Source organism: Alitiscatomonas sp., from assembly GCF_037242085.1.
GTDB classification, from domain to species: domain Bacteria; phylum Bacillota; class Clostridia; order Lachnospirales; family Lachnospiraceae; genus Alitiscatomonas; species Alitiscatomonas aceti.
Window position 1 is genome coordinate 1 of the sequence record NZ_JAXXBR010000091.1, and the last position, 49613, is coordinate 49613.

The 49613-nt window shown below is 54.9% G+C and carries 48 protein-coding genes; 34 read left to right on the forward strand and 14 right to left on the reverse strand.

From position 1 onward, the window contains the following. The first annotated feature begins 222 nt into the window (after positions 1–222). A complete protein-coding gene (locus WIH05_RS09355; protein ID WP_215653395.1) occupies positions 223–444 on the forward strand; it encodes a hypothetical protein in 222 nt (73 codons plus the stop codon). A 333-nt stretch (positions 445–777) separates the two neighbouring features. On the opposite strand, the gene WIH05_RS09360 is transcribed toward WIH05_RS09355, so the two are convergent. Together WIH05_RS09360 and ahpC are read right to left on the reverse strand one after the other, a co-directional pair. Then, positions 778–2400, reverse strand: a complete 1623-nt coding sequence (locus tag WIH05_RS09360; protein ID WP_337425295.1) for an FAD-dependent oxidoreductase — start codon at positions 2398–2400, stop codon at positions 778–780. A 3-nt stretch (positions 2401–2403) separates the two neighbouring features. Beyond that, complete coding sequence (gene ahpC, locus WIH05_RS09365; RefSeq protein ID WP_215653417.1) at positions 2404–2967, reverse strand: alkyl hydroperoxide reductase subunit C; 564 nt, start codon at positions 2965–2967, stop codon at positions 2404–2406. Between the two features lie 234 nt (positions 2968–3201). Here ahpC and WIH05_RS09370 point away from each other — a divergent pair, with 234 nt between their 5' ends. From WIH05_RS09370 to WIH05_RS09425, 12 genes are all read left to right on the forward strand, one after another. Continuing rightward, the gene (locus WIH05_RS09370; protein ID WP_215653393.1) at positions 3202–3852 is read left to right on the forward strand and encodes a class I SAM-dependent methyltransferase; all 651 of its coding nucleotides are present in this window, start codon (positions 3202–3204) and stop codon (positions 3850–3852) included. 39 nt (positions 3853–3891) lie between these two features. Beyond that, positions 3892–4404, forward strand: a complete 513-nt coding sequence (locus tag WIH05_RS09375; protein WP_215653392.1) for a hypothetical protein — start codon at positions 3892–3894, stop codon at positions 4402–4404. Between the two features lie 17 nt (positions 4405–4421). Continuing rightward, positions 4422–5060 (forward strand): methyltransferase domain-containing protein, encoded by a 639-nt coding sequence (locus WIH05_RS09380; RefSeq protein WP_337425296.1) that lies wholly within the window; start codon positions 4422–4424, stop codon positions 5058–5060. A gap of 38 nt (positions 5061–5098) precedes the next feature. After that, positions 5099–5983 carry an AraC family transcriptional regulator gene (locus WIH05_RS09385; protein ID WP_215653391.1) on the forward strand — a complete coding sequence of 295 codons (885 nt, stop codon included), beginning with the start codon at positions 5099–5101 and terminating at the stop codon, positions 5981–5983. Between the two features lie 194 nt (positions 5984–6177). Beyond that, entirely contained in the window at positions 6178–6438 is a 261-nt protein-coding gene (locus tag WIH05_RS09390; protein WP_044911082.1) for a DUF6110 family protein, read from the forward strand. A gap of 57 nt (positions 6439–6495) precedes the next feature. After that, the gene (locus WIH05_RS09395; protein WP_215653390.1) at positions 6496–8604 is read left to right on the forward strand and encodes a heavy metal translocating P-type ATPase; all 2109 of its coding nucleotides are present in this window, start codon (positions 6496–6498) and stop codon (positions 8602–8604) included. A gap of 59 nt (positions 8605–8663) precedes the next feature. Continuing rightward, positions 8664–8894 carry a hypothetical protein gene (locus WIH05_RS09400; protein WP_215653389.1) on the forward strand — a complete coding sequence of 77 codons (231 nt, stop codon included), beginning with the start codon at positions 8664–8666 and terminating at the stop codon, positions 8892–8894. Between the two features lie 156 nt (positions 8895–9050). Next, positions 9051–9668, forward strand: a complete 618-nt coding sequence (locus tag WIH05_RS09405) for a TetR/AcrR family transcriptional regulator (RefSeq protein ID WP_215653388.1) — start codon at positions 9051–9053, stop codon at positions 9666–9668. 58 nt (positions 9669–9726) lie between these two features. Beyond that, the gene (locus tag WIH05_RS09410; protein WP_215653387.1) at positions 9727–11529 is read left to right on the forward strand and encodes an ABC transporter ATP-binding protein; all 1803 of its coding nucleotides are present in this window, start codon (positions 9727–9729) and stop codon (positions 11527–11529) included. Next, positions 11530–13281 (forward strand): ABC transporter ATP-binding protein, encoded by a 1752-nt coding sequence (locus WIH05_RS09415; RefSeq protein WP_215653386.1) that lies wholly within the window; start codon positions 11530–11532, stop codon positions 13279–13281. It abuts the gene before it with no gap. 380 nt (positions 13282–13661) lie between these two features. Next, positions 13662–13973: a hypothetical protein gene (locus tag WIH05_RS09420; protein WP_337425297.1), complete on the forward strand. Its 312-nt coding sequence runs from the start codon at positions 13662–13664 to the stop codon at positions 13971–13973. Between the two features lie 5 nt (positions 13974–13978). Next, positions 13979–14407: a hypothetical protein gene (locus WIH05_RS09425; RefSeq protein WP_195614658.1), complete on the forward strand. Its 429-nt coding sequence runs from the start codon at positions 13979–13981 to the stop codon at positions 14405–14407. Positions 14408–14449: 42 nt separating this feature from the next. On the opposite strand, the gene WIH05_RS09430 is transcribed toward WIH05_RS09425, so the two are convergent. Next, entirely contained in the window at positions 14450–14776 is a 327-nt protein-coding gene (locus tag WIH05_RS09430) for a helix-turn-helix transcriptional regulator (protein WP_215653385.1), read from the reverse strand. Positions 14777–15003: 227 nt separating this feature from the next. Here WIH05_RS09430 and WIH05_RS09435 point away from each other — a divergent pair, with 227 nt between their 5' ends. The 8 genes from WIH05_RS09435 (at position 15004) to WIH05_RS09470 (ending at position 22758) form a co-directional block, all read left to right on the forward strand. Beyond that, positions 15004–15441 carry an SLOG family protein gene (locus WIH05_RS09435; RefSeq protein ID WP_252207515.1) on the forward strand — a complete coding sequence of 146 codons (438 nt, stop codon included), beginning with the start codon at positions 15004–15006 and terminating at the stop codon, positions 15439–15441. Positions 15442–15731: 290 nt separating this feature from the next. Further along, positions 15732–16655, forward strand: a complete 924-nt coding sequence (locus WIH05_RS09440) for a LysR family transcriptional regulator (protein ID WP_337425298.1) — start codon at positions 15732–15734, stop codon at positions 16653–16655. Positions 16656–16751: 96 nt separating this feature from the next. Next, a complete protein-coding gene (gene nikA / locus WIH05_RS09445; protein ID WP_252207513.1) occupies positions 16752–18365 on the forward strand; it encodes a nickel ABC transporter substrate-binding protein in 1614 nt (537 codons plus the stop codon). A 74-nt stretch (positions 18366–18439) separates the two neighbouring features. Beyond that, positions 18440–19378, forward strand: coding sequence for a nickel/cobalt ABC transporter permease (opp1B, locus tag WIH05_RS09450; RefSeq protein ID WP_215653383.1), 939 nt, complete (start codon positions 18440–18442; stop codon positions 19376–19378). Positions 19379–19381: 3 nt separating this feature from the next. Further along, a complete protein-coding gene (gene opp1C, locus WIH05_RS09455) occupies positions 19382–20206 on the forward strand; it encodes a nickel/cobalt ABC transporter permease (RefSeq protein WP_195614657.1) in 825 nt (274 codons plus the stop codon). Continuing rightward, positions 20203–21033 carry an ABC transporter ATP-binding protein gene (locus WIH05_RS09460; protein ID WP_215653382.1) on the forward strand — a complete coding sequence of 277 codons (831 nt, stop codon included), beginning with the start codon at positions 20203–20205 and terminating at the stop codon, positions 21031–21033. Before opp1C ends, WIH05_RS09460 begins: the two co-directional genes overlap by 4 nt. Next, positions 21026–21829 carry a dipeptide/oligopeptide/nickel ABC transporter ATP-binding protein gene (locus WIH05_RS09465; RefSeq protein ID WP_215653381.1) on the forward strand — a complete coding sequence of 268 codons (804 nt, stop codon included), beginning with the start codon at positions 21026–21028 and terminating at the stop codon, positions 21827–21829. The genes WIH05_RS09460 and WIH05_RS09465 overlap by 8 nt, the downstream gene beginning before the upstream one ends. Continuing rightward, positions 21826–22758 (forward strand): M14 family metallopeptidase, encoded by a 933-nt coding sequence (locus WIH05_RS09470; protein ID WP_337425299.1) that lies wholly within the window; start codon positions 21826–21828, stop codon positions 22756–22758. The genes WIH05_RS09465 and WIH05_RS09470 overlap by 4 nt, the downstream gene beginning before the upstream one ends. Before the next feature lie 126 nt (positions 22759–22884). Here WIH05_RS09470 and WIH05_RS09475 read toward each other — a convergent pair whose 3' ends face one another. Then, positions 22885–23424: a hypothetical protein gene (locus tag WIH05_RS09475; RefSeq protein ID WP_337425300.1), complete on the reverse strand. Its 540-nt coding sequence runs from the start codon at positions 23422–23424 to the stop codon at positions 22885–22887. A gap of 69 nt (positions 23425–23493) precedes the next feature. Further along, complete coding sequence (locus tag WIH05_RS09480; protein ID WP_337425301.1) at positions 23494–23955, reverse strand: hypothetical protein; 462 nt, start codon at positions 23953–23955, stop codon at positions 23494–23496. Between the two features lie 6 nt (positions 23956–23961). Between WIH05_RS09480 and WIH05_RS09485 the strand changes: the two genes are divergently transcribed. Both WIH05_RS09485 and WIH05_RS09490 read left to right on the forward strand, forming a co-directional pair. Continuing rightward, positions 23962–24498: a recombinase zinc beta ribbon domain-containing protein gene (locus tag WIH05_RS09485; RefSeq protein WP_337425302.1), complete on the forward strand. Its 537-nt coding sequence runs from the start codon at positions 23962–23964 to the stop codon at positions 24496–24498. Further along, positions 24495–24656, forward strand: a complete 162-nt coding sequence (locus WIH05_RS09490) for a hypothetical protein (RefSeq protein ID WP_252207511.1) — start codon at positions 24495–24497, stop codon at positions 24654–24656. Before WIH05_RS09485 ends, WIH05_RS09490 begins: the two co-directional genes overlap by 4 nt. 398 nt (positions 24657–25054) lie before the next feature. Here WIH05_RS09490 and WIH05_RS09495 read toward each other — a convergent pair whose 3' ends face one another. Then, the gene (locus WIH05_RS09495) at positions 25055–26386 is read right to left on the reverse strand and encodes an MATE family efflux transporter (RefSeq protein ID WP_215653379.1); all 1332 of its coding nucleotides are present in this window, start codon (positions 26384–26386) and stop codon (positions 25055–25057) included. Positions 26387–26477: 91 nt separating this feature from the next. Further along, positions 26478–27365: a cation transporter gene (locus tag WIH05_RS09500; protein WP_337425303.1), complete on the reverse strand. Its 888-nt coding sequence runs from the start codon at positions 27363–27365 to the stop codon at positions 26478–26480. Positions 27366–27604: 239 nt separating this feature from the next. On the opposite strand from WIH05_RS09500, the gene bcp reads away from it, so the two are divergent. Together bcp and WIH05_RS09510 are read left to right on the forward strand one after the other, a co-directional pair. Continuing rightward, the gene (gene bcp, locus WIH05_RS09505; RefSeq protein ID WP_158359761.1) at positions 27605–28060 is read left to right on the forward strand and encodes a thioredoxin-dependent thiol peroxidase; all 456 of its coding nucleotides are present in this window, start codon (positions 27605–27607) and stop codon (positions 28058–28060) included. A 44-nt stretch (positions 28061–28104) separates the two neighbouring features. Beyond that, positions 28105–29064: a P1 family peptidase gene (locus WIH05_RS09510; protein ID WP_337425304.1), complete on the forward strand. Its 960-nt coding sequence runs from the start codon at positions 28105–28107 to the stop codon at positions 29062–29064. Positions 29065–29134: 70 nt separating this feature from the next. On the opposite strand, the gene WIH05_RS09515 is transcribed toward WIH05_RS09510, so the two are convergent. Together WIH05_RS09515 and WIH05_RS09520 are read right to left on the reverse strand one after the other, a co-directional pair. Further along, the gene (locus WIH05_RS09515) at positions 29135–30298 is read right to left on the reverse strand and encodes an amidohydrolase (RefSeq protein ID WP_337425305.1); all 1164 of its coding nucleotides are present in this window, start codon (positions 30296–30298) and stop codon (positions 29135–29137) included. Next, a complete protein-coding gene (locus tag WIH05_RS09520; RefSeq protein ID WP_215653375.1) occupies positions 30276–31457 on the reverse strand; it encodes an amidohydrolase in 1182 nt (393 codons plus the stop codon). The genes WIH05_RS09515 and WIH05_RS09520 overlap by 23 nt, the downstream gene beginning before the upstream one ends. Before the next feature lie 198 nt (positions 31458–31655). Between WIH05_RS09520 and WIH05_RS09525 the strand changes: the two genes are divergently transcribed. Beyond that, complete coding sequence (locus WIH05_RS09525) at positions 31656–33611, forward strand: sigma 54-interacting transcriptional regulator (RefSeq protein WP_337425306.1); 1956 nt, start codon at positions 31656–31658, stop codon at positions 33609–33611. 207 nt (positions 33612–33818) lie between these two features. Here the strand turns inward: WIH05_RS09525 and WIH05_RS09530 are convergent, their stop codons facing one another. Then, positions 33819–34232: a DUF3899 domain-containing protein gene (locus tag WIH05_RS09530; protein WP_022274417.1), complete on the reverse strand. Its 414-nt coding sequence runs from the start codon at positions 34230–34232 to the stop codon at positions 33819–33821. 128 nt (positions 34233–34360) lie between these two features. Between WIH05_RS09530 and WIH05_RS09535 the strand changes: the two genes are divergently transcribed. The 5 genes from WIH05_RS09535 (at position 34361) to WIH05_RS09555 (ending at position 40389) form a co-directional block, all read left to right on the forward strand. Then, positions 34361–36178, forward strand: a complete 1818-nt coding sequence (locus WIH05_RS09535) for an ABC transporter substrate-binding protein (RefSeq protein WP_337425307.1) — start codon at positions 34361–34363, stop codon at positions 36176–36178. Between the two features lie 102 nt (positions 36179–36280). Beyond that, positions 36281–37231, forward strand: coding sequence for an ABC transporter permease (locus WIH05_RS09540; protein ID WP_022274415.1), 951 nt, complete (start codon positions 36281–36283; stop codon positions 37229–37231). Beyond that, positions 37231–38379, forward strand: coding sequence for an ABC transporter permease (locus WIH05_RS09545; RefSeq protein WP_022274414.1), 1149 nt, complete (start codon positions 37231–37233; stop codon positions 38377–38379). The genes WIH05_RS09540 and WIH05_RS09545 overlap by 1 nt, the downstream gene beginning before the upstream one ends. A gap of 17 nt (positions 38380–38396) precedes the next feature. After that, complete coding sequence (locus tag WIH05_RS09550) at positions 38397–39440, forward strand: ABC transporter ATP-binding protein (RefSeq protein WP_337425308.1); 1044 nt, start codon at positions 38397–38399, stop codon at positions 39438–39440. Continuing rightward, the gene (locus WIH05_RS09555; RefSeq protein WP_337425309.1) at positions 39427–40389 is read left to right on the forward strand and encodes an ATP-binding cassette domain-containing protein; all 963 of its coding nucleotides are present in this window, start codon (positions 39427–39429) and stop codon (positions 40387–40389) included. The genes WIH05_RS09550 and WIH05_RS09555 overlap by 14 nt, the downstream gene beginning before the upstream one ends. 327 nt (positions 40390–40716) lie before the next feature. Here the strand turns inward: WIH05_RS09555 and WIH05_RS09560 are convergent, their stop codons facing one another. Next, entirely contained in the window at positions 40717–41898 is a 1182-nt protein-coding gene (locus WIH05_RS09560; RefSeq protein WP_262427095.1) for an amidohydrolase, read from the reverse strand. A gap of 125 nt (positions 41899–42023) precedes the next feature. Here WIH05_RS09560 and WIH05_RS09565 point away from each other — a divergent pair, with 125 nt between their 5' ends. Next, the gene (locus WIH05_RS09565) at positions 42024–42326 is read left to right on the forward strand and encodes a hypothetical protein (protein WP_022274409.1); all 303 of its coding nucleotides are present in this window, start codon (positions 42024–42026) and stop codon (positions 42324–42326) included. Positions 42327–42359: 33 nt separating this feature from the next. Here WIH05_RS09565 and WIH05_RS09570 read toward each other — a convergent pair whose 3' ends face one another. Further along, positions 42360–43976 carry an HD domain-containing protein gene (locus WIH05_RS09570; protein WP_337425310.1) on the reverse strand — a complete coding sequence of 539 codons (1617 nt, stop codon included), beginning with the start codon at positions 43974–43976 and terminating at the stop codon, positions 42360–42362. A 275-nt stretch (positions 43977–44251) separates the two neighbouring features. On the opposite strand from WIH05_RS09570, the gene WIH05_RS09575 reads away from it, so the two are divergent. Together WIH05_RS09575 and WIH05_RS09580 are read left to right on the forward strand one after the other, a co-directional pair. Further along, positions 44252–45643, forward strand: a complete 1392-nt coding sequence (locus tag WIH05_RS09575) for an MATE family efflux transporter (protein ID WP_252207509.1) — start codon at positions 44252–44254, stop codon at positions 45641–45643. A 20-nt stretch (positions 45644–45663) separates the two neighbouring features. Beyond that, positions 45664–46791: a M20 family metallopeptidase gene (locus tag WIH05_RS09580; protein WP_022274406.1), complete on the forward strand. Its 1128-nt coding sequence runs from the start codon at positions 45664–45666 to the stop codon at positions 46789–46791. A gap of 91 nt (positions 46792–46882) precedes the next feature. Here the strand turns inward: WIH05_RS09580 and WIH05_RS09585 are convergent, their stop codons facing one another. After that, the gene (locus WIH05_RS09585) at positions 46883–49177 is read right to left on the reverse strand and encodes a HAMP domain-containing sensor histidine kinase (protein ID WP_022274405.1); all 2295 of its coding nucleotides are present in this window, start codon (positions 49175–49177) and stop codon (positions 46883–46885) included. Between the two features lie 11 nt (positions 49178–49188). Then, the coding region (locus WIH05_RS09590; protein ID WP_337425311.1) for a response regulator transcription factor at positions 49189–49613 on the reverse strand (425 nt) is incomplete at its 5' end.

Here is a 49613-nt window from a genome sequence, read left to right on the forward strand (position 1 = left end):
ACGGCTGGCAATAAAACCGCTGTAATGGCGTACAATCTGGTTGACTGCTTCAATAGTTCTTTCTATGTATTGTAAAAAACCACATTGAGGGTCAGACTTTTCTAGTGTAGGCGGATGGCTTTTTTTAACGGTTTACCGAATGTAGATATATGCTTCCTCCTGTAAGCCGCTGTCTGTATCAAGTAGTGAACTTTAAAAATCATCTGTATTTGAGGATTTGAAATGGGAAATGTATACTACTATTCGCTCGGCATCACAGGGGATGAGCTTTGGAGCGACCCGAACGACAGTGACCGCCTTATGGTGCTGTATGCCGGCATACAGCGGGAACAAATTGCAAAAAGCTATAAAATCCAACATACTCCAGGCGGGCGGGCTTTTGTCCGTGTGAGCAATGGGCGGCGCATCTATCTTGATGAGGCGCTCAACACCCGAATCAGGTAAGCTGCCTGCGGCTGACAAAGAGGAATGTTCGCAATCCCCACGGCTGGGAAGTGAAGTTCATAGTCATAGTGCATAGCTGTGAACGCACATCCGCAGCTGGCGGACACAGTGAATGGATTGGGGAATATTTTTGAAAAGCATAAAAGAGTGCGGAGATTGACCATATAGGTCTTTCTCCGCACCCTTTCATTTTACCCGTATTTCGCAGACTTTAATTCTAACAGGAGTCAGTTAAGAAACAAAGTAAATGATGAAATTAAAGAATATGTTTGTAAGAGTTTTGGTGTGTGGAACCACAATTGTGCAGGAAGATGTCCTGTGTAGCTCAGTGACTTAACGCTGAAATATCTCCAGCAGCTGTCTGATATTCTTCTTTCCAAACGATACCTGTTCTCCATCATTAACAATCAAGCAGGGGACACTCATGACCTGATACTTTTCCCGAAGGTCCGGGAAGTGATTCAGGTCATAGACTTGGGCGGTGATGTGCGGATTTTCTGCGGCGATCCGCTGGGCCGCCGTTACCAGCTCTGGGCACATGGTACAGGAGAGGGAGACCAGGATCTCTAATTTGATAGGTTTCTGGATTGACTGGATCGCTGCTCTTGTATCTTCGTCCAGAGCTTGCCCCGGCCCGGCGGCGTTGTAGAGGCCCAGGACGAAGGAGGTGAACTCGTGGCCGCCGGGGACTCCGTAGAAAGCGAGCCCCGTCCAGCTCCCATCTGGCCGGAAAACCCGGACGCAGGGCAGGTGTTCCATCTCTCCGACCTCTCCTGTCTCCGTTGTGAGTTTGCTGCTCTGTGCCGCCAGCTCCTCCATATACTGTTTCAGTTCGACCGAAAGAGGCGTTTCGTCCAGATACAGCCGCAGAACCAGAGGTGAGGCCATCCGGGCAAACACCGTATGGAGCTGGGCCAGCATATCCCCCGTAAAAAGCGTGCTGCTTGTTTCGGTGGAAGCCGCCGTTTCTGCTGTCCGGCTCACCGGAGCATTGGGATGGATGCCAGTCTTTTCCTGCATGGCGGCGCACAGGCGTTCCAGCTCCGTGGCGGCAAGGGCGCCGTCTCCCACGGCGGTAACGACCTGGCGCAGAGGCTTGACACATACATCGCCCGCAGCGTACAGGCCGTCCACAGTCGTCTTTTGGCTCCGGTCTGTGAGGATATAGCCCTGGTCATTCAATTCAGCCAAGCCACGCACCAGCTCTGTGGCCGGCTCATAACCGGCAAAGACGAACACGCCGAAGGTCTCTCCGTCCGCCGCGTGGTGCTTGGTCACTTGACCGGTTTGGGTATTTCGGTACCGGAGATAACGAAGCGCAGTGTCGCCGGAAACCTCCTCCACCTCTGTGTTGGTGAGGACCATGATCTTCTCGTGGTTTCTGGCTGCGTCCGCTGTTGCCTGGGCGCAGGAGAAGTCGTCTCCCCGGATGAGGATGGTCACATGGCGGGCGTACTTGGTCAGGAACACGCTCTCCTCCGCCGCAGCGAAGCCGCCGCCCACCACAAAGACATCCTTCCCGGTGAAGAACTCCCCATCGCAGGTGGCGCAGTAGGCAACACCCCGCCCCCGGAACTGCGCTTCACCCTGGAAACCCACTATACGGGGATGGGCACCGGTGGCCAGCAGGACGCCGAAGCACTTCAAATCACCCCGCCCAGTGCGCACAGTCTTTACATCACCAATCAGACCCAGCTCGGTGACCTCCGCCAGGAGGAATTCTGCTCCGAAGGACTCGGCCTGTTTCCGCATGGTTTCCGTGAGCGCGGCGCCGCTGGTTCGCTCCACCCCGGGGAAATTGACGACTTCAGCGGTAATGGTAATCTGCCCGCCGAAGTGATCCTTTTCCACGACCACGACCCGGTAGCGGGCCCGGGCCAGATAGAGGGCGGCGGTCAATCCCGCCGGCCCTCCTCCGATGACCACGACATCGTAGAAATTTTCCATCCGCTCCATGGCTTACAGCTGCCCCACTAAATCCAGGCTGGGCTTCAGGGTCTCGGCGCCGGGCTGCCACTTCGCCGGGCACACCTCGTCTCCATGCTCCGCCACAAACTGGCAGGCCTGCACCTTCCGCAGGAGTTCATCGGCGTTCCGGCCCACATTGCCGGCGTTGACCTCATAGGCCACAATTTTCCCATCTGGATTTACGATGAAGCTGCCCCGCTCGGCTACGCCGTCCGCCTCGATATAGACCTCAAAGTCTTTGGCCAGACAATGGGTGGGGTCGGCCAGCATGGGATACTGGATCTTCTGGATGCGCTCGGAGGCGTCATGCCACGCCTTATGGACGAAGTGGGTATCGCAGGAAACAGAGTAGATTTCGCAGCCGATGGCCTGGAATTTCTCATAGAGATTGGCCAGATCCTCCAATTCCGTGGGGCACACGAAGGTAAAATCGGCAGGATAGAAGAAGAACACGCTCCACTTGCCCAGCACTTCTCCCTTGGAGACGGCACGGAAAGCGTTGTTCTGGTAGCACTGTACGGTGAAATCGGCAATTTCTTTCTGAATCAGGGACATGGGTGGTTCAACCTCCATTCATATTTCTTGAGGTTAGCAATAACTAACCACAAGAAAATTATAAGGGGTTTCCGGCTCCTTGTCAAGAGGGAGTGCAGATGCCTTTGAACATATATTGCTCGACTCAATAAAAGTGCTTCTATATAAGTCGGTGGGCTTGATTTTTGCGTTAAACAGGTGTATACTGCTCGGTAGTTAGTTGCCGATAACCTATTTTAAGGGATGAGGGTGCCTATGGAACTTCTGCGATCTTTCCTTCGCAACACACGAAAACCGGAAGGTTTTCTGGGCAAGTGCATGGTAGCCAGCATGAATTATGCCCATGCCGCCCTGGCGGACTGGGGACTGGGCTATTTACCGGAAACAGGTCCCGTCAGGATTGCGGAATTGGGCTGCGGCGGCGGCCGAAACATCCGGGCCCTTCTGCGAAAATACCCTGCCGCAACTGTCACCGCCCTGGACTATTCAGAAATATCCGTGGAAAAGGCCAGAAATATCAATCAGGAAGAACTGCAGGTTGGCCGTTGCCGTGTCATACAAGGGGATGTGTCGCACCTTCCCTTTGAGGATGGGGTGTTTGATCTGGCGACTGCCTTTGAAACGGTATATTTTTGGCCCGGCCCCACGGAGAGTTTCCGGGAGGTGTACCGCACCTTGCGGCCGGGCGGCGTCTTTCTGATCGTCAATGAGGTGGACGGAGAAAATCCCCGAGACAGCAGGTGGCTTTCTGTCATTGATGGGATGAAGATATTCAACCGGAGCCAGTTTGTCACCTTTCTCACCGAGGCTGGTTTTTCTAAGGTTATCGTGAAGCGGGATGCGAAAAGGCACTGGCTCTGTGTGCTGGCGATTCGGGATGATGCGGGGTATTTAGGCAATACATAACACAGAGAGGTCCCTTATGAAAAATGCGGGAGGATTTCTATGAACTGGACGCGCAGCATCTTGGACGGGCTCGCTATGGCGGCCTATTTTAACCTGTTCGCCGCAGCGGCTGCGCTGTGTAAGCCCCGGCTGATGTTTCCCTGCTATCCGCCCGCCATCATCAAGGCGGCCAAGGAGCCGCCTACAAAGCGGGAAGCTGCCGGATATTGGCGGTGGATCATCTTTGGGGAATTGCTCCCGCTGTTGCTTTACGGCGCCCTCAGCGCAGTGGCGGGCGGGACACATGGTTTTTGGCGCCTGGCGTTAACGGGCTACATCCAGTGGATGATGGTCAACATAGGCGATCTGTTTTTTCTTGATGTGTGGCTAATCCAGAAAAAGGCGAAAAACCGTTTTGTGCTCCCCGGCACAGAGGGCCATCCCGGCTATGAGTTCAAGGCATGGATGAAGGATTATGCGCTACCGGAGCATCTGCTCCAGTGGACGCTCTTGCTGTGCCCGCTGCTGGCGGCGGCTCAGGCGGGATTGGGACTGTTATTTCAAAAATTATGATACGAGGAGACGGGCGGATGAAATATGAAAAATCCCGACAAGAGGAGATCCACCTTGGTGCTCACGGCGAGGACTATGGAAGTTGGATGTCCAACCCGGTCTTTTACATGGTGGGCGGACTGCTGGTCCTGTCAGTGGTGCTGGCGATGCTGTCCTTTGTGGTGTTCCGGCTGCCATGGCTGGGAGCGGTTTTTTCGGTGGTTGCCGCAGCATTTCTGGCCCTGCTCTGTTGGAGCGGCTGGATACGAAAACAATACGCCTTCGGCGGCGGGATGATGGAGCGGACCCACCAGTGCCTGCTTGCCCATCTGGGCTTTGACGGCAGGGGGACGCTGCTGGATGTGGGCTGCGGCTCCGGCGCCCTGTCCATCCGGGCGGCCCTCACCTGGCCGGAAGCGCAGGTCACCGGTATCGACTATTGGGGCGCGGCATACGGCTACGGCCAGGCCATGTGCGAGAGCCATGTGAACGACGCGGTAAGGAAGGCCTTTCCGGTGAAAAAGGTCACCTCGTCCCGAAGCAAGCGGGAGACCGTGGTGCTCTCGGAGACGGAGCTGGACGAGGACGCCCTGCGCGCGGCCATCTCCGCCACCGGCTATGAAGCGGGAGAAATCCGGCAGGAACCTTGGGAGAAAAAAGGGCTGTTTGGCCGATAAGTATCTGAGATACAGATCAATCGAGAGGAGGCAAGAGGATGCTGGCAGAATTTTTGTCAAAACAGGGGGAATGGACACAAGTGATGCCTGGTGCGCGAGCCTGCCTGTTCTCCCTGTGCGAGAGGTCATTCCCTCTGCCCCTCCGGTTGGAACCTCTGCACTTTGAGGTATTGTTCTGCCTGGCCGGGATGGTGACTCTGACCCGGCGGGATGGTTCGGCTCTGAGGTTAGGTACCCGGCAGGTGCTTCTCCTCACCGACATCTCTGATCTGACCGATACCAGAGTGGAGACCGGCTTAAAGGGTGTGCTGGTGGCGGTGGACGCTCGGGGTGCCCGGGCGAGTCTAAAAGCCATTTGTGACCTGCTGGGCGGTTTGACTTTGAACACGGATCAAGTACGGCGGTGGATGGTCAGCCGGGGCGGCTGCGCTGTGGAGGGGCCCTCTCGCTGGAGCCAGGCGGCCTTCGCTGACCTGGATCGTTTGCCCCAGAGCGAGCGGGCACGCTGGTGCGTGTGGAAGTCGGTGGAACTGTTGTATCTGCTCTCTGCCCAGGGGAAACCAGCGGCGGAAATGGCCCCGGTGCTGGATCAGGAGATGATCCGGACCTTGGCAGAAACCCGCCGATATATGGAGGATAATCTGGACGAACCCCTCTCCATATCAACTTTGAGCCGCCGTGCCTGCCTCTCTGCAACTACATTCAAGGAGGGGTTCCGTCGCCTGTACGGACTGCCGGTCCACACCTGGCTGCAGCAGCGGAGGATGGAGCGTGCGGCGGAGTTGCTGCGGGACTCCTCTCTTAGCGTGCTGGGGGTAGCCCAGTCAGTGGGATACAGCAGCGCCAGCCAGTTCTCCGCCGCTTTTCGGCGGCAGTATGGCATGTCTCCAACCATGTATCGAAAAATGTCTGAACCGGCATAACATCGTCTGATTCGGTGAGACACAGCATTGTTTATCCTTTATAATACTCAGATACATAAAAAGCTTGTTTCCGGACAGGAGGAGATTTCAATGAAACAACATCGCTTCTGGGCCTGGGGTGCCGTGATTTGCATGGTCATGGTGATGATTACGGGCTACAAACACAAATAAAGCAGAAAGGAAAGATTTCCATGATGAAACACTATGTCAGACTGGCCTGCTTCGTGGGCGGCACTCTGTTCGGCTCCGCCGGCGTGAAGCTGCTCACCAGCAAAGACGCCAAGAAAGCTTATACTCACATTACCGCCGCCGGCCTGCGGATGAAGGATAGCGTGATGGAAACTGTGACCTGTGTGCAGGAGAACGCCGCCGACATCCTGGCCTCTGCAAAGGACATCAACGAGACCCGAGCCGCCAAGGAAGCTGAGACCCAGGTGGAGGATCAGGAAGCCTGAGAATTGCGGAAGGGAGCCGGAAAACGGCTCCCTTTTTTCCATGAGGAGAGATTTAGTATGCAAGCAACCATCGTACATGAGAGCCGGGGGCGGATGCGTCTGCGGCTCCGCCAAAAAAATATATCCATTCGCCAGGCGGATCTGCTGGAAACCTGGCTGAAGGGACAGCCCTGGACCCGGGAGGCCGTGGTCCATGAGCGCACCTGCTGCGTCATTGTAACCTATACGGGAGACCGGGAAGCCGTCCTCTCCGCCCTCGGTGCGTTCACTTGGGCCGGGGCGGAGTCATCCGTCATCCTGCCCGGCCACAGCACCCGGACTCTGAACCGAGAGTTCCAGGAGAAACTGGTGGGCAAGGTGGCGGTGAAAGCAGCCACTACCCTGTTTTTGCCCGCCCCGCTGCGGATCGCCCGGATTGTCTGGCACATGATCCCCTTTCTGCACAGAGGTCTGCGCTGCCTGGGACATCGTCAGATCAAGGTGGAGATGCTGGATGCGTTGTCCATCGGGATCTCCGTCTGCCGCAGGGACTTCGGTACTGCCGGCACTGTCATGTTTTTGTTGGAGATCGGTGAACTGCTGGAGGATTGGACTCGGAAGAAATCCGTAGCCGACCTGGCAGAGAGCCTGTCTCTCCATGTGGATCGGGTGTGGCTGAAAACCGAGGCTGGTGAAGTGCTCACCTCCATCGGCCAGATCAGACCCGGCGACTGGGTCGTGGTTCGAGCCGGAAGCGTCATCCCCCTGGACGGCGTGGTGGAGGAGGGGGAGATCACCGTCAACCAGGCGTCCCTCACCGGCGAGTCCGTCCCCGTGGCCAAGCAGCGCGGCGGCGCGGTGTACGCCGGCACCGTAGTGGAGGAGGGAGAGTGTGTCCTGGAGGTGAAGCAGGCCACCGGCCAGAGCCGCTATGACCAGATTGTGGAGATGATCCAGCGGTCTGAGCAGATGAAGTCTGCCGCCGAAGCCAAAGCGTCCAACTTGGCGGACAAACTGGTGCCCTATACCTTTGCCGGCAGCCTGGTGAGCCTTGCCCTCACCCGGAACGTGACCCGGGCCTTGTCGGTACTTATGGTGGACTTCTCCTGCGCCCTAAAGCTGGCCATGCCCCTGGCGGTGATCTCCGCCATGCGGGAAGCGGGACGGGAGCACATCACCGTCAAGGGCGGAAAATTCCTGGAGGCGGTGGCGAAAGCGGATACCATCGTCTTTGACAAGACCGGAACCCTCACCCACGCCTGCCCCCGGGTGGCAAAGATTTTTACCTTCAACGGAAAGATAGAGAATGAAATGCTCCGTCTGGCCGCCTGTTTGGAGGAGCACTTCCCCCACTCCATGGCCAACGCCGTAGTGGAGGAGGCCAAACGCCGGGGCTTGCACCACGAGGAGCGCCACGCCAAGGTGGAGTACCTGGTGGCCCACGGCATTGCCAGTTCAGTGGATGGGGAGCAGGTGCGCATCGGCAGCGCCCACTTCATCTTCGAGGATGAGAAGTGCGTGATCCCGGAGGAGGAGCGGGCCAAGTTCGACGCGCTGCCCCCGGAGTATTCCCAGCTCTATCTTGCCATCAACGGGGTGCTCTCCGCCGTGATCTGCATCTCCGATCCTCTGCGGGAGGAGGCGCGGGAGGTGCTCTCCGCCCTGCGGGTCCTGGGTGTGCGGAATGCCGTCATGCTCACCGGGGACAGCCCCCGCACCGCCGCTGCCATCGCGGAACAGCTCGGGGTGGATGCCTTTCGGGCCGGGGTGCTGCCGGCGGACAAGGCGGAGTATGTGGCCGCTTTGCGGAAGGAAGGGCATACTGTCCTTATGGTGGGAGACGGCATCAACGACTCTCCGGCCCTCTCCGAGGCGGATGCCGGCATCGCCATCAGCGACGGGGCGGCCATCGCCAGGGAGATCGCCGACATCACCATTGCCGCCGACAGCCTGTGGGAACTGGTGCGCCTGCGGCAGCTGGCCATGGCCCTGATGCGCCGCATCCGGAATAACTACCGCTTTGTCATCGGGTTCAACGGGGCGCTCATCGGTCTTGGCGTGACGGGCATTCTGCCTCCAACCACCTCCGCCATGCTCCACAACCTGTCTACTCTTGGCGTAAGCCTCCACAGTATGACTGCCCTGCCAATGGCCGGGCAAGAGACAGAAGCACGGAAGGATCTGTAAAGTTCAGAAGATCTCACATGGATTTGTTTCGAACATTGACTGAACGGAGGAACGGAATTATGAAGAAGAACACCTTGTATCTGATCGGTGCTGTGGCCGGTGCTCTGTTGCTGCTGCTGGCGGTGCCCTTGGGACACCTCTATATCGGATGGTATTTATCTGCATGCGGCGGGATGGATACGGAAAGCTATCTGCGGCTTATGCAGAGCGCAGTAACCGGCCTTCAGATTTTTGGGGGCGTCCTCATGGGCCTGTTCGGCACGGCGTATCTTTTCCGGCGTAAACCGTAAGCGATGATTTTATACTCGAATGCCCCGGTGTGCAGTTATACGCCGGGGCATCCTTCGTTGTGCGCCGCAGGAAATTTTTCTCTGGCTCTTGACAAATTGATTCACTGGTCGTACTATAACATTGTTATGTAACACTGCTATAAGGAGGGCCACGCCATGGAAGAAAAATCTACCGCCACCCTGGAGAATATCCAGGAGGCCGCTCTGACGGAATTTCTGGACAAGGGCTTTCTTGGGGCCTCCCTGCGGCAGATCGTGAAGAACGCCGGGGTGACCACCGGTGCGTTCTACGGGTATTTCCCCAACAAAGAGGCGCTGTTTGCCGCCATTGTAGAGCCCCACGCCGCCATCCTGATGGAAAAGTTTATGGAGGCGCAGACCTCCTTCGCCAAACTTCCGGAGAAGGAGCAGCCATCTCACATGGGAGAGGACTCCAGAACCTATGTGGATTGGATGGTGGATTATGTGTGCCGGCACCGGGAGCCGGTGAAGCTGCTCCTCACCCGCGCGGAGGGGACCGGCTACGAGAACTTTGTCCACAATATGGTGGAGGTTGAGGTGGAATATACCCTCCGGTATCTGGAGGTGCTCCGCCGCCTGGGCCGGAGCATCCCGGAGCTGAGCCGGTCCCTGTGCCACATCATCGCAAGCGGTATGTTCAATGGGCTGTTCGAGATCGTGGTCCATGATATGCCGCGGGAGCAAGCCCTGCGGGATGTGGAACAGTTCCGCAGCTTCTACACTGGCGGATGGCTGAAATTGATGGGGGGATAACCCCTGTCTTTTTTGAATATTGGTTAGTTATTGCTAACTTAAAAGGAGGCTTTTCTTTATGAAGCAGAAGAAAAAGAGCGATGTGGCCGCCCTGCTGGACTATGCGGGCAGCCACAGAGGGCTGACCTTTCTGGGGCTGGCCCTGTCGGCGGCGGCCATGCTGCTGAGCATGGCGCCCTACATCTGTATCTGGCTGGCGGCCCGGGATCTGATCGAGGTTGCCCCGGACTGGACGGCGGCCCAGAGCGTCACCCGGTACGGCTGGATGGCGTTTGCGACCGAGGTGGGCGGGATCGCGCTGTATTTTGCCGGCCTGATGTGTACCCATCTGGCGGCGTTTCGCACGGCGGCCAACATCCGCAAGCGGGGCGTGGCCCATGTGATGGAGGCCCCGCTGGGCTGGTTCGACGCCAACGCCTCCGGTCTCATCCGGGGACGGCTGGATGCCGCTGCGGCGGATACCGAGACGCTGCTGGCCCATAACCTGGCAGACATCGTGGGCACCATTACCCTGTTTGTGGCCATGCTGGCCCTGATGTTTGTCTTTGACTGGCGGATGGGCTGCGCCTGCCTGCTGGCGGCAGTCGTCTCCATCCTCTCCATGTTTGCCATGATGGGCGGCAAAAACGCACAGCTTATGGCCGAATACCAGGCCGCCCAGGATCGGATGACCAAGGCGGGCACCGAGTATGTCCGGGGCATCCCGGTGGTGAAGATCTTCCAGCAGACGGTGTGGTCCTTCAAGGCGTTCCAGCAGGCCATCGAGGAGTACAGCGCCAAGGCGGAGCACTATCAGGCGGATGTATGCCGGGTGCCCCAGTCCATCAACCTGACCTTTACCGAGGGAGCCTTTGTGTTCCTGGTCCCGGCGGCGCTGTTCCTGGCCCCCGGCGCCCTGGCCGCCGGGAGCTTCGCCGGGTTTGTCACGGACTTTGCCTTTTACGCGGTGTTCTCCGCCATCATCTCCACCGCTCTGGCCCGGGTCATGTTCGCGGCCTCCGGTATGATGCTGGCCTCCACCGCCCTGGGGCGCATCAGTACGGTCATGGACGCGCCGGCGCTGACCATTCCGGAGCACCCCAAGACGCCCCGGGACGGCCGTGTGGAGTTCGCGGATGTGAGCTTCACCTATGACGGAGCGGAACGCCCCGCCCTCTCCCATGTGTCCTTCACGGCGGAGCCGGGGCAGACGGTGGCCCTGGTGGGACCCTCCGGCGGAGGCAAGACCACGGCGGCCAGCCTGATCCCCCGGTTCTGGGATGTATCCTCCGGCGCTGTCCGGGTGGGCGGCGTGGATGTGCGGGAGGTGGATCCTCATGTGCTCATGGATCAGATCGCGTTTGTGTTCCAGAACAGCCGCCTGTTCAAGACCTCCATCATGGAGAATGTCCGGGCCGCGAAGCCGGACGCCAGCCGGGATGAGGTGCGCGCCGCCCTGATGGCGGCCCAGTGCGGAGACATCCTGGAAAAACTCCCCCAGGGCATGGACACCTTGATCGGCACCGAGGGCACCTATCTCTCCGGCGGTGAGCAGCAGCGCATCGCGCTGGCCCGGGCCATTTTGAAGGACGCCCCCATCGTGGTGCTGGATGAGGCAACCGCCTTCGCTGACCCGGAGAACGAGGCGCTGATCCAGAAGGCGTTTACCAAACTGACCCAGGGCCGCACCGTCATCATGATTGCCCACCGGCTGTCCACGGTGGTGAGCGCGGACAAGATCCTGGTGCTGGATGAGGGCCGTATTGTGGAAGCGGGGACCCACAAGGAGCTGGCGGCTGCCGGCGGGCTGTACGCCAAAATGTGGGCGGACTACAACCAGGCGGTCCAGTGGAAGATCGGCAGCGAGAAGGAGGCGGTATAAATGTTCAGCAAGAACTTTCAGCGGAAATATGCCCTGACAGACCAGGGCCTGCGAAATGTCCGGAAGGGAGCCTTCTGGACGGTGATCGTCAACCTGGTGGTCATGGCGGGCATGGGCATTTTGTATCTGCTCATGGGCGGATTTATGGGTACCTTGACCGAGGGGGCGTCTCTGCCCGGGCCGCTCCTGTTCGCGGGCCTGACGGTGCTGTTCGTTGTGCTGTCTTTCGTGACCCATCTCCAGCAGTATCAGGCCACATACGGCCTTGTCTACAATGAGGTCAAGGGCACCCGCCTGTCCCTTGCGGAGCGGCTGCGCAAGCTCCCTCTGGGCTACTTCGGCAAGCGGGACCTTGCCGACCTGACGGAGACCATCATGGGAGATGTGAACCGGATGGAGCATGTCTGGAGCCATGTGCTGGGGTACCTCTGGGGGGCCTATATCTCCACGGCTATCATCGCCGTTTGCCTGCTGGTGTATGACTGGCGGCTGACCATCGCCTGCCTCTGGGGGGTTCCGGTGGCATTCGCCCTGCTCTTTGGCGCCCGGAAGCTCACCGCCCGGGCTTCGGAGCGGACCAAGGCAGCGGCGCTCCGGGTATCCGACGGCATCCAGGAGGCATTGGAAAATGTCCGGGAGATCCGGGCCGCCAATCAGGAAGCGCGGTATCTGGAGGGGCTGAATCAAAAGATCGACGAACACGAAACGGTCACCATCCGGGGAGAACTGGGCACAGGCATCTTTGTCAACGCCGCCAGCGTCATCATGCGGCTCGGGGTGGCCACCACCATCCTGGTGGGCGCGGACCTGATCCTCTCCGGCCAGATCGACTTCATGCTGCTGTTCCTGTTCCTGCTGGTCATCACCCGGGTGTACGCGCCCTTCGACCAGAGCCTGGCACTCATCGCGGAGATGTTCGTCTCCCAGGTGTCTGCCGACCGCATCAACGAGATCTATGATACCCCGGCCGTCAGGGGGGTGGATACCTTCCAGCCCCAGGGCCACGACATTGTGTTTGAACATGTGGGCTTCGCCTATGACAAAAAGAAGGTGCTGGACGGCGTCAGCTTCACCGCGAAGGAGGGAGAGGTGACCGCCCTGGTGGGACCCTCCGGCTCCGGCAAAAGCACCTGCGCCCGGCTGGCTGCCCGTCTGTGGGAAATCTCGGAGGGAACGATCCAGGTGGGCGGCGTGGACATCTCCACCGTGGACCCGGAGGTGCTGCTCACCGACTACTCCATGGTGTTCCAGGATGTGGTGCTCTTCGACGACACGGTGATGGAGAACATCCGTTTGGGCAGGCGCGGCGCCACTGATGAAGAGGTCCGGGCCGCGGCGGAGGCCGCCAACTGCGACGAGTTCGTGCGGCGGCTGCCCAAGGGCTACGATACGCCCATTGGGGAAAATGGCGCCAGGCTGTCCGGCGGGGAACGGCAGCGCATCTCCATCGCCCGGGCGCTTTTGAAGAACGCGCCCATCGTCCTGCTGGACGAGGCCACCGCTTCCCTGGATGTGGAGAACGAAACAAAGGTCCAGGAGGCCCTCTCCCGCCTGCTCCGGAGCAAGACCGTGCTGGTCATCGCTCACCGGATGCGCACCGTGGCGGGCGCCGATCACATCGTCGTGTTGGAAAACGGCCGCGTGGCAGAGGAGGGCACGCCGGCGGAGCTGATGGGGCGGGGCGGTCTCTACCGCCGCATGGTGGAACTTCAGAGCGAGAGCGCACAGTGGCAGTTGAATGCCGTCAGATGATAGGAAGGCAGAAGGCGGGGGACCTGCGGGAGTCTCCGGCCTTCTGCCCGGTATAAAACAATAAGCCCAGCAGAAAAGATATCTTGCCGACAATGATGATGTCCCTTTTTATATAAAAGCAATCGAATCTGTCCTCGGGATTTTGAAGGTTATTATTGTGAAATGGGCTATGCTGGAAAACTGGTCGGATAAATGAGTTCTTTTCAAAAGCAATAACAATCGGATACTGCCCTACTAAAGTCCGTCTTGTTGTCGAACTTTTATACATAACAAAAATGAAATATGAACCCCACTAATCGGTGCCTATCCCTTTCCTTGTGAAAAAGACAGGCGCCGATTCCTTTTTGGAAAAAACCGAAAGGTCCAGAGGAAATGCGGAGTTGGATTTGCTGTTGGATGAGGACGGTGTGGATGCCATCCTCATGGGCAGACGGACACAGTACCCGGCCGAGGCCGTACAGCTCGTGGAGCGACTGGAGCAGGAGTTTGTCAACGACCTGTTCAGCACTCTACGAGAGCGGATGCTGGATTTGCGCTATTGCAAAGTGGTGTTTGTAGGCGGCGGTGCCATTCTGCTGCGTCGGCAGATCGAGGAGTCTGGCAAGGTGGGGACGCCTCTGTTTGTCACGCGCATTAACGCCAATGCGGCCGGATTTGAATACCTGTACCGGCTTGAAACAGCGGGCAGGTGACAATTATGGCGCCAAAAAAAGAAAGGGGGCGCTTCTCCCTTCGATTCAATATCGGTGATCCAGTGCAGCGGACCGCCGTTGAACTGCTTGAGCTACAGCCGCCCCACAGTAAAGCTCAATATATTGCAAATGCGCTTATATACTATAACGCTCATTTTTTTGATGACCCTCAGCCATTAAAAGCGTCAGTCATTGACCGTGCGGCCATTGAAGAGATAGTACGGGAAATTATGTGTCAGGAAGAGCAGGCTCCAGATAAGGCAGTTTCGACCGGGGAATCCTCTCCTCCAAAGGAAAATAAAATAGCCCCGCCGTCGCAGAAACAGGCGGCAGAGCCATCAGAAAGTTTGACAACGGCTGGGGCTTCCGAAGTTGATGATATGACCCGCAATCTGATTGCCAGCACTATGGCAGCTTTCCGTAGAAACAACTAAAAAAGAGGTATGGGAGCGAAGCTGTGTCGACTCTCATACCTCTTACTTTTCCTGTATGGCAGCAATGAAGCTGTCGATAATCTGCTCCAGGTGGCGGTATTGGCTGGGTGCCAATGTGGAAATCTTCTGCTGGAGCAATGAAGTGTCTGCTTCAAGAATTTTACCACGCAGCAAATAGTCTGCGCTGATACCAAGTGCTTCACAGATCTTCAGCATGGTTTCTGGTCGCATCGCTTTTTGCCTCATTTCCGCATACGAGATGGTTTGCGATGTGAGATGCGTTAAATTCGCCAAAGTCTCCTGTGTCATATTTAATTGTTTTCTTCGTTTCAGAATCCGCTGGCCCATTTCTTTCAAAAGCTCATTCATTCGCAATCCTCCATGCCATAGTTACATTTTATCCACTATAGCACGAAAATTAAGCGACCATGATTGAGTTTAGACAACCATAGCATATATAATAATCATAAAACGAAAAAATTTGGAGGAAAAGCAAGTGAAAGGATATTCGTGTGCTGTAATTGGTCAACACCCTACCCGATTCAAATTCAAATACAAATGAATATATGACCTCGTGCAAGCGCATAAAAAAGCGAATGCACGACGTATTTGTGTCACTGTACCAGCGAGGTGTGCGTTGCTTTTTCGTTGGGGGCGCTCTGGGAGTAAATATGTGGGCAGGCGAAATCCTGTTGGATATGCAGCGCCAGACGGAATATCAGGAACTACAAGTTATAATGGTCTGCCCCTTCCCCGGCCATGATGTTCGATGGGATCCCAAGAGCCAGGCACGGCAGCGAAAACTCCGTGAGGGCTGTACCGAGGTTATGATGGGTACAGAACACCCCGGAAGCGAAGGGTATAAAAAGCGCACAGAATATATGATGCGGCGGGCCGACTATGTTGTGGCTGTTTATGATGATCCGACACATTACAATGGGATGGAAACAACAATAAGATTCGCTGAAAAAAGAAACTTGTCAATAGTGTTGATTCATCCAGACACAGGAATTATAAAAGAACTGTTTAGGTAAAAAAGAAGGGTAGTCGAAATACAAATTGAAATTGCCTCTTATAGCTTCTTCCGATAAAGCTGGCGATAAAAGAAAAACCGCATTGTTGGAGCCGCCGTGAGATGACGCCGAACAGCCGCCGGGGGATGGCGGGCCGCCGGGGTGAATTGTCTCGCCGTCGAGCCTTGACAACTTCTGGAAGGTTTCTATAACAACTTCCGGAAGGTTTCTATAGCCATGCTTGCCAGAACTCAGAAACCATAGTATACTACGGTTAGCGACAACGAACTCTTGGATTGGAGGATAGCATTATGGACATGAAACAACTGGAGATTTTTGTGACTGCCTGTGAGCGGGGCAGTTTTTCACAGGCGGCAGCCTGCATGTATATGACCCAGCCGAATATCAGCAAATCGATCCGAGCCTTGGAACACGAATTAGGGCGGCCCCTCCTGATCCGAAACGCAAAAGGAGTACAGCCCACCACCTACGGGAAGACTGTGCTGGAGCATGCACAGATGATCCTGAAGACGGCCGCCACAATCTCCTCTCTGGCTATCCCAGACGAGCAGGATAATTTGAGCCTGTCCACGTATCCCAGCAATATGGCGGCCCGCCTGTTGGTGGATTTCTATCAGACATGGGGACCCGCCATCCATATTGAGCATCATGAGGGTACGGTCGAGGAGATCACCGACCATGTCCACCAAGGGATCTCCGAGGTTGGCATTGTCTATGTGGCAAAAAAACAGACTGGCACGTTCCAGCATATTCTCTCCCATAAGAAATTGGAATTTATTCCCCAGAGCGAAAAGAGCATTTGCGTCTATGTGGGCCCCAACCATCCGCTCTACCACGCGGACAGCGTGGACTTTTCCGATCTGCCCTGCCTGAAATTCATCCGGGGTGTGCGGGACTTCTTCTCAATGGAGCATCATCTGGAAACGGTGAGCATGGGCGTGATCGATCCCGGCGTCATGAAGCATGTTGTGTACAGCAACAGCGACCATCTGGTCACCAATTTTCTGCTCCATACGGATGTGTGCAGCCTCGGCCTGAACTTTATGTACCGGCCTTACGAGCAGTACGACATCAAGCCCCTGGCCATCAATGGCTGCGAGCCCTTTCTCCAAATCGGCTATGTTCGGACACCTGAGCGCCCGCTCTCACCCCAGGCGCGCTGGCTGACGGACCGCTTTGGTGAGATGCTGCAGGGGTATGAACTCCAGTTATAGCTTTCCATAAAAATTTCGCCTCTGGTAAGCCATAGCTAACCACTGTATACTGATAAAGCGCGGCGGAACCCCGTAACTTTAAAACTGGAGGTATTTATGAAAAGAAAATTGTTAACTGCGCTGCTCTGTGGTGCTTTGATGCTAACGGCCCTGGCTGGATGTGGCCAAGGGGCAGATGACCAGTCTGGCGCTAACGGCGCTTCCGCAGATGGTGAGAATATTGCCAGGGACGAACTGGTCTTTGTGAACTACCGGGATATCCGGGATCTGAATCCGCATCTGTATGCGGGAGAGATGTATGCTCAAAGCATCCTCTATGATACGCTGGTGAGCAACACCAGTGAGGGCTATGTGGGCTGCTTGGCCGAGGATTGGACGATCAGCGAGGACGGCCGGATCTACACCTTCAACATCCGAGATGGAGTGAACTTCTCCGATGGTACGCCCTGCGACGCCAACGCAATTCTGGCCAACTTCAACGCGATTTTGGAGAACCGGGAGCGCCACACCTGGCTGGAGATGATGAACCTGCTGGTGAGCGTGTCCGCCCCGGACGATGATACCTTTGTTATTGAGATGAGCGAGCCATACTATCCTATGCTCACCGAGTTGGCCTGCATCCGTCCCTTCGCCATGATTTCACCTAACTGCATGATCGACGGCAGCACCAAGGACGGAGTCAACGGCTATATCGGCACCGGTCCCTATGTACTCACGGATTTTGTCACCGACGAGTACGCGGTCTTTGAGCGCAACGAAAACTATTGGGGAGAGAAACCCACCATCCAGAAGATCACTGTCAAAGTTATCCCTGATAACCAGACCCGTATCATGGCGCTGGAGAACGGAGAGATCGATCTGATCTTCGGCAAGAATATGCTGGACGCCGATGCCATCAGCCAGTATGTGGACAGTGACAAGTTCACAGTCGGCCTGTCTGACCCCACCTCCACCCGCCATATCGTCCTCAATACCACCCATGACATTCTGGGGGACAAGGCGGTGCGGCAGGCTCTCCAGCACGCTACCAACCGGCAGGCCATCTCCGAAGGTATCTTCTATGGCTTGGAGCCGGCGGCCGACACCCTCTACTCCACCACTGTACCCTACTGTGACGTGGGCCTGGAACCTTATGCCTACGACATGGACGAGGCCGCCCGCCTGCTGGACGAAGCGGGCTGGACCATGGGGAGTGACGGTATCCGGGCCAAGGATGGTCAGAAACTGGCTCTGGATCTTCTTTATAACAGCGACAGCGTCACCGAAAAGACCATCTCCGAGTACCTACAGAGCGAATACCTGAAACTGGGCATCTCTCTGAACATCCACGGCGAGGAGGAGCAGTCCTACCGTGACAACATGAAGGCCGGCAACTTTGACATGGTGTTCAACATCTGCTGGGGGATGCCCTATGATCCCCAGTCTTCTCTGGCGGCCATGCGTGCCCCGGTGTACGGCGACTACGCCGCACAGCAGGGTCTGGAGGACAAGGCGGAGATCGATCAGGCCATCACCGACATTCTCACCTCCACCGATGAGGCGGAACGCCAGGAACTGTATACCTTCGTGCTCACCCGGCTCCACGAGGACGCCGTCTACATCCCCCTAACCTTCGAGACCAACAAGGCCCTTTATACCTCCGACCTGAAAGGGGTCCACTTCGGCACCGACCAGTATGACGTGGACTTCGCCAGCATGTACTTTGAGTAAACTGTCAGCGAGGGCCGCTTCCTTGGAGGCGGCCCTCATGCTGGTTCTGTGATATGAAGTAGAAAGGGGCATCCATGAAACGCTATGTGATCCGTCGGCTGCTAATGGCGATCCCGCTGTTGCTGGCCATTTCTTTTGTTTGTTTTGTATTCATCAATATCATTCCCTCCAACCCGGCGGAGGTGGCTCTGCGGGTGCAGCAAATGCCTGTCATCACTGAGGAGGCCATCGCCGAGATGGAGGAGATGCTTGGGCTGAACAAGCCCTTCCTGGTACGCTATTTTGACTGGGTGCTCGGCTGCCTGCAGGTGGACTTTGGCATCAGCTATGTCAACCCTGCCCGCACGGTGGCCGGAGAGCTGGCCCGCTGCCTGCCCGCCACCTTACAGCTGGCGGCAGCCTCTTTCGTCATCGTGCTGTTGCTGAGCATTCCTATCGGCTTTCTCTGCGCCGTGTATAAGGACCGGTGGTTCGACAAACTGATGCGGGGGCTGGTCTTTGTCACCACCGCCATGCCCGCCTACTGGGTGGGTCTGCTGCTCATGTGGCTGATCAGCGTTAAGCTGGGCTTGCTGCCCACCAACGGCAGCGGTACGCTGCGTCACCTGATCCTCCCCGCCTTTACTGTGGCACTGAGCTACATTTCCACCTACATCCGGCTCATCCGCAACAATATGCTGGAGAATATGAAGCAGGACTATGTGCTCTACGCCAACGTCCGCGGCCTGCCCCAGCGCTCCATCTGGGTGAAACATGTGCTCAAAAATTCCATGCACACCTGCATCGTGGCCATGGGTATGAGCATCCCCCAGATGATTGCCGGCACTATTGTAGTGGAGAATGTGTTCTCCTGGCCGGGGCTGGGGACCCTGTGCATCAGTTCGATCTTCAACCGGGATCTGCCGGTGATCCAGACCTATGTGCTGTTTATTGGCGTGCTGTTTGTGGTATTCAATCTGGTATTTGACATCCTGCAGACCGTATCCGACCCCCGGCTGAGAAGGGAGGGCTGAATTTTGGGTAAACGCTTTTTACACAACCGCGCTGCGGTCATCACCGTGGCTGTAGTCCTGCTGATCGGGCTGATCGGCATACTCGCCCCCGTTCTGGCCCCCCACGACCCTTATGCTACTGATATCCTCAACAAATTCGCGCCTTACAGCATGGAGTACCCCCTGGGTACCGACCATCTGGGCAGGTGCGTCCTCTCCCGGCTGATCTACGGCATCCGGCCCACGCTTGGCCTGGCGTTGCTGACCATGCTGGGGACTATCGCCCTGGGGGCGGTACTGGGCATCATGGCCGGCTATTTCCGGGGCGTGGTGGAGGAGGTCATCATGCGTGTAGTGGATGTGATGCTCTCCTTTCCCAGCCAGATCATGGTGTTTGCCGTGGTTGGCCTGCTGGGCATCAATGTGCAGAACGTCATCATCGCCAACGTATTTATCAAATGGGCCTGGTACGCCCGTATGATCCGCACCGGCGTCATGCAGTACCGGGAGCGCAACTTCATCCAATTCTCCCGCTGCGTGGGGATGCCGGAGCGGTTTATCCTGTTCCGTCATCTGCTGCCCTCTATTACCTCCGATCTGGCAGTGCTTGCCTCCCTGGATGTGGGCTGGGCCATCATCAATATTTCCACCCTGTCCTTCCTGGGATTGGGTGTCCAGGCCCCCACGCCGGAGTGGGGAGCCATGCTCAACGAGGCCAAGGAAGTTTTGACCAGCAACCCCACCCAGATGATCGCCCCAGGTATCGCCATCGTAGCCTTGGTGTGCTGCTTTAATCTGATGGGCGACGCCCTCCGGGACGTGCTGGACCCCAAGGAGGTGGATCGATGACCCCGGTTTTTGAATTGAAGGATCTGCATGTGACCCTCCGGCAGCACAGACACGCCAAAGAGTTGGTAAAGGGCGTCTCTTTTGCGGTAGAGCCGGGCGAGTGTCTGGGTATTCTGGGAGAGTCGGGCAGCGGGAAATCCATGTCCATGAAGGCGGCTATGGGCCTGCTGGACAAGGGCTTTTCCGTGTCCGGCGCGGCAATGTTTCAGGGAGAGCCTTTGCTGGAGAAAACTGGGGAGGAACTGCGCCGCCTACGGGGCGGTAAGGTGGGCGTCGTGCTACAAAATCCAATGACCTGCTTCGACCCCCTCTACCGTATCGGTGCCCAGATCGCTGAGACCTTTGCCGCCCACAACAACTGGGACGGAGATGAGATTCGCTGCCGCTCCTTGGAACTGCTGGAAAAAATGCGCATCCGTAGTCCGGAGGAAGTATTGGAGAAGTATCCCCACCAACTCTCCGGTGGGATGCTCCAGCGGATCATGATTGGAATTGCCACCGCTATGGAGCCATCCCTTCTGATTGCGGACGAGCCTACCACCGCCATTGACGCCATCACTCAATATGAGATCCTGAATGAGTTTTTGCGGGTCAAGCAGGAAAACCAGACTGCCATGGTATTTATCTCCCACGATTTGAACGCCATCTCCCGGGTAGCGGACCGAATCGTGGTGCTCAACCAGGGCCGTGTGGTGGACGAGGGGGATTTTCAGCACATCCTCCACCACGCGCAGGACCCGTACACCAGGCTGCTGGTGGAAAAGCGGGCGGATGTGATGCGCCGGTACCGGCAGGTACTGGCGGGAAAGGAGCAGTCTTATGCTTGAACTGAAGGATATCTGCGTCAGTTTTCGCAGTGAACGGCAGGACAGGGTATTCGGCCATACCCGCCAGCAGGTGCTGTTCGACGTGTCCCTCTCCGTAAAAAAAGGGACCTGCCTGGGTATTTTGGGAGAGTCGGGCAGCGGGAAGTCCACCATGGGCCGGGTGCTGTGCGGCCTGCTCAGGCCGGACAGCGGCGAGGCCCTTCTGGATGGCATCCCGGTCTACGGCTCCCGTGCCGGGCGTCGGAACCTGCAGAACAAACTTAGCGTAGTTTTCCAAGACTACACCACCTCCGCCAATCCCCGGTTTCGGGTCAAGGACGTCATTGGTGAGGGTCTTACTGTCCGGGAACGGCGGGAAAAGCGCCGGTTAGACCGGCCCCGGGAAATTGCCCGGCTGCTGGAGCTGGTGGGCCTGCCCGCTGACTTCGCCGGACGATTTCCCCATGAGCTCTCCGGCGGCCAGCTCCAGCGGGTGTGCATCGCCCGGGCGGTGGCCTGCAGTCCGGAGGTCATCCTCTTTGACGAGGCCATCTCGTCTCTGGACGCCCACACCCAGGTCCAGATCATGGATCTGCTGCGGGAACTGAAAGAGAAACTGGGACTGACCTATGTGTTCATCACCCACGACCTGACCTCCATCACTTATCTTTGCGATGATGTGCTCTTCCTCTACCAGGGCCATGTGACGGAGTATCTCCCGGTAAGCCGCATCAGCGAGGCAAAGGACGAATACGCCAGGCGGCTGTTGGAGTCCATCGTGGTATTCGATATGGAAGAAAGGAAGGATGCGGTATGATTTTCTGCGGAATAGAATTGATGCCGGGACAGAAGGAGAGGGTTCCCCTTCCAGTACCCGGTGCGCAGTCCTTAGATACTGTCTGCCTGTGCGGCGCCGCCCTAGGCAAGACATTAGTGGTCACGGCAGGGGTCCACGGCTGCGAGTATGTGGGAGTCCAAGCCCTGCGCCGTCTGGCGGCAGAGTTGGACCCGGCGGAGTTGTCCGGGAACGTGATCTTTCTGCCTCTGGCCAATCCTACCGGCTTTTATGCTGGAGCAAAGCGGGTAGTGCCGGAGGACGGGGTCAACCTAAACAGGGCCTTTCCCGGTGATCCGGCGGGTACCCTGTCGGTTCGGCTGGCTCACGCGCTGGAAGCCACTCTCTATCCGGCGGCCGACTTCTTGGCCGACCTTCACAGCGGGGACTGCAACGAGGCGCTCTATCCGTTGGTGTTCTTCCCAACGGCGGGGACGGAAGCGGTGAATCAGGCCGCCTGTACGGCTGCCCAGGCGCTGACGGTACCCTATCGGGTCCGCTCCACTGCGAAAAATGGCCTTTACAGTTGGGCCGTGCAAAATAATCTCCCCGCCATTCTCATCGAGCGGGGCGGGATGGGAACCTGGTCTGAACCGGAAGTGGATGCCTGCTGCGAGGATGTGCGTTCCCTGCTGCGTCACCTGGAAATCCTGCCTGGTGGAAACCTAACCCGGGAGCAGGAGGAAATCGTGGAGGCCCGCTATGTGGAAGCCCCCTCCAACGGACTATGGCTTCCAACGGTAGGCCTGAACGAGCGCGTCAGGCAAGGCGCGCTCCTGGGGCGGTTGGAGGACTTGGCCGGCCAGTGTATCTGGGAGGTGCGGGCGGAGTTTGACGGGATCGTTCTCTACCACACTGTCGGTCTGGGCGTCGAGGCCGGAGATCCGCTGATCGCCTATGGACATCCGTAAAGAATTTTGGCGGTTGGCATGGCCCGCCGCAGCGGAAGGGCTGTTGCTGATGATGCTCACTGCCGCTGATCTGCTGATGGTCTCATCGCTTGGGACCGCGGCAGTGGCGGCGGTGAGCATTTTCTCTCAGCCCCGTATGGTGATCCTATAGCGGATACATGCGGTCAGGAAATGGAGCATTTCCGCTGTCGCGCTGCCGGAGTCCAGCAGCTTCTCTTCGGAAACCGTCTGCTGGTTGACGATACGGATGCTGGCGTTGATCCCAACCTCCGGGTCCACAATGGGCGTCTTGTCCACAGAGATGCGCACATTCTTATCCAGGAACCCGATCACGCTGGGCATGGTATCATCTATGACCATGCCGCAGGCGTTGAGCATCCGGCGCACCACATCAATGGCGTGCTGCGGGGAGGAAAACTTGTCCGGGATTTTGACGCTGCGCCCTCCGGCTTCGATCACCTCAATGGCGTATTTCCGTTTGACGATGTACGGTATCATCAGTTCTTTCAGGAGGGAGGCGGCCCGTTCCGCGTTGCCGTCGCCGGCCTCCGCAATGGTGGACGCATGGTGTTCCGCGAAATACCGCTGCACATCCTCAAGGATCTGTTCATAGGTCAGTTCCTGGTTTGCCGTGGGCGCAAAGAAAATATCGTTGAGATTATTCATCAGCAGATTCCTCCTCTTCTTCGGATCCTTCGTTTTCTTCCGGCTGCTCCAGCGCCTTCAGCACCTTGCTCAGCGAAGCGGTATATCTGGAATTGCAGTATTTGATGGCCTGGAACATCCCCCCTCGGTGGCGCACCGGTCGATTTCTTTCCCGTATGGGAGAAGCCCGTCCCAGCCGCCGATGATATATCCCATCTCATCCAGCGCATGGAAGGGGCGGGCCATGCCGGCCAGCGACAGGTGCTCGTTATAATGAAAACGCCCGTCAACCAGAAGCGGCTGATGGGCTTTCAGGTAATTCACGCCCTTCAGGTCGGGCGTCAGAATACGGATGACCAGATCCCCCGCCTCAATCGCCGCGGGAGTGAATACATTCGCCATATTGGAACTGCAGTCCAGGATGACGAAATCCACCAGCTTCGCGGCGTTGACCAGCTGGAGCACCATGGCGTATTTGACTTCCGGGTAGCTTAACGGGTTTTCCCCGGCGGCATACCCCATCAGGCCAATAAAGGGGTAGCTCTTGAGCACTGCGACGTGGCTTGCGACCAGGGAGGTATCAGCTATAAATCCCAAAAGTGCCTGCGGCAATCGCCGGAAAACTGGGTGGTGGTGAAGGGGACCCATGAACCGATCATTGATCCGGAGGCCTTCCAAAAGGTGCAGCTGCTGGTGAACAGCCGCAAGCACACCCGAAGCCGGACCTATGACTTCTTGCTGAAAGGATTGATCTTCTGCCACGAATGCGGCTACCCCATGGCAGTACTCAACCGCAAGAATGCCGCTGGGGAGGATCGCCTGTTCTTTGGCTGCCGGGCCTATCTGCATCCCGATAAGCTGTGCCCGATTGCGAAAGAAGCCGTGGAGAACGCCAGCAAGGCGGCAAGCTGTGAAGCAGAGATACAGGCACTGCAATCCAAAATCACCGCTCAGACCACCAACCTGGATCAGATGTATACGGACCGGCTGAGCGGTCTGCTCTTGGAAGAGGACTTCCAGCGCATCTATCAGAAGGTCAAAATGGATCGCACGGTTCTGGAAGATCGGCTGAAGAGCTTGCAAAGCAGCCGGTGAACACCGAAGAGAAAGCCAGGGCACTGGTGAAGCAGTTTCTGGACTCGGCACTCACCAGTCGGGAGCTGCTAGTCAGCCTCATCGAACGGGTGGAGCTGACCGAGGAAAAAGAGATCATCATCAAATTCCGCTTCCATGAATTGGAGGCGATTTCATAGGTTACGGCAATTCACTGAAAAATTGCCGTAACCTTTTGGGCCAATCATTTACAATAGGTGTGTCGCGATGTATTATAGGCTGCTATATTAATGACACAGGATGTTTGCCTTAAATACAATTTTACTGAAAGCGCGGATGTCAGTTTTAGCATAGTAAGCAAGTTTTCCATTTACTAATATATATTCAATACAGTGGACACGTGGAAAGATATATCAGGAATGAGCCATATTAACAGGTGTGAGATCATTGGACCAAAGCGTTTTAGAGATGAGATCCAGTCGGAAATAATGAAAGCATATAAAAAATATTGTACATAATATAGTTTTCTGAACATGAGAGTCTTCCGGCAGGCCAGGACCCTGACTTAGGATCCCCGGCCTGCCGGCAGCCTCCTTTCCTAATACTGATACTTTTTCCTGTATTTTATAAACATAACAGCGGACAGTAAGAACGCCGCAGCTTCAGCGGCTGGAGTTGCCAGCCATGCGCCTGTGACGCCGAGGATGGCCGGAAGGATCAGCATGGCAGCCACCATGAACACAAAGGAGCGGGAAAAGGCCAGAACCGCGGAAACCAGGCCGTTGGACAGGGCTGTGAACATGCCGCTGGCAAATACGTTAAAGCCGATGAAGACCAGGGCGGAGGAGCAGATGCGGTTTCCTGTTACCGCCAGGCCATAAACGGGATTGTCCGGCCGGGCGAAGATGGCCACCAGGGGCTCTGTGACCGCCAGGGAGACGATCAGAGCAGCCGCTCCAATGAAACCGATGATCTTCATGCTGAGACGGATCAGCTTCTTTAATTTATCCTGGTTCTGCTCGCCATAATAGAAGCTGATCATGGGTGCTACGCCATAGGAATAGCCGGTATACAGGGATGTGGCGAACATCAGGACGTACATGATGATGGTTATGGCCGCCACACCGTTTTCTCCCACATATTTCAGCATGGTCCAGTTGAACATCATGGTGACGATGCCAGTCACCAGAGCTGCCGCCATTTCCGAGCTTCCGTTGGAAGCAGCGCTTATCAGGGTCCTGATCCTGCACACGGGCTTTACAAAATGGAGCAGGCAGTCTTTTTTGGAAAAGATCACAAGACCGGCCACTGCTGTCACGGAGTACCCCAGCCCTGTGGCAATGGCTGCCCCGGCGATCCCCATATCCAATATGGAGATGAAGACATAGTCCAGGACTATATTCAAAATTCCTCCCGTAATGGAACAGACCATGGAAAGAGCGGACTTTCCGGCGGCGATCATGTACAAGGTGAAATTGTTCATCAGAAGGATCGGAACCGTAAAGATCAGATAACGGCTCAGATAGATACGGCAGTAGCCGGCCACGGCGGGAGACAGGTTCATGGATCCAAAAAGGCGGTCCATGACCAGATAGCCCAGGCCGGACATGATGAGTCCCACCGCCACGTTTACAGCGATCAGAAAGGTGAAGTCTTCGTTGGCTTCCTGGGCTTTCTGCTGTCCGGCCTTCCGCATGATGACGGCGCTCCCTCCGGTGGCCAGCATGGTGGAGATGGCTGTGACCAGTGAGATCACAGGCGCTGTCAGATTGACGGCGGATAAGGCATCAGTTCCTATGAGGTTAGATACAAACAGGCCGTCCACCATGGTATAAAAGGACATGAACACGGTCATAACGATGGTAGGGACGGAAAACATCAGCACGTTTTTCAGGGTAACGGGCTGTCGATATGCATTTTCACCGGACATAAATAAAAATCCTCCTTGCATGTTACGGTATGTTTTTATCATAAACCGTACAGTAACAGTATAGTCAAGGGGGATTTTGAATATTTTTTGATTAAGGAACTAGGATCAGCTCGCAGGTGCATTCCTGGAATTTTTCCCGGGCCTTTTCATTTAAGGAATCCAGGGCGTCGGACAGGTCCTGGACCTTCAGGCTGCCGGTTTCGATCTTAAAATATACGGCGACCCACAGATGACGCCCGGTCCGCGTGATATCGAAGAAAACCGGGGAGAAGCGATACTGCTCCAGGACCGGTCCGCAGAGGGCCTTGATCTCATTTATAAATTCCTCATCCGGCGAGAACAGGAATATATCCCGGACGGCGCTCCACAGAACCTTGATGCTTTCTGGAAGCATGAATACCATAACAAGGACGGCCACGATCTGGTCAAAATATGGGGTGATAAATCCCAGGGGCGTTTTTTCCAGATAACGGGACAGGAAAAAGGCCAGGGACATGCCCAGACTGTATACAATATCCAGTTTCCATCCCAGAAGCTCTGCGGTGATGGTGGGCGAGGACAGGTTCCGGTTCAGCCGCTTCATCAGAAGAAAAATGATGATGCTGGCTGCGCCGAGGCAGAACTGGAAAAGGGAGACCTGGGCATTGTTTATGGGATTACCGCCGGATAAAGCGGAATCCAGAACCTCCGCAGACACGCCCATGGTCACGGACAGCATCATAACGCCCTTGATTATGACAAATATGGATTCCAGCTGGAAATACCCATAGGGATGCTTTTCCGATACGGGCTTATGGAACAGGGGCGTCAGGAATAGGAGCAGGGCAATGAAGACCAGCTCCGACGCATCATATACAGCGTCCGTCAGCGCAGACTGGGAATGGCTGTATATGGCAAAAATAAATTCTGCGATGGCAAACAGGAGTCCCGAAAAAAAGGACATCATTAAAATCTGTTTTTCTTTCTTTTCTGTGATCATACGACACCTCTTTGAATGTAATTTTCTGTGTTCAGGCTTATACAGGCAAGGTATCATCTCATTTCTCAAAGGTTTAAAGAGCATTATACCAAATGCTGGAAGAAATGTACAGTTATTGAAGAACGCTTCTGTGATACGCTCCGGCGGGGCCTGGAGGAAAGTTTGCTTTAAAACGGTGGAAAAACTGCCTGTTATGGATTAAAATAGTGGATAAGAGAAATCACAAGGAGGGATCTGCAATGCTGGAAACAGGAACAAAAGCGCCGGCGTTTGAGCTGCCGGACCAGAACGGAGTCATGCACAGACTGGAGGATTACAAAGGAAAAAAGGTGATCCTGTATTTTTATCCCAAGGATAATACTCCGGGATGTACGAAGCAGGCCTGCGGCTATTCGGAGCGCTATCCGCAATTTATGGAGAAGGGCGCGGTGATACTGGGAGTCAGCAAGGACTCTGTGGCCTCCCATAAAAGGTTTGAGGAGAAATACGGCCTTGCGTTCACTCTGCTTTCCGATCCGGAGCGGACGGTCATCGAGGCCTACGATGTGTGGAAGGAAAAGAAGAATTACGGGAAGGTGTCCATGGGCGTGGTCCGCACCACCTATCTCATTGACGAGGACGGCATCATCATCCGCGCCAATGATAAGGTAAAGGCAGCAGATGATGCGGAGAAGATGCTGGGAGAGATGGAATAGGCTGGGTTTGTGCAGCATCATTCGCTAGGAAAGGAGTCCCCCAAATGAAAGAAATAAAGATCCAGGAGCTGGAAAACATCAAGATCGGAAGCGCAGAAAACAAAGACGCCGCCACCGGCTGCACGGTGATCCTCTGCGAGCAGGGCATGGCAGCGGGGCTGGATGTCCGGGGAGGCGGTCCGGCGTCCCGGGAAACGGAGCTCTTGAAGCCCACAGCGGCGGCAGAGTCGATCCATGCGGTGCTGCTGTCCGGAGGCAGCGCCTTTGGGCTGGATGCGGCCGGAGGCGTAATGGAGTATCTGGAGGAGCGGAATATCGGCTTCGATGTGGGGATCACAAAGGTTCCCCTGGTGTGCGAATCCTGCCTGTTCGACCTGATGGTGGGAGATCACCGGGTCCGGCCGGACAAGGCCATGGGCTATGCGGCCTGTGAGAATGCGGAAAAGGGCAATTACCGGGACGGGAATTTCGGTGCCGGGACCGGAGCCACTGTGGGAAAGCTTTACGGACCGGAGTTTTGTATGAAGTCGGGGATCGGAAGCTACGCGGTACAGATCGGAGAGCTGCAGGTGGGAGCCATTGTGGCGGTCAACGCTCTGGGAGATATTTATGACTGGAAGAATGGTAAGAAGGTTGCCGGACTTCTGGAAAAGGATAAAAAGTCCTTCCTTTGTACCGAGGACGAGGTCTATAAGAGCTATGAGGTGGTAAAAAATAAGTTTGTGGCCAACACCACCATCGGCGCGGTCATCACCAATGCGGCCTTCCACAAGACCCAGCTCTGCAAGATCGCGTCCATGGCCCACAACGGCTATGCCCGTTCCATCCGTCCGGTCCATACGACGGCAGATGGTGACAGTATCTATGCCCTGTCCACAGGGACGCTGGAGGCGGATCTGGACATGGTGGGTACTCTGGCAGCTCAGGTCATGTCGGAAGCCATTCTCCGGGCTGTTATGAGTGCGGAGACGGCCTATGGTTTTCCGGCGGCCAGGGATCTATAAAAAAGAAGAACGCTCCGGGACAAAGGCGCCGCAAGGGCAGCCAGATCCCGGAGCGTTTTTTATGGAAATTTTACTGCTGTTTCTGGTAGACCACATTTCCTTCAATGAGGACTGTGGCAGCCGATGTATAGAAGTTAAAGGGATCGCCGTCCCAGATGACGATGTCGGCGTCCTTACCGGGCTCTAAGCTTCCCACCCGGTCCTCCAGGCCGCAGGCGCGGGCTGCGTTGATGGTCACGGCCTCCAGGGCTGTCATGGGATTTAATCCCTTTTTCACCATCAGCGTCATCTGGACCATGGAGAGCTCCACGTTCATTTCCGGATGGCCGGTGGTGGCGGCAAATTCGATGCCGTTTTCTTCCAGAACAAAGCCTGCAATGGGATCCCGGTAACGGTTTTCACTGTTCTTTTCTCCGTAGACCGGTCCCAGCACGCAGCGGACGTTGTGCTTCTTCAGATCCTTTGTGATCCTCCAGGCATCCACACAGTTCTCTACTGTATAGGTGAGGCCGAATTCCTCGGCGATGCGCACGGCAGTCATCATGTCATGGCCGCGCTTGGCGATGAATTTTACGGGCATTCCGTCGAATACGCGCATCAGGGAGTGGAGCTTCATATCGAATTTCGGCGGCTTATTTGCCGGATCCTTCTGGGAAGCGGTCCACTGGTCATGATAGCGTTTCGCCTTCATCAGAGCCTCGCGGATCAGGGCTGCCGTGCCAAGTCTTGTCATGGGCGATCTCTTTCCGCCGTATGTATTTTTCACTCCGTCAGTGAGGCACATTTTAATGGCGATCTCAGGCACCATGACCATTTCTTCCACCGTATTGCCAGTGGTTTTGATGGCTGCGCAGGTTCCGCCGATGGGGTTTGCGTTGCCCGGACAGGTAACGGCTGTGGTCACGCCTCCGGCCAGAGCCATTTTAAAGCCCTCGTCCCTGGGATTGATGGCGTCCATGGCCCGCACCTGGGGTACAATGGGATCGGTGGTCTCGTCGGCGTCGTTGCCCTCAAACCGGAAGACCTCTTCTTTGACGCCAAGGGAGCAGTGGGGCTCGACGATACCGGGAGTCACATAGTTTCCGCAGGCGTCGATGATCACGTTGCCCTGGCCGTATTTCTGGCAGGCGTCGTCACAGATATCAAGGACCTTTCCGTCCTTTACCACCAGATCCTTTTTCTCTTTGTAGATTCCGGCCATGTTGATCAGATTACAGTTTTTGATAATCAACATTGCTTTCACCTGCCTTTCTTTCATATGCGATCTTTCCGTCGATGAGGACGATACCGGCCTGGTACATGGTGTCTAACGGTTCCACATCCCAGATGACGATGTCAGCGTCCTTACCGGGCTCGATGCTTCCGACTCTGGAGTCGATATCTGTGATCTTTGCAGCGTTTAAGGTCACGCTGCGGATTCCCATTTCCCTGGACATTCCGTTTTTCACATAAAGGATGACCTGGAGGAGCTGGTCCTCAATGGGAACGAAGGGAGCGTCGGTGATCAGGGCGAAGGTGACTCCGGCCTCCTCCAGGATCCGTCCGGCTTCATAGGAGCGGTTCTGGCATTCGATCTTGCTCTTGCCGCCGACGGTGGGGCCCAGCAGGCACTCGGCGTTGTTTTTCTTTAAGAATTCCGGGATCATCCATCCTTCGGTACAATGCTCGATGGAGTAATGAAGGCCGAATTCATTGGCCACGCGGACAGCAGTCTGGATATCGTCTGCCTGATGGGCATGGATCTTGACCCGCATTCCTTCAAATACCCGCATTAAGGAGTGCAGGTGGAAGTCGAACGGGAAATCCGGCTCCTGGCCATGGAGCTTATAGTTTTCATAATATTCCTTTGCCTTAAAAAGCTCCTCCCGCATCAGGGCGGCGCTCATCATCCGTGTTCTGGGAGCCTTTCCACGGTTTCCGAAGGTCATCTTTGGGTTCTCTCCCAGAGCCATTTTCATGGCCAGCTCCGGGCAGATGAGGCGGGATTCCATGTCCTCGCCGGCGGTCTTGATGGCTAAGAAGGTTCCGCCGACGATGTTGGAGCTTCCGGGACCGGTCACAACGGTGGTGATCCCCTGGCGGAGAGCCGCGTCAAAGGTGGCATCCTCCGGGTTGATGGCATCTAAGCCCCGCAGTCCCGGAAGGACCGGCTCCGTATACTCATTTCCGTCCATTTCCTCGCGGCAGGCGGTTCCCCATAGACCTGCATGGCAGTGGGGGTCCACAAGACCGGGAGTGACGGTGCGTCCGGCGGCATCGATGATCTGGCAGTCCTCCGGCACCTCTCCCACCTGGCCGACCTTTACGATCTTTCCGTCGTCGATCAGGATATCGCCGGTCTGCTCATACATACCGGCCATGGTGATTAAATTTCCATTTTTGATCAGCAGCAATTGAAAAGCACGCTCCTTTCTTAGATCATAGCTCTAAATCAGTACTATTGTACAAATTTTTTGTGAAAATGTCAAAGAAATTATGGAACATAGGGAGGAAAAACAAAAAATATATAGAGGACTGGGAGATCTGGTTGTTTTTCTGTATATGAGCGACTATAATGGAATTGAATGAAAAATACAGGGGGGGGGTATAAGGTGGAAAAGCCCACAATGCTGATCGTATCTCAGAGCTCAACGACAAATGTAGGAATGCGGTCCTATTTAAATCATATATTTAGTAAATATATCCATCTGGAAACCTGCCTTGCGGCAGATGTGGATACGGAACGGATGGAAAAGGCGGATCTGGTACTGTTCAGCTCCAGATCCGCGGCCAGGATCGCGGAGCCTCTCATGATGCCGAAGATCCGGTATCTGATCTGTATCCGGACCTTTAACCATACGTATTTAAACAGGATCCTTTCGATCCCGTCCAATTCGGAGGTGTATCTGGTCAATGATTCGGAGCGCTCGGCAAAGGACAGCATACAGCTTCTATACACACTTGGGATCACCCAATACCGTTTCATTCCATACTATCCGGACTGTCCGGAGACGGATCCCAGGATCCAGTATGCGGTGACGGTGGGAGAAAATAAGCTGGCTCCCAGGAACGTCCAGACGCTGGTGGACATCGGGATCCGGATCGCCGATATTTCGACGATCTCGGAGATCGCCTCATTTTTCCATCTGCCTTTAAGCCTGGCGGATGTGGTGTCCTTAAATTATATCAACCAGTTTGTGCAGCTTTTGAAAATATCCAATCACCAGCTGAGCCAGGCCACCAACACGAAGTTCATTACCCAGAGCATCATCAGCAATATTGATACCGGCGTCTGTATTGTGGATGACGGGGGGAAGATCCAGATGATCAATAAGCAGTTTAAGGAGGCCCTGGATATTCCCAGATCCCACCTGGTGGGTACGCTCCTTAAGGAGGCGGTCCCGGAGCTGGACGGCATTGCAAAAAGGTCCCAGGACCAGCGTTCCCCATTTTTCCTGGTCTGCAGGGGTAAGGAGGAGCCTCTGAAGCTGACAGTCCAGGAGATCCGGGACATGAACCACCGGAGACTGACCATGATCCACTGCCATATGGACCAGCCGGCCCTGGAAAGACCGGCTCCAGAGGGGGATACGGAAGGAAACGTTATAAAGAGAGAAGGGGCCTACTTCCGCTTTGATGATTACCGGACGGCCAACAGCCGCTCTCTGCGCATGGTGGAGGCGGCCAGACGGATCTCCTTAACGGATTACCGGGTGCTGATCTCCGGGGAGCCGGGTACGGGAAGAGAGGTGCTGGCCCAGGCCATCCACAATAATTCCAGGAGAAGTGCAGAGCCCTTTATGAAGCTGAATCTGACGGTCTTGAGTGAAGGGCAGATCATGGAGGAGCTGTTTCCCGGAGACGGCCGGGAGGGGATCTTAAATCGGGCAGAGGGCGGGACCCTGTATCTGAATGGCATTCACTGTATGTCGATATCGATGCAGAAGGAATTTTTAAATATGATGGACCAGATGCCCGACGTGCGGTTTATCGCATCCACGGAAGAGGATCTTTATACCATGTGCCAGGAGGGGAGGTTTTTAAAGTCTCTTTTTTATATGATCGGCGAGGTATCCCTGGAGACATTTCCCATCCGCCAGAGACCCGAGGATATTCCGCTTTTATTTGAGTACTTTATACGGAATATCTACAACAATTCAGCTCTGCGCTGGACCGATATGTGCAGCGAGGAGCTGTGGAACAGCCTGACGGCGTATTCATGGCCGGGCAACGGAAAGGAGATCGAAAACCTCTGTAAGTATGTTTACTGTTTTCATTCGGAGGGAAAGCTGACCATCCGGGATCTTCCGGCTTACATAAGGCTTCAGATGGCGAAAAAAACGTCGCTGCTTTCTCCCCTGGAAAAACGGGTCTTACAGACGGTGGCCCAGAATCCGAAGACCGGGCGGGCCGGTCTCCAGGAAATTTTGGAGAATGAAGGGATCCAGGTGGCGGAGGGAAAGATCCGGAGCATCCTTCAGAGTCTTTCGGAGCAGGGACTCATAAAGGTGAACCGTACCAGAGGGGGCTGTGAGATCACAGAAACAGGAGAGCTCCAGTTAGAGTAAAATACAAAAGGGATTAGGTTATTTAAACGAAGGAGAAAACTTCTTTAAAAACCTAATCCCTTTATTTTGTCTGATAATTTACGATATGGACGAAAAATGACAGTTTCTGCTTTGACACACAATATATGTATTTGTATAATAAACACAATGAATCCCAAGCAAATATCTCAAATATATACAGAATACACATAAATGAGTCATGCACATTTAGTAAAATGCAATGGTCAAAAACAGGGAGGCCAGGATAAAGACGCCTCCGGCCAGAAGCGGCTCCTTATAGGTGGCAGCCGGTTTCTTCTGGGTCAGATAGTCGGAATAGGACCCGAGCTGTTCGGGAGCGGGAGCAGCAGAGCTTCCGGGATCCTTTTCTTCCTGTGAAAGATCGGAGTTCTTTCCCGAGCGGGCCAGCTTTTTATGGGAGTAGACCAGCAGGTCGAAGGAGCCAGCGTATTTGGCCAGGCGGAAGCAGCCCAGGATCATTGGAAGCATGCCGCCGATGAAGAGGCCGTCGATGAGCCGGTAGAGGAAGATCTGGTCCTTCTGGAAAAAAATGTAGGCAGCAGCCACGGCGATCCCCAGGACCACGTAGTTTTTCAGATTTTTGACTGAAAGTGAAGACATAGATGCACCGTCCTTTGTTTCTAAAAATGATTATGAGTCCTATTATACCTGGATTGGAAAGAAAGTCAAGAAACGCCAGTCGTTATTTATGGGCGGAAGCCCTGCAATAAAAAAGGAGGAATGAGTGAATGAAGAAAAGAGTATTAGCAGCAATGATGGCATGTGCCATGGCAGCCGGCCTGCTTTCCGGGTGCAGCAGCGAACCGAAGAATCCCGGGGATTCCAATGAGCCGGTGACCACAGCCGCAGCTGGGACCTCCGGAGAGAGCCAGGCCGGAGAGATAGCCTCGGCGGAAGAGTCCGGGCCGAAGATCTTCCATGACTATATGACGACGGATGTGGATACTATTAATCCACATATTTATACCATGAGTGTATCCGGCGACGTGATCGCCAGAACTTCTCTCCAGCTTTACCGCCAGTACCCCAACATGGAGGGGACCAGTTTCGAGTACCTTCCGGAGCTGGCAGAAAAAGAGCCGGAGAAGGCGGATGAGGAAGGAAAGGTATGGCATATCAAGATCCGTGAAAATGCCAAGTGGGAAAATGGAGACGCCATTGACGTAGACGATGTGATCTACTCCTTTAAGATGTGTCTGGATCCTATTATGGTCAACAGCCGTGCCTCCCAGCTTGCCAGCGACTATATCACTATTACCAAAGCATCGGATTATTCTCTCCAGGGGAACGCCGGAACTGTTGCCTGGGAGGACGTAGGAATTAAAAAAGCCGACGACTATACCCTGGAGCTCCAGCTGGACGCTCCCGTAACGGCTGAAGACATTAAGTCACATTTTAACTATGTATGGACCTGCCTGGTTCATGAGCCTACTTATGAGGCATGTATGAGCGAGGACCGAAGCACAAACACTTACGGATCCACCAGGGAAAAATACATGAGCTGCGGCGCATTTATCCTGGACCAGTGGATCGCAGGCTCCCAGTTCGATATGAAGAAGAACCCGGATTTCGTTCTGGGCGATAAGATCAAGCTGGATGGCTACAACTATAAGATCGTGGGCGACCGGAATACAGCCCTGGAGCTTTACTTAAACGGCGAACTGGACGCGGTTTCCTTAAGCCCGGAATCCATCGAGCAGTATATCGATGATCCCAGCATCAAGAAAGCCCCGGCCACTTCGATTCAGACCCTTACCATCAACCATGGAAATACCAACAACAACGGGATTCTTGGAAATTTAAATTTCCGTAAGGCATTATTCTATGCGGTTGACAGAGAAAGCATCGCCAAGATGACAAACGGGATCCCGGCCAATTACCTGGTAGCAAGCAAGTGTCTCGGCTTAGATGGAAAGACCTACCGTGACATGGAAGAATCTCAGGCTCTTTTAGAGCCCAATCTGGGCTACGATCCGGCAAAGGCGAAGGAATATTATGAAAAGGCCCTGGAGGAATGCGGTCTTACAAGTCTGACCCTGACCTTACAGTATAACGAGACCAGCGCCAATAATAAAGCAGCTTCTGAATTTCTGCACAAATCTCTGCCAGAGGTATTTGGCGACAGCTTTACTCTGGAATTGATGGCAGGTTCTACTTCTGTATTAAACAGCTATATCAAGGGCTGGAAGGAAGGCGATCCCAACAGCTTCGAGCTTCAGTGGAGAGGCTGGAACACCAGTACTCCGGCTCCGTGGAACGGACTTAAGGTTTACAGCAGCATGTATTCCAATAAGAACGAGCCATATTACAACGACGAATTTGACGCCCTTTGGGAAAAGGCCAACTACGATATCGAAGCGAAGCTGGATCCTGCATACCGCATGGACCTCACAAGACAGATGGAAAAGATCGTTCTGGATGAAGTGGCGGCCTGTCCGGTCTATGAAGCTCCGTCCTACAATCTGATCAGCTCTAAGATCCATCTTGTATGCGACGAATATATCCCCGGCTATGGCTTTGGATACATTCTCAGTACAAAGGACTGATCGTTTGCAGAATAACTGACAGGAACCAGGATGGGGGTGCTGCGAAGATGCTGTTTTGCGGCATCCCCATTTTCTAATCTGATGTGGAAAGGAACATGTCTTATGGCGAAGTATACGATCCAGCGAATTTTAGCCATGCTGCTGACCATGTTTATCATACTGACCGTGGGATTCATGGTGATCCGCCTCATGCCTGGGGGGATTTTTGACGATGCGGTGGATATGACCCATGAGCAGAGGGCGGCCCTGGAGGCAAAATATAACCTTGATAAGCCGATCATCGTCCAGTACGGCCTGTTTTTAAAGGGTCTGATCTTAGAGGGAGACTGGGGGACATCCCTTAAGATGAACATTAACGTGCCGGTCTGGGATATTATAAAGACCAAGATCCCGGTGACGTTATATATTAATTTCTTCTCGCTGCTGATCTCCCTGCCGCTGGGAATCGGCCTGGGGATCGTGGCGGCCATACGGAAAAACTCCATCACCGACTACCTGATCTCGTTTCTGGTGGTCATCTTTATCTCCGTGCCGTCGTTTATCTTTGCGACGCTGCTCCAGTATTTCGTGGCGTTTAAGGGTGGGCTGTTCCCGATCATCTTCGATGCCACATCCACTGGCTGGGCCAGGTTCCATGGTCTGGCACTTCCCATCATCGCCCTGTCCTTAGGCCCCATTGCCCGTGTCACCAGGTATTTGAGGGCAGAGCTGGCCGAGACCATCAATTCGGACTTCATGCTCCTTGCCAAGACCAAGGGGCTTACGGAGCGGCAGGCTACCTTGAACCATGGGATCCGCAATTCCCTGCTTCCGTTAATGAACATCATCGTTCCCATGTTCACGAGCATCATGGGCGGAAGTCTGGTGATCGAGACGATCTTTTCGATCCCCGGCATGGGTGGTATCATGGTCAAATCCGTCAACGCGCCGGATTATACAGTGACCCTTGCAGTACTGATTTTTTACTCGCTGGTTTCTCTGATCACGGTTCTGATCGTGGATCTGTCTTACGGCATTGTTGACCCGCGTGTGAGGATGGGAGGGAAGAAGTAATGGCAAAATTTTATTCTTCCGATTTGCCTGAATACCAGGTGGAGCCGGAAAGCTTTGAGTTTGTCCAGATGGAGGGCGAGATCGCTGATGAAAAGTTCCAGGATAAGCCCATCGGCTTCTTTAAGGACGCCATGCTGCGCTTCTGCCGCAGTAAGGTTTCCATCATCGCCTTCATAGGGATCGTGATCGTTCTTCTGTTCGCTGTGTTTGCCCCGGCCCTCAGCCGCTGGGACTACAACGACCAGGATCTGAACCGCATCAATCTTCCGCCCAAGGTGCCGGTGCTGGAAAACTATGGGATCCTGGACGGGACCCGGTGGCTCACCAACCGGCGGGTGGACTCTCTGGAGGATACCTCCCGGTATCCGGAGGGCAGTATCTTAAAGGTCATCAATCACCGCACGGTCCAGGGCGTGGAAATGTGCGATATTAAGGTGGATTATTATAAGTACTCCGGCGTGGAGGACGGAACGTATTTCTGGATGGGGACCGACTATCTGGGCCGGGATCTCTGGGTGCGCATGTGGCGCGGCGCCAGGGTCTCCCTGCTGATCGCCTTTATTTCTGTGATCTGCAACGTGTGCATCGGTATTGTATACGGCTCCATCGCAGGCTATTACGGCGGAAAGGTGGATATGATCATGATGCGTATCACCGAGATCATCGGCGCGTTCCCGGAAATCGTGGTGGTGACTCTGTTCATCCTGTTTTTTGGTACGGGGATCCTTTCCATCATCCTCTGCCTGGTGGTCCAGAACTGGATCGGAACGGCCAGGATGATCCGCTCTCAGTTTTACCGCTATAAGGGCAGCGAGTACGTGCTGGCGGCCAGGACCCTGGGCGTCAGGGACATGGCTCTGATCTTCCGCCATATCCTGCCCAACTCCATCGGCCCCATCATTACCAGGGCCATGATCGCCATTCCGGGCGCTATCTTCACCGAGTCCTTCTTAGCTTACATTGGACTGGGGATCCGTGCTCCGGAAAGCTCCATTGGCGTTCTCTTATCCCAGGGCCAGAAGGTGATGCAGCAGTATCCCAACCAGGTATTTTTCCCGGCGGTGGTGATCTCCCTGTTAATGATCGCCTTCAACATGCTATCCAACGGCCTGCGCGACGCCTTTGATCCGACCCAGCGGGGCGCATAAGGAAAGGAGAGAAAAGTATGGAACCAATTTTAAGCGTAAAAGATCTTTCCGTATCCTTCAATGCCTTTGCAGGAAAGGTGCATGCGGTGCGGGATGTGAATTTTGACCTGTATAAGGGCGAGACCCTGGCCATCGTGGGGGAGTCCGGTTCTGGAAAATCCGTGACTACCAAGGCGATCTTAGGGATCCTGGCCAAAAACGGCCATATTGACAGCGGCACTATTATGTACCAGGGCCAGGATATGGCGAAGTATAAGGAGGCCGATTTTTATAAGATCCGCGGAAAACGGATCTCCCTGGTATTCCAGGACCCGCTTTCGGCCTTAAATCCCATTATGAAGATCGGAAAGCAGATCACCGAGGCTCTGATCTTAAGCAAGGTCATTGAAAAGTCCAAAGCCAAGGCCCGGGCCATCGAGCTTATGGAGGCTGTGGGGATCCCCAACGCCGCCGAGCGGTATGACGCTTATCCTTTCCAGTTTTCCGGTGGTATGCGCCAGAGGATCGTCATCGCCATCGCTCTGGCCAGCAACCCGGAGATCCTGATCTGTGATGAGCCGACAACAGCCCTGGATGTGACCATCCAGGCCAGGATCCTGGAGCTGATCAACGATATGAAGCGGGAAAGGGATCTTTCGGTGATCTTCATCACCCACGATCTGGGCGTGGTGGCCAACATGGCGGACCGGATCTGCGTGATGTATGCAGGACGCATTGTGGAAGTGGGGACCTGCGAGGATATTTTCTATCGGCCGGCCCATCCTTATACCTGGGCGCTCCTTTCGGCTATGCCGGACCTTCACACGGAGGAGACGCTGTTTGCCATTCCCGGTGCGCCGCCCAACATGCTGCATCCGCCCAAGGGAGATGCCTTTGCGGCCAGGAATAAGTATGCCATGAAGATCGATTTTGAAAAGGAGCCGCCGTACTTTAAGATCTCCGATACCCATTATGCCGCCACCTGGCTGCTTCATCCCGACGCGCCCAAGGTGGAGATGCCGGATATCTTAAAGCACAGGATCGCCAGGATGAGGGAGGAGGCAGGATATGAAATCGGATAACAGAAAAGAGCGTGACCATATCCTGGATGTGGAACACTTAAGTATGCACTTTACCACAAAAAAGCGCGGGAAAACCTCGGTGGTGAAGGCTGTGGACGACGTTTCCTTTTATGTGGAGCGGGGAGAGACCTTCGGGCTGGTGGGGGAATCCGGCTGCGGAAAGACCACCACAGGCCGCACCATCATCCGTCTGTACGATCCCACCAGCGGGACCGTGTCCTTTGACGGAAAAGAGATCAGCGGGAAGATGGATAAGAGCCTGAGAAAGTATATCACCGACAACATTGCCATGATCTTCCAGGATCCCATTGCCTCTTTAAACCCCAGGATGACGGTCCAGGAGATCATTGCCGAGGGCTTAAAGATCCGCGGGGTAAAAGATCCGGAGGAGCTGCATCGGCAGGTGGTGGCCATGCTGGAGCACGTGGGGCTTCAGGCGGAGCACGCCTCCCGGTATCCCCACGAATTCTCCGGCGGCCAGAGGCAGAGGATCGGCATTGCCAGGGCGCTGATCGTAAAGCCCCAGATGGTGATCGCCGACGAGCCAGTGTCGGCTCTGGACGTTTCGGTCCAGGCCCAGGTCATCAATCTGCTGAACCGGCTGAAGGAGGAGATGGGGCTGACCATTCTCTTCATTGCCCATAACCTGTCGGTGGTCAAGTATTTCTCCGACCGGATCGGCGTGATGTATTATGGAAAGCTGGTGGAGATGGCGGATTCCGACGAATTATTTAAGAATCCCATGCATCCGTACACCCGGGCCCTGCTTTCTGCCATCCCGGAGCCGGATCCTATCAATGAAAAGAAGCGGAAGAAGATCCATTATGATCCGGAAATGCACCGGTATGGGGATGGAAACCAGCCTTCTTACCATGAGATCGCTCCCGGGCATACGGTGTACTGTTCAGATGAGGAATTTGAGGAGATAAAGAAGCAGTGGAAGGCGTAAGAAAATAGAAGTAAGAAATGGAAGATGCTGCAAAGGGCAGGCTTTATATTCCCTTTGCAGCATCTTTTATGCCATAGGAAAGTGCCGTCCTACGACATAAAAAACGCTCCGCGGGGATCGCCATGCGGCGGAAGGGAATATTCATATGCGCCCTTGTGGGACTGTGCTATACAGTCTTTAAGGGAAAAAAGCAGCCGCCAACTACCGCAAATAGTTGACGGCTGAACAGCTGCGGACTGTCTGAGGGTAAGCCGCTTCTGTGGCTTTCCCTTTTTCTATATTTAGTATATCATATCTGAAAGAAATTACAAGTATCAGACTTCCGTTTTATTCCCCATCCTGTTTTGTGAGCTTTAAGTACAGAGCCAGCTCCATTTCCAGGGCAATGGCCAGTCCGCGCTCATCCAGCTGGAAGCTGCAGTTGTGATGGGGGCTGGAGGTGATGGGACGGTCCGGATCGGCCATACCCACATGGAAGTATGCGCCGGGCTTTTCCATCAGGAAGTATGCGAAGTCCTCCCCGCCCAGGGAACCGGATTCCTCCACCGGTGTGTACCCCATAGTATCTGCCGCATCTGCGATCACATCTGCGTATTCCGGCGTATTGATGGTGGCCGGGTATCCCAGGGTAGTGGTCACGTCGCAGGTCATTCCGTGGGCCTCGCAGATGCCGTGGCTGATGGAATCAATGTGGCCGAAGATCTGCTGGATCAGGTCATTGTCCTGGGTACGGATGTTGCCGCCCAGGGTAACGGTATCTGTGATGATATTGGGGTACTGGCCGCCGTTTATGTAGGAGACGGTGAATACTCCGGTATCTGCGGGGGCCTTCTTTTCTGCCAGGATCTGGTTTAAGGCAGAGGCCAAGAGACAGGCCACGGGAACCGGGTTCTTTGCGTTGTGGGGAGCGCTTCCGTGTCCTCCCTTGCCGTGGATAGCCACTTCATAAATACCGATGGCCGCGGAGCTGGAGCTGTGGCTTAAGGTGATGGTCCCCAGGGGATGGTTGGAGGAGCTGTGCATTCCGAATACCATGTCCACGCCGTCTAAGGCATGATCTGCGCAGAGGGCCTTTGCTCCGCCGGGAAGCTTTTCCTCCGCTGCCTGGAAGATGAATTTTACAGTTCCTTTTACCAGCTCCGGATGCTCAGATAAGATCCGGGCCAATACTAAGAGACAGGCGGCATGGGTGTCATGGCCGCAGGCGTGCATGATGCCGGGCGTTTTGGATTTATAGGGGAGATCGTTGTTTTCTTCCACAGGAAGAGCGTCGATATCTGCCCGGAAGGCGATGCAGGGACCAGCCTCCCGGCCCTTCAGGATTCCCACCGTGCTGGTGCCGGTGATCCCGTCCTGGAGGGCAATCCCCATGGAGCCAAGGGCCTTGCGGATGTACTCTGCGGTCCTGTATTCCTCAAAGGAAAGCTCCGGGTTTTCATGGAGATGGTGGCGGATCTCTTTTAACGGTTCTTCATAGGAGTGGACCAGGTCTTTGACAAATTGTTTCATTTGTGTGTTCCTTTCTTATATTTTATGTTTTCTGATAAAATAAAGTATATAAAGAATTCACAGATTTTACAATAGCGGGGAAGGAAAAAGGATGATATAATGAATTTAGACAGGAGGCGGGGAATATGATCGATCTGGATGGGATGATCTCCATCCCATATTTGAAAAAAACCACGTTTACGGGAAGTGAGAAAGAAATGAATTTCATGATACGGAAGGAAGCGGGAGAGAATGGCGACGTTCTTCAGGCCGCTGCCTGGCCAGGACCCTATATTTTTTCTGTGACAGAGGATGAAAAAAAGAAGTTTCAGGAATTTTCCTTCGATAACGAGGGGATCCGGAATGCAGTGGACTGGCTGAACCGATTTTATGGAGAGAACTACGGAACGGATGAGGAAAAGGCGGATACAGAAAAAAGGCAGCTCTGATGGATTTCAGACTGCCTTTGCTGTATCTGTTTTTTATATGGTCACAGACCGGGCGGAAAGATCCAGGAGCACCTGGGAGAAATCCGGTTTTAAAAGCTCCAGGACCTCCAGGCGTTTTTCGGCCAGAAGGGAAAACTGGGATTCCGTAAGCTGGAGCTTGGCATTCCAGGAATCCTGGCCTGCAGGATCCTTCCAGACGCGGACGCGGAAATCAGAAAAGCCCAGCCTGGTGAGACCGGTCTCCGCCCGCTCGATCTTTTTTAGGATCTCCTGGTCGATGGAGCAGCCAGTGGGGACTCTGGTGGCAAGGCAGGCATAGGCCGGCTTGTTCCAGGTAAAGAGTCCCGCGTTCCGGGAATATTCCCGCAGGGCCTTTTTGGTGACGCTGCAGATCCGCAGGGGAGAAAGGACCCGGAGCTCCCGCAGGGCCCGCATCCCGGGCCGGTCCCCGGCATCGTCGGAGGCGTTGGTGCCGTCCATGATCTCCAGGAAGCCGTCCTTTTCTGCCGCCTCCAGGATCCTTGAAAAGATGGCGTTTTTACAGTGATAGCAGCGGTCGGAGGGGTTTTCCCGGACTGCGGACAGCTCCAGGACGTTTAAGGGGAGTATGGTCATCTCGGCTTTCAGGGAAACGGCCAGTTTTTTTGCGTCCTCCAGTTCAAAGGCCGGCTGGAAGGGGGAAGCTGCATAATAAGCCCGGACATGACAGCCGCAGGCCCTGGCCGCGTATAGGAGATAGGCGGAGTCAGTCCCGCCGGAAAAAGCCAGAGCCATTTTCGGGTGGTCCTGGAAAAATTCCCGGAGAGCGTCGGGAATGGTCTGTCCGAAGGTCTCCATGTACAGGTCCACCGTTCCCAGAGCTTCGTGGACCAGGGCTCTGGCAGCAGGGTTCTTAAAATCCGTCCGTTCAAAGGGCTTTCTATAATACCCCTGCTCCTTTACAATCTGGATGCTTTCCCGGTAGTTTAAGTCGAATATAAAGCATAAAAAGCCGATCCACTGGTCCAGATGGGTCTTCCTGGCACGCCGGTCCACGGAAACATGGTCCCGGAGAGCTTCCATGACCGTTGGTGTAATGGTTTCCCGGGATATCTCTTCCTCGGAGGCCCCCACCACATCGGTCATGTCGTCGGTGGCGAAGACGCGGAAGATGTCACATTTATCGGCGTCCCGGATGAGGCGACACAGCTCCAGGACCTCTCCGGCGGAGCAGCAGGGCCCCGGCGCTCTTAAACTCTGGGCGTCATCGGGACAGGAAGAGGCTGCGGCCGTCACGGTGGGATCGATCCTCAGCTTGTTATGGTTTTCGATGGCAGTGAGAACGGCTTCCCTGTCTGTCTCAGGCAGCCGGTCCAGCACATGGTTTTCCCGCAGGACCCGGCAGCTTAAGGATGCGTGGTCCACGCTTTTATGGTCCAGGAAGGTGTCGTACTGTTTTAACTGCTCAAACCGGCCGATATCATGAAAAAGGGCGCATAAAAGGGCCAGTCCGGCGGTGTGGGGCGGCAGAAGGCGCTTCTGGCACAGATTTTCCATGACGGAGACAACGGCATAGGTATGGACGATCTTAAGGGCAACTCGGCCGTCTGTGTGATCATAGCGGGCCGCATAATCGTCAAAGTATTTTTTATATTCATTGAAATCGATCATTGGCAGAAAATTCCTTTCTTGGGGGATCCGTATCCCTCCGGGAGAATGAAGTGCCGGATTTTGGCGGCGATCGGATCTGTTTGTAACGCATTATATCATGACCGGTCTGGTTTCACAATATGGGGGCTGGCGGACTTCCTGGGGATTTTCACATTTGGATTTTCTGAGAGGAAACCCTTGGAAGAATCCGGTCCAGAGTGCTATAATGAAACGGTCAGGCTCCTGGCCAGGCTCTGGCATCAGCCAGAAAAAACAGATAGAAAGAGTGGAAAACCATGCCGGCAAATCAGACAGCAAAAAAGAAGAGATACGACATGCTGACAGATCATCCAGGGAAAGCGCTTTTATTTTTTGCCCTCCCCATGATCTTCGGTAACCTGTTCCAACAGCTTTACAATATCACAGACTCGGTGATCGTGGGCCGCTTCGTTGGGGAAAATGCCCTGGCGGCCGTGGGCGCGTCCTACGCCATCACCAACGTGTTCATCGCCATTGCCATCGGCGGCGGAATCGGGAGCTCGGTGATCATCTCCCAGTTTCTGGGAGCGGGAAAGATAGGGAAAATGAAGACAGCCGTATTTACGACCATGATCAATTTCCTGGTGATCTCTGTGATCCTGGGGACCGTTGGTGCTGTTTTTAACCATCAGATCCTTTCGTGGGTCAATACGCCGGAGGACATTTTTTCCGATGCAGCCCTGTATCTGGCCATTTATTTTCTGGGTCTTCCGTTTTTGTTCATGTACAATGTCCAGGCATCCATTTTTAATTCCCTGGGAGATTCCAAAAGACCGCTGTATCTTCTGATCTTCTCCTCCCTGTTAAACATTGCGCTGGATATGGTGTTCGTGATCTGCTTCCATCAGGGAGTCCGTGGAGTGGCGGTGGCAACGCTGATCGCCCAGGGCGTCTCGGCGGTACTCTCCTTTTTCCTTCTGATGCGGAAGCTGAAGGGGTATGAGGAAGAGGAAAAATATGGCTGTTATGATTTCGGGATGATGCGGTCCATGGTGAAGATCGCCGTTCCCTCCACGCTCCAGCAGTCCATCGTCCACATGGGCATCCTTCTGGTCCAGTCCGTGGTCAACAGCTTCGGTTCTGCGGCCCTGGCAGGCTATTCGGCAGGAAGCCGGATCGAGTCCTTAAGCATCGTTCCCATGCTGGCCATGGGAAATGCCATGTCCACCTTTACGGCCCAGAATATTGGCGCTGGAAAGCTGGACCGGGTGAAGGAGGGCTATAAGATGTGCTATGTGACCGTGCTCACTGTGGGCGCGGGCCTGTGCATCATGTACCAGCTGTTCGGCGGCGCGTTTGTGTCCATGTTTTTGGAGAGCGGCGGCAGCACTGCCTATTCTGTGGGCGTTTCTTACGTGAAATTTCTTTCCTTTTTCTATGCCTTCATCGGCCTTAAGGCCACTACCGATGGTCTTCTCCGGGGAGCTGGGGATGTGGCGGCATTTACGGCGGCCAATCTGGTGAATTTGTCCATCCGGGTCATCGTCACCAACGTGTTTGCCCCTGTTTACGGGATCCAGGTGGCATGGATGGCCGTTCCCATGGGCTGGGCGGCCAACTATATCATTTCCTTTGGCTGGTATCTGACGGGAAAATGGAAGCGGGTGAAGGTAATATCTGCAGACCAGGGAGAAAAGCGTAAAAATTAAATATATAGGGAGGGATCCATATGGAGGAGAGACTTTTAAAGTATTTCAGGGATCACGAGGCGGAGATCTTTGGGGATCTGGAGCGGCTGGTGAAGGCAGAGGCCAGCACATCGGATCTGGAGGCTCTGGCCGAAACCAGGAAGGTCCTGGAGGCTTTGATCCGGGAGCGGACGGGAGAGGAGCCGCTGGTCTATGAGCGGGAGGGAGGACATGATCTGGTGCGGTTTGAGCTCGGACAGGGAGAGGAAAAACTCCTGATCATTGGCCATTATGATACCGTACATCTGATCGGCGCCATTCAGTACCGCACAGAGGGAGACCGGCTGTATGGCCCTGGTGTTTCGGATATGAAAAGTGGTCTTATCTCGGCCATATGGACGGCCAGAGCCTATAAGGAGCTGGGGATCGATCCGGGGAGAAAGCTGGTCTTTATTTTCAATGGAGACGAGGAGACGGGAAGCCATGAATCCTCGGACATTATCTGCGGACTGGCAGAAAACGCCCGGGCGGCCCTGGTCTGCGAGCCCTGTGTGGGAAACGGGGATCTTAAGACAGGAAGAAAGGGAAATATAAAATTCAATGTGACGATCCATGGGAAGGCCTCCCATGCGGGAAATGCCCATAAGGAAGGAATCAACGCCATCCAGGAGATGGCTGCGGAGATCCTGAAGATCCAGGCACTGACGGATTATGAGGCCGGCACTACGGTCAATGTGGGCATATGCCAGGGAGGAACGAAGGTCAATGTGGTACCGGCTGCGGCCAGCTTTTCCGTGGACTGCCGCTATAAATCTATGGAGGAGGGCCAGAGGATCCGACGGGAGATCCTGGAATTGCCGATATCTGTTCCTGGTGCGTCCAGGGAGGTGGAGATCGTGGAAGGGAAGCTTCCCATGGAGGAGACCCAGGGGAACATGGAGCTGTTTGCGGCTGCGAAGGAATGCGGCAGGAAGCTGGGACTTTCGTTTTCCCACCAGTTCGTAGGCGGGGGCAGCGACGGAAACGCTGTGTCAGCCATGGGGATCCCCACCCTGGACGGCCTGGGAGGCTGGGGGGACGGGGCTCATTCCGAAAGCGAATACCTGCGGATCAGCCAGTATATTCCGCGGATCGCGCTGCTGGCTTCGCTGATTCTGGATATCCGGTAGAACAATATAGAAGAAAGCTGCTGCGGCAGGGGGATTTTGAAGATCCTCTGCTGGCAGCAGCTCTTTTTTTGAAATACAGATACAGATCCGGCTAGTTTTTAATGGCAAATGTCAGCTCTGCCTTAAACAGATCCCCGTCAATGGTGATCTCGAACCGGCCGCCCTGGAGCTGGGTCAGGTCCTTGGCAATGGAAAGGCCCAGTCCGCTTCCCTCGGTGGTACGGGACGTATCGCCGCGGACGAAGCGCTCGGTCAGCTCGTCGGGGCTGATGTTTAACGGCGTGGCAGAAACGTTTTTAATGGAGAATACGACCTCGGAATCCCGGTCCTCGATGCCTACGTAGACGCGGGTGCCTTCCATGGCATATTTAAAGGCGTTGTTGTACAGGTTTTCCAGTACGCGCCACAGCCGTCTGCCGTCGGCCTCAATGAGAATCACCTCATTGGGGAGGGTCGTAACGATGTCCAGATGACGGATGGCGTATTTTTCCTCAAATTCACCATTGGTCTGCTGGACCAGCTCCACGATGTCGATATTGGCCATATCCAGCTTGATATTTCCGGAGCTGGCCCTGGAGGCCTCCACCAGATCCTCGGTCAGCGTCTTAAGGCGCTGGGATTTCTGGTCCAGGACCTCAAGATATTTCTGGATCGTGGGATCCTGGGGCTTTTCGCGCTTGATGAGATCCACATAGTTGATGATGGAGGTCAGCGGCGTCTTAATATCGTGGGATACGTTGGTGATCAGGTCTGCCTTTAAGCGCTCGCTTTTTACCTGCTCGGCCAGAGCCGTTTCCAGACCGTCGCTGATGCGGTTTAAGCCCTCAGCCAGCTGCGCCTCCAGGCTGGAAAACTGGGAAACGTCCACCTTGTAGCTGGTCTCTCCGGAAGCCAGCTTGTCGATGGCCTGGTGGAGCTTATCGGTCTGGACCGCGTTGCGGTACAGGAAATAGAATACGACCAGATTGCCCACCACCCAGAAGGAGAGACCGGCCAGGAAGGGAACAGAGGTAAACCCGCTTCCCTCGCTCTGGATGAGGTAAAATGCCCCCAGGGTGATCGTAAACACATTGGCCGCCAGATAAAGCGCAAAGCTTAAGGTCAGACGGTATTTGAAGGTGCTTTCGGAAAGGGTCTCCGTCAGATCATGGAGGAGGCTGTTGGTCCAGAGGCTTTCTGCCTTATAACGGCGGACCAGGCTGAAAAAGGTCAGGATCCCCACCATATACAGGCTTCCGAACATCATGAGACGGCTGGCGCGGTCCCAGTAGCCTTCCGTTACCAGAAGGTGAAGGAGCTTTGATGCCAGAGGGGCCAGAAAGGCGGCGCTTATGTAAGCGGCAAAGGCCATTAACAGAAGCATCAGATCCGTTTTGATCTTATCAAAGGGATAAAGGACCACGGACCGGTCCCCAAGAGCCGGATGGCCCGAGGCAAACATAAGGAAAACAAAGGTCAGAAGGCAGCCGGCCAGGCCGATGGAGGCCAGGTAGAGTCCGTTTACGAAGGTCTTCCTGGAGCTGTTGTACTGGGTGTACGCATGGGCATAGTCGTCCAGGGCCTTGTAGGTGGTGTCCAGGCCGATGACCACATAGTTGTTGGAGCTGTTGTAGGGATTGGCCTTGGCCATGAGGGCCGGAACACTGGGGAAGGTGGAATTAAAGTTCGTCCTTACGGCCAGGTCATTGGAATCCCCGGAATAATAGATATATTTTCCCATGGCCATCATGTCGTCGATGGTCATTTCCGGCGCATTGGTGTGGATCTCATAGATGGCGTCATTTTTGGAATAAAAAGCCACACGGAAATAAAAGTTGGTGAAATCCGACATGAGCCGGGAATATATGGAGTAATAGGAAGAGAACCGCTTCAGGATCTCATAGGTCAGCTCCGGCAGGGTGGCAAAGGACTGGTCGGGTCCCGTCAGCTCCTCCTCGGACTGATAGCAGCGCCAGCGCACATAATACTGCTCCTCATCCTCTGCGCTGAGGTTTTCGGGCCCGCCCTTTAAGGCATAGTTGTCGGCCTCATCCATATAATAGCCCAGGGACTTTCCGTATAGGATGATGTCGTTGAGGGTATAGCTCTTGTCTCCGCCGGGGCCGGAGGAGACGTCCAGGACCATTTTATTGTAGTCCACCTCTCCGTTGGTCTCAAAAAGCTCCTGGTACTGGATATAGTCGAAAATACTGGCGATGTCGGCCTGCACCTTCTTATTAAAATCCGGAGACTGGTCGAAGGTCTCATCCTCGATCCAGTCCAGTCCGCGGCCGTAGTTGCTGTTCAGATACATGAACCCGACTCCGGTGAGCGCGATTAGGGCAAAGATAAAGTGCAGAAAACCGGAAAAACGCTTCAGAAAAAAACTCGGTGTATTCTGGCTCATCTGGATTCTCCTTACTGTTTCTCGATCTTATAGCCCACGCCCCAGACCACCTTTAAGTAGCGGGGTTCCTTGGGGTTGATCTCAATTTTTTCGCGGATATGGCGGATGTGGACGGCTACGGTATTGTCGGCGCCGATGGCATCCTCATTCCAGATCTTTTCGTAGATCTGGTCGATGGAGAATACCTTTCCGGCATTCTTTACAAGGAGCAGCAGGATGTTATACTCAATGGGCGTGAGCTTGATGGGCTCGCCGTCCACCGTCACCTCTTTATTTTCATCATTGATCATGAGACCGCCGCACTTATAGACCTGGGAGCTGTTCTGCTGGTTCAGGTTTCCAAGCTGGGTGTAGCGGCGGAGCTGGGATTTGACCCGGGCCACCAGCTCCAGGGGATTAAAGGGCTTTGTGATATAATCGTCCGCCCCGATGTTTA

Coding starts and splice junctions, on each gene's coding strand:
- WIH05_RS09425 (WP_195614658.1), top strand. CDS start 13,979: ATGGCGCCAAAAAAAGAAAGGGGGCGCTTCTCCCTTCGATTCAATATC.
- WIH05_RS09430 (WP_215653385.1), bottom strand. CDS start 14,776: ATGAATGAGCTTTTGAAAGAAATGGGCCAGCGGATTCTGAAACGAAGA.
- WIH05_RS09415 (WP_215653386.1), top strand. CDS start 11,530: ATGTTCAGCAAGAACTTTCAGCGGAAATATGCCCTGACAGACCAGGGC.
- WIH05_RS09575 (WP_252207509.1), top strand. CDS start 44,252: ATGCCGGCAAATCAGACAGCAAAAAAGAAGAGATACGACATGCTGACA.
- WIH05_RS09545 (WP_022274414.1), top strand. CDS start 37,231: ATGGCAAAATTTTATTCTTCCGATTTGCCTGAATACCAGGTGGAGCCG.
- WIH05_RS09355 (WP_215653395.1), top strand. CDS start 223: ATGGGAAATGTATACTACTATTCGCTCGGCATCACAGGGGATGAGCTT.
- WIH05_RS09540 (WP_022274415.1), top strand. CDS start 36,281: ATGGCGAAGTATACGATCCAGCGAATTTTAGCCATGCTGCTGACCATG.
- WIH05_RS09370 (WP_215653393.1), top strand. CDS start 3,202: ATGGAACTTCTGCGATCTTTCCTTCGCAACACACGAAAACCGGAAGGT.
- WIH05_RS09560 (WP_262427095.1), bottom strand. CDS start 41,898: ATGAAACAATTTGTCAAAGACCTGGTCCACTCCTATGAAGAACCGTTA.
- WIH05_RS09565 (WP_022274409.1), top strand. CDS start 42,024: ATGATCGATCTGGATGGGATGATCTCCATCCCATATTTGAAAAAAACC.
- WIH05_RS09585 (WP_022274405.1), bottom strand. CDS start 49,177: ATGAGCCAGAATACACCGAGTTTTTTTCTGAAGCGTTTTTCCGGTTTT.
- nikA (WP_252207513.1), top strand. CDS start 16,752: ATGAAAAGAAAATTGTTAACTGCGCTGCTCTGTGGTGCTTTGATGCTA.
- WIH05_RS09500 (WP_337425303.1), bottom strand. CDS start 27,365: ATGATCACAGAAAAGAAAGAAAAACAGATTTTAATGATGTCCTTTTTT.
- WIH05_RS09495 (WP_215653379.1), bottom strand. CDS start 26,386: ATGTCCGGTGAAAATGCATATCGACAGCCCGTTACCCTGAAAAACGTG.
- WIH05_RS09385 (WP_215653391.1), top strand. CDS start 5,099: ATGCTGGCAGAATTTTTGTCAAAACAGGGGGAATGGACACAAGTGATG.
- WIH05_RS09475 (WP_337425300.1), bottom strand. CDS start 23,424: ATGAATAATCTCAACGATATTTTCTTTGCGCCCACGGCAAACCAGGAA.
- WIH05_RS09375 (WP_215653392.1), top strand. CDS start 3,892: ATGAACTGGACGCGCAGCATCTTGGACGGGCTCGCTATGGCGGCCTAT.
- ahpC (WP_215653417.1), bottom strand. CDS start 2,967: ATGTCCCTGATTCAGAAAGAAATTGCCGATTTCACCGTACAGTGCTAC.
- WIH05_RS09510 (WP_337425304.1), top strand. CDS start 28,105: ATGAAAGAAATAAAGATCCAGGAGCTGGAAAACATCAAGATCGGAAGC.
- WIH05_RS09435 (WP_252207515.1), top strand. CDS start 15,004: ATGCACGACGTATTTGTGTCACTGTACCAGCGAGGTGTGCGTTGCTTT.
- WIH05_RS09470 (WP_337425299.1), top strand. CDS start 21,826: ATGATTTTCTGCGGAATAGAATTGATGCCGGGACAGAAGGAGAGGGTT.
- WIH05_RS09410 (WP_215653387.1), top strand. CDS start 9,727: ATGAAGCAGAAGAAAAAGAGCGATGTGGCCGCCCTGCTGGACTATGCG.
- WIH05_RS09550 (WP_337425308.1), top strand. CDS start 38,397: ATGGAACCAATTTTAAGCGTAAAAGATCTTTCCGTATCCTTCAATGCC.
- WIH05_RS09515 (WP_337425305.1), bottom strand. CDS start 30,298: ATGTTGATTATCAAAAACTGTAATCTGATCAACATGGCCGGAATCTAC.
- WIH05_RS09400 (WP_215653389.1), top strand. CDS start 8,664: ATGAAGAAGAACACCTTGTATCTGATCGGTGCTGTGGCCGGTGCTCTG.
- WIH05_RS09405 (WP_215653388.1), top strand. CDS start 9,051: ATGGAAGAAAAATCTACCGCCACCCTGGAGAATATCCAGGAGGCCGCT.
- WIH05_RS09395 (WP_215653390.1), top strand. CDS start 6,496: ATGCAAGCAACCATCGTACATGAGAGCCGGGGGCGGATGCGTCTGCGG.
- WIH05_RS09380 (WP_337425296.1), top strand. CDS start 4,422: ATGAAATATGAAAAATCCCGACAAGAGGAGATCCACCTTGGTGCTCAC.
- WIH05_RS09460 (WP_215653382.1), top strand. CDS start 20,203: ATGACCCCGGTTTTTGAATTGAAGGATCTGCATGTGACCCTCCGGCAG.
- opp1B (WP_215653383.1), top strand. CDS start 18,440: ATGAAACGCTATGTGATCCGTCGGCTGCTAATGGCGATCCCGCTGTTG.
- WIH05_RS09440 (WP_337425298.1), top strand. CDS start 15,732: ATGGACATGAAACAACTGGAGATTTTTGTGACTGCCTGTGAGCGGGGC.
- WIH05_RS09535 (WP_337425307.1), top strand. CDS start 34,361: ATGAAGAAAAGAGTATTAGCAGCAATGATGGCATGTGCCATGGCAGCC.
- WIH05_RS09580 (WP_022274406.1), top strand. CDS start 45,664: ATGGAGGAGAGACTTTTAAAGTATTTCAGGGATCACGAGGCGGAGATC.
- WIH05_RS09390 (WP_044911082.1), top strand. CDS start 6,178: ATGAAACACTATGTCAGACTGGCCTGCTTCGTGGGCGGCACTCTGTTC.
- WIH05_RS09360 (WP_337425295.1), bottom strand. CDS start 2,400: ATGGAGCGGATGGAAAATTTCTACGATGTCGTGGTCATCGGAGGAGGG.
- bcp (WP_158359761.1), top strand. CDS start 27,605: ATGCTGGAAACAGGAACAAAAGCGCCGGCGTTTGAGCTGCCGGACCAG.
- WIH05_RS09465 (WP_215653381.1), top strand. CDS start 21,026: ATGCTTGAACTGAAGGATATCTGCGTCAGTTTTCGCAGTGAACGGCAG.
- WIH05_RS09555 (WP_337425309.1), top strand. CDS start 39,427: ATGAAATCGGATAACAGAAAAGAGCGTGACCATATCCTGGATGTGGAA.
- WIH05_RS09570 (WP_337425310.1), bottom strand. CDS start 43,976: ATGATCGATTTCAATGAATATAAAAAATACTTTGACGATTATGCGGCC.
- WIH05_RS09530 (WP_022274417.1), bottom strand. CDS start 34,232: ATGTCTTCACTTTCAGTCAAAAATCTGAAAAACTACGTGGTCCTGGGG.